Here is a 55,753-nt window from a genome sequence, read left to right as displayed (position 1 = left end):
GCCGTGAGGTTATTATAACATGGAATGATTCTCAGAGGCCAATCAATAATATTTTATGTTGTACTTGTTTTGTAATTATCAGGCGAATTTGGCAGTTTTAATAGACAGTTTCTATAATTAAGAAAGAAACCTGGTATTGGACAGAAGCCCCAAAGCAACCTACAATAAAATCATAAAACAGCTTTACCCCCCCAAAAAAATAACTGTTTAGTGAGGAGATTGTAATTATGGCGAAAGAAGTTTCTGCAGAGCAAATTCAGATGCTGGATGAAATGGTGGCGCGTGCCCGGGCGGCCGCAGACATCATTGCAACTTATGATCAGGAGCGGGTGGATCGTCTATGTCAGGCTGTGGCCGCCGCTGTGTGCGATATGAAGGTTTGGGCCCCCATCTGCGATGAAGCAGTAGATGAAACCGGCCTGGGCGACAAAGTAACCAAGCGCAATAAGCGCAACAAAATCAAGCTGATTCTTCGTGATTGCCTGCGCAATAAAAGTGTCGGCATCATTGAAGAAATTCCCGAAAAGGGACTGGTCAAGTATGCCAAACCAGTGGGCGTCATCGCCACTCTGGTGCCTACCACCAATCCTTGTTTGACTCCTGCCGGTCAGATTGTTTATGCAATCAAGGCCAGAGACGTATTGATCTGCTCCCCTCATCCCCGCGCGAAAAATGTTACCAATAAATGCATCAATATCATCCGGGAAGCTTTGGTTCGTGAGGGTGCTCCCGCAGATATTATTCAGGGCATTCAGGAGCCCAGTATCTCTTTGACTCAGGAGCTGATGAAGCGCTGCGACCTTGTTATCGCCACCGGCGGCCGGCCCATGGTGAAATCCGCTTATTCCTCCGGTGTTCCCGCATTTGGTTCCGGCGCCGGCAACGCTACCGTTATTATCGATGATACCGCCAATACGCCGGAGCGGCAAAGAGAAGCCGCGATGAACACCCGAATCTCCAAAACGTCCGACTTTGGCTCCGGCTGCTCCTGCGACGGCAACCTGCTGATTCATGAGTCCGTCTATGACGGCTTTGTGCAGGCACTTGTGGCGGAGGGCGCCTATCTGGCCAATGAGGAAGAGGCCGAAAAGCTGAAGAATGTGATGTGGGACGAAATCGGTCATCGCCTGCCGAATACCGTTGCGATCAGCCCGCAGAAGCTGGCGGAGATCGCTGGCTTTGAAATTCCCGCAGACCGCAAATTGATTGCTGTTACCGGCGGCGGGAAGGAAGGCGTTGGTAAGGAGCATTTCTTCTCCAGCGAGAAGCTGACCACTCTGCTGACGCTGTTCAAGTATGAGGGTGAGTTCGAAAATGCTCTGGACATGATGCGCGCTGTTTTTGAGGTTGGGGGCAAGGGCCACTCATGCGGCATTTATTCCTGGAACGATGAGCACATTCACCGTCTGGGCATGGCTGCGCCTGTTTCCCGCATTATGGTCCGCCAGCCGAATAACCGCGGAAATTCCGGCTCTTCTACCAATGGAATGCCCCCTACGTCCTCCATGGGCTGCGGTACCTGGGGCGGCAACATCGTTTCAGAGAACATTACTCTCAAACACTACATGAACACGACCTGGGTGGCTCGCCCGCTGCCTGAGGATATGCCCTCTAATCAGGAACTGTTCGGCGATTACTTCAAAGAAGGCATGGATGAGGAATAAATATTTTTAGTTACCGGTTTTTGCATTCTAATCGAATGATATTGCTATTTACCTGGTTGAAACCGTCGTAAAAAACGGTGAGATCATTTTGAAACGGTAAACTCTCTCCTTTTACTGAAAAATTCGGCGGAGCGGCATTCTGCCTGCCGCTTTCGCCGGGCTTTTCGCCCTTTATTACCATTGCCCTAATCAATTGCTTTGACAATGCTTTGGTGCACAATGCCGCCACAGAAGGATCTGAAATCCTTCCTGGTGGCATTTTTGTCAATTCAGATCAAACAAAAATTCTTTCTTTTTATTACTAGACTGTATTACGAAGTGGAACGGAATCCACTGGAGAGGAACAGAAAATGAACGAATGGAAAGGAAGCCGGTTTTATGTTGCGTCAGAGGAGCTGATGCAGGCGGTAAACATTGCTGTGGCGCTGGAAAAGCCTTTGCTGATCAAGGGCGAGCCGGGTACCGGCAAGACAAAACTGGCCGAGGCAGTCTCCGACGCTTTGCGTAAGAAGCTGATCCTCTGGAACATCAAATCCACTACCAAAGCTCAGGAGGGGCTGTATGTTTATGATGTCGTCCAGCGCCTTTACGACAGCCAGTTTGGCAGCGAAGGCGTTGACAACATCGAAAAATATGTAAAATTGGGCAAACTGGGTGAGGCTTTTACTGCGAAAAGGCAGGTGGTTCTTCTGATCGACGAAATCGATAAGGCGGATTTGGAATTTCCGAATGATCTGTTATGGGAGCTGGACCGGATGGAATTCCATATTCCCGAAACAGGCCGAACCGTTACGGCAAAGCACCGCCCGGTGGTCATCATCACGTCCAATGCGGAAAAGGAGCTGCCGGACGCTTTCCTGCGCCGCTGTGTGTTTCACTATATCGAATTCCCGGATAAAGAGCTGCTGGCCGAAATTATCCGGGTTCATTTCCCGGATTTAAATGATAAACTGCTGTCTCAGGTGTTGGAAGCGTTTTACCGCATCCGTTCTCTTCCTCAGATCAAAAAGAAGCCTTCTACCAGCGAGGCGATCGACTGGATTCAGGCCCTGATCCACGGCGGTGTGAACCCTGAGAGGATCGTGAAAGAAGTGCCCTATCTTGGGGTGCTGCTGAAGAAAAACGAGGATATAGACGCTCTGCGCCTGAATTGGCGGTGAGCCTATGTTTGAAGAATTTTTGTTTCTTTTGCGGCGCAGCGGCCTGAATGTGTCCCTGACAGAATGGATGTCTTTGATAGAGGCCCTGAACAAAGGTCTGCATGGCTCCAGCTTTACCGGCTTCTACCACCTGTGCCGGGCGCTTCTGGTAAAGAGCGAAGCGGAATTCGACCTTTTTGACCGGATTTTTCTTGCGTATTTTCAGAAGGTTCCTTTGGAACAGGAGGTCTCTCAGGAGCTGTTGGATTGGTTGGGCTGCAAGGATATCCCCATGGGTCTGTATGATGAGCAGCAGGCGGAATGGAATGAATCTTTGTCTGATGCAGAGCTGGAAACGATGCTTCGGGAGCGCAGGAGTGAGCAGAGGGAACAGCACAACCGCGGAAGCTACTGGATTGGCACGCACGGAATGTCTGTTTTCGGGAACACGGGACTGTCGCCCAGGGGAATCCGGATGGGGGGAGACAAAGGATACCGCAGGGCGATCCGGGTGGCGGGCGAGCGCCGTTTCCGCGATTTCCGGGAAGACAGCACGTTGGATCTCCGTCAGTTTCAGCTGGCCTTAAAACGTCTGCTGCAATACTCCGGCACAGCAAACCTCCCTGCTACCGAGTTTGACGTGGATGACACAATTCAACATACTGCGAAAAATGCGGGACGGCTTACCGTAAAATACCGAAGACCGCGGCAGAATACAATAAAGGTTTTACTGCTGATCGATTCCGGCGGCTCCATGGACTACTACACCCAGTTGATTTCTGCGTTGTTTCAGGCCGTAAGCAAAACACATTTTCATGATTTGAAAACTTACTATTTCCATAACTGCATTTATACAAAGCTGTATACCGACCCTACGATCGATCCGAGAAAATCAGTTCCCACGGAATGGCTGCTGTCGAATCTTTCCGGCGACTATAAAACGATTTTTGCGGGGGATGCGCAAATGGCTCCTTATGAACTAAAGGGCAAATATCATGGCAGCCAGGAAGGAAAGCCGTCCAGCGGGCTGGAGTGGCTTTATTTGTTTCGGGATCGGTACCGGTACGCTGTTTGGTTCAATCCCGGTGAGCGGCCGGATTGGGGAGAATATTGGAGCCAAAGCTACGATATGATCGCGAAACTTTTCCCCATGTTTCCGCTCACCCTTGACGGCTTGGAAGAGGGGATGAAAAAGCTTTTGGCGCGTTAAAAAAAGGCCGCACTTTAAAGTGCCGGCCTTTTCGATTCCTCACAGAACGGGACCGTGAGTTTTTATTTATCGTTTCATCAATCTCATAATCTGTGTTTTTGCTCCTTTAAAGGACCTTGTGGATATCCTGCAGAATCTGATAGAGTGTTTCCGACTCAATCTGCCCGGGTGCAGATGCTTTTTTCACCGTTCCGAAGGTCAGCGCGGATCCGAATATCTCACCCGTAATACGGCTGACTACCCCCAGTTTTGCCATGGACATTGTAACAAGCGGTTTTTCTGCGTATTTCTGGCGCATGATGGATGTGGCTTCCAATAATCTGATAACATCCGTTTCATTTTGAGGCATAACTGCGATTTTACAGATATCGGCTCCCAGCTCCTGTATCTTTCTCAGTCGATCAACCATTTCTTCCTGTGAAGGCGTCCTGTCAAACTGATGGTTCGACCCAACCACTTTCACACCGGCTGCGTGAGCGCTTTCTATCATTTTTGTTGCAATTGTTTCCTTATCCAATACCTCTACGTCGATCAAGTCCACCCGGCCTGTCGCCACAGCTGCCTGATTGATTTCCAGATAAGCTTCCGAACTCAGGTCAATTTTGCCGCCTTCTCTTGCAGTGCGCAGAGTAAACAGCAGGGGAATTTGATTTAGAACAGAAGACAGCTGCTCGAGAACATCCTTCACCTTTTCTATGTCCAGTGCACTTTCAAACCAGTCTACGCGCCACTCAACAATATCTACCCGGCTGTTCACGATATCCAATGCATCCGCGAGGATTTCCTCTTTTGTATTGGCCACAATGGGAACACAAATTTTAGGGATTCCATCCCCGATCGTCACGTTCTTTACAGTAACTGTACTCATCAATTCCACCTCTTCCTGCCCCGCGAAGCTGCTCAGCAAAAGCACATGATTATGGGAACAGAGCTTTCTTCAATACTTCAGACGATTTATCGCTTTAAATCGATACATCATATTTTACTTTCATTTTGTTCATTTGTCAATGCCGTCCTAAAGTTTATTCATGATATGAGTACTTTAGCGAAAGCGCTCCGCCGAAAAGGGGAACACAACAGCCTGCTATGTGGGAGGAGGGGAGTTAAATGGCGCTGATGATCAAGTCAAAGAGAAAAAACAAGAATGGCGTAGCAACAGCTACGCCATTCTTGTTAAAACTGCGGGGAACAAATAGCTTTTGTGGGCTTAATCGGACTGAGATTCAATCAGGTCACGGGAACGCCCGGCGCGCAGTACATAACTGTCCGTATCATGTCCGAGCAGCTGCTGCAGCCTGCGGGAAAGAGACATCACCTTCACAAGATCGATTCCCGTCGCAATACCGGATTCATCGCACATATGGATGACGTCTTCCGTAGAAATATTCCCTGCGGCGCCCGGGACAAAGGGGCAGCCGCCCAGCCCGCCAAAGGAGCTGTCGAACCGGGTCATACCGGCTTCCATAGAAGCCAGAATGTTGGCCATAGCCAGCCCGCGGGTATTGTGAAAATGAAGCCACCAGCTCACCTGGGGATATGCTTCCCGCGCATGGGCGCACATGTCGTAAACCTGATTTGGAATCGCCATACCAGAGGCATCGGACAAAGAAATTTCCGTAATTCCTACTGCAAGATAAGCCTCAATAATCGCATCTACGTCCGATAAAGGAATGCGGCCCTCCCACGGGGAGGCAAAGGGCATGGAAATGGAGCCGGAAATTGCGATCCCGTTTTCCCTTGCCGCCTCTACGCAAGAGGCAAAGCCCGCCACACTTTCTTCCGGCAGCATATTCAGGTTTTTCAGATTGTGCTGTCGGCTTGCAGATACATTTAGCTTTACCTTTTTACAGCCGCACGCGGCCGCCCGCTGAACACCCCTGAGATTGGGGATCAACGCCCGCAGCTCTACACCGGGCACATCACCGATTCTCCTGTACAGCTCGTCTGTATCTGCCATTTGCGGCACCGCTTTCGGGTGCATGAAGGAACCGAGCTCAATCACGGTGAAACCGGCGTCAATTAAGCCGCGCAGCAGTTCCAGCTTATCTTCAGTAGAAAGAAGCGTCTTTTCGTTTTGCAGACCGTCCCGTAATCCAACCTCACACAGGGTAATCGAGGAAGGTAAATTCATCATGGACAACTGCCCCCTTTTGTTGTATTTTACATCGCTTTTGTAACAGTCTTAAAAACCCCAAGGGAATGATTTTTTCTTTACCGGTTTTTCGGATGCTACGTGGAACGGTGTCTTTTCCTATATCTTAAACGAAGACGGACGCAAGAATCCAATACATGTTTTATATCGAATGATAGAAGCGATTAATCGTTTGAAAGCACAATTGGAATGAAAAGGCTTGTACCAGCTCGAAGTAAAACGAAATAGGGAGAAGCAGCAGGTTTTCATCTTACGTTTTTAGTTGATTATCACAATTATATCAATTGTAATCAGGTGAAATTGATATAAACAAAATAAATCAAGTGGGTTGAACTATGAAAAATACTAATCGTTAGATAGAAATTGAACATTAGACTTTCTAAGGGATTTAAATATAAAATTTATTACGGATTCAAGAAAAATTAGATATATTACCAACCGTTGATGAAGGAGGTTCATAGTAATGGCTACGCAATTCTCACTGGCCTATCTTACGATTCCTGGCATTGATCCTGTAGAGCAGATCAAGATTGCGAGGGATGCCGGATATGACTATGTCAGTCTGCGAACGATTCCCATGGGGCTTTGTGACGAGCCGCAGGTCTGCCTGGAAAATAATCCGCAATTATTTCACACGATCCGCCAGACGCTGCAGGACTGCCAGATGAAGCTGCTGGATATCGAGCTGGTTCGGATCCGTGAGGATCTGCCGTCCGATTATCGAGGGGCGTTTGAAAAGGGAGCCGAGCTTGGGGCAACTCAGGTGCTTTCCAGTGTCTGGACAAAGGATCGTTCTTTCGCGGTGGATCGCTATGGCACGATTTGTGAACAGGCGGCGCAATATGGGCTGACTGTCAATCTGGAATTCGCGATTCTATCCGATTTGACCACTTTGCAGGACGCAATCGCGGTACAGGATCAGGTGAAGGCTCCCAATCTGAAAATCCTGATGGATATGATTTATGTTCACTGGTCAAAGGTTACGCCGCAAGAAATACAAGCATTGAACCCGGAACGGTTTGGGCTGATTCATCTGTGCGACAGCCCCAAAAATGTGGATGTTTCGCAAATTGTTCAGGTAGTGCGGGAGGGCCGGGCCTACTGCGGAGAGGGGGATGCAGATTTAAAGGGCCTGCTGAAAGCCCTGCCGCCGAATCCGTGCTCGATCGAGCTTCCGAATACCAAGCGTATTTCGGAGCTGGGGCCGGTGGGGCATGCCGCACGCTGCCTTGAAACAGCGAAAGCGTTGTTTGCAGATGTAAGGATGTAGCAGGCCGCAGTACTTATTCCATTTTTACGACAGAAATGAGGTTACAGGATGATGATTGATATCAACACAAAGATGGTTACCCTGATCGGTACGCCGCTCAAACAGTCCTTTGCTGCACAGATGCAGAACACCGGGTACCAGGCCGCCGGATTAAATATGGTTTATTTCTACACAGAAGCGGATAAGGACCATTTGGGAGACATCGTAAACGGACTGCGGTATATGAATTTTGCAGGTTTTGCAGTCACGAAGCCCAACAAGGTTCGGGTGCTGCGCTATCTGGATGAGTTGGACCCGCTGTGCCAGAAGATGGGAGCCAGCAACACCGTGGTAAAAACCCCCGAAGGTAAGCTTGTCGGCTATAACACCGACGGAATCGGCTTTTATACCTCTCTGACGCAGGAGGGCGGGATCAAGGTAGATCAATGCGTGTTTTTCTGCTTCGGCGGCGGCGGAGCAGGGCGAGCGATGTGCTTTGTTTTGGCCTATCACGGCGCCAGAAAGATTTATATTACAGATGTGTTTGAGCCCTGCGCGAAAGCTCTGGTTGCGGACATCAATGCAAACTTTGCTCCGGTGGCAGAATTTGTTCACCACGGGGATTTCTCAAAGCTGTCCGCCTGCGACGTTGTCATGAATGCCAGCGGGGTGGGAATGGGGGACAGCATTGGCCGCAGTCCTCTGCCAAAGGAATACATACAGCCCAGCCAGTTCTACTTTGACGCATGCTACAATCCCGAAAAAACTCAGTTTTTGCTGGACGCGGAGGAAAAAGGCTGCCGTGTTCTGAACGGATTAGGAATGTCTCTGTATCAGGGTGTGGCGCAGATCGAGCTCTGGAGCGGGCAAAAAGCTCCGGTAGAAGCCATGCGCCGGGAGCTGATGCAGATTGTAGAAGAGCAGAAGGCAGTTTCTGATTTCCATGAATCCTGCAGCGCGGTCCGTGTCTGCAGCAGGTAGGGCTTCTGCACCGGTACTTGCCTCTTCTTTCCGTACAGAAAGCGCCAACGCCCTTTGGTTACCGGAAATCCAGCTTGCGGGGTCCCGGCAAAGATGGTCTCAATAGTTCTCAAACTCTTTGCCATAGCGGTAGAAGCTTTGATTGTTGTTGCGCCAGTAAAACTGGTATGCGTTCGCCATGGAAACTCATCTTTTTCAGGGGGTATCTTGTTTTGCGGTAGAACGATTGCACTAGCGGGGCTGGCGGGTTTTCAACTTTCATTTGCCTAAATTACAGTACGATTAATATGAAAAGGAGTGTTTTCAATGACAGATTCAGCAACGAAATCTGTTGCAATGACAATGCCCGAACCCGATCCCAAATTGAAAGCCGGCAAATTTAAAGATCTTTTACGTTACCTCGGGCCGGGAATTATTGTGGCGTCTGCCTCGATCGGCAACGGAGAGATTTTCTTTGCCAGCCGTGAAGGTTCGCTGTTTGGCTTTTCTCTTCTCTGGACATTTTTGCTGTGCGCAATTATGAAAGGCAGCGTGGTCTACGCTGGTTCCAAGTTCGCAACGTTAACCGGAGAGCATCCTGCTACCCGTTGGGGTCAGATCATTCCGGGCTCTAAAAACTGGGTGGCAATCTTCCTGGGCATCGTGGCGGCCATTGCCATTCCGTCGTCCATCTGCGGTTTCATTAAGGTACTGGGTCAGTGGACCTGCTGGACCTTTGGAATCGACACGGCCTACACTGTGCTATGCGGAACGATCTGGGCCATAGTTGGATTTTTGTTTGTCTTTTTCTCCTACGAAAAGATGGAGAAAGTATCTACCGGCATCGTCCTCATTCTGGTCATTTTTGCATTGCTCGCAATTTTCGTATCGAATCCGGACTGGCTGGCCCTGCTGAGCGGCTTTATTCCCACAATTCCGGCTCAGTACCCTGAATGGGTACAGACAAAAAATCCTGAAGTGCTTTCCGGGCCGATTCTGCTTGAAATCGTCAGTGCCGTCGGTATCCTTGGCGGAGGATGCCAGGATTACCTCGGATACATGGGCACGATGAGCGAAAAGAATTGGGGCATGTATGGAAATGAACATATTGCCGACATTCAGGCGTCTCTGAAACGCCTGTCCAGTAAAGAAAATATTCCGCTGCCGGAGGACGAGAATACAGTTTCGAATGCCAAGGGATGGCTGAAAGCTGTAAAAATCGATAATGTTGCATCCTTCACCGCGGTCTGGCTGGTCGGCTCGATTTTTATGATTCTTGGCAACGTCATTCTCGGGACAAACGGATTGCAGGTCGTTCCTTCCAACGACCAGATCATTCAGAATCAGGCTCACTTCTTCTCGGTGATTTCTCCCGGTCTGGTGCTGCTGTATAAGATTGCTATTTTCTGCGCTTTCTTCGGCGGAATCGTAGCGCTCAGCACACAGGTTTATCCCGCAACATTCCGTGCATGCTTTTCTCCGGCATTCCCTGCCATTCAAAAGCCGGAAAATAAATTTAAAACTCGTTTATGGGTCGCGGTATTCTGCATTTTCGGCGGTATCCTGCTGGCGTGGACAAATATTACTTATACTTTCGTTCTCCAGGTCGCAACTGTCATCGGCAGCGTTTTTGGAATCGGTCTCGTAGGCCTTTTGCTGCTTTGGACCGAGAAGAAAAGCCTGCCGAAGGAGTATCGCTTAAAGCCCGCTTGGTTTACCCTCACGCTTGTGAGCAGCATTATCATGGTTTTACTGGGCGTTATCGCATTTTTACAGCTGTTTAAGATCATCTGACACACAATTCAGGTTCAGGGGAATGTTGTCGGCATCAATATGACAGACAACGTGCAGCCGGGCTGTGCTCCTTCTGCCAGCACCAGCCCGGCCTTTGTTTTTTGCATGCTCCGAATCTCAATCGATTCGGCACTTAGTATATAGGAATCCGGCTCCGAACGCTTTGGGGAGGAGTGATATTCAGTTCCGGGTTCCAATCTCTATCCTAAAGAATATGGACAGTTTCGACGCCGTGCCCGATAATAGAAAAGAAAACAACGCTGCGGTTCACTCAAAAAACCGGAAGGAGGTGCGTTATGAACCTGAGGCAGTTGTATTATTTTAGAACCATAGCAGAATTAGAGCACTATACTCGGGCGGCGGAAAAGCTTTACGTCAGTCAATCCAATTTAAGCCATGCGATTCAGGAACTGGAGGGAGAGCTGAACGTAAAGCTCTTTTTACGAAAAGGGCGCAGCATCAAGCTGACAAAATATGGTGAGCTGTTTCTGCCTTATGTGCAGAAGACGATTGAAACGCTGGAAAGCGGTATTTCTACTCTCAAAGATTATATCAATCCCAATTCCGGCACGGTGACGATTGCCAGCTTTCCCTCTTTGGCTCAGTTTGTGCCTGATATTATCGTACGTTACGTGTCCGAAACCAACCGGATGAATGTACATTTTCAGCTCGGGCAGGAGAGTTTTTACAATCTGCAGGAAAAGCTTTTAACCGGAAAGGTAGACTTACTTTTGTCCACCAAGATCGAAAATCCACAGGTGGAATGCTTTCATTTGGGAACGCACCAGTTAGTCCTGCTGGTTCCGCAGGGACACCGGTTGGCCCGGCAAAAGAACGTGGATTTGAAAGAGCTGGATCATCAAAATTTCATCGACTTTGATGAAATGTCACAGCTGCACCACCAAAATAAAGAAATTTTTCAGGAGCTCGGCATCAGTCCCAATATTGTGATGGAAACACCTCAGGACGTGATTGTATATGGTCTGGTGGCGGCGCAGCGAGGGGTGGCGATCATCCCTTATCCATTGGGCGGAGCGCCGTACAACACGAAGATTCTTCCTATTTCAAACAAAATGTTTCAGCGGGATATCTATCTGATGTGGAATAAGAATCGGTACATCCCGCCTGCCGCGGAATACTTTCGCGATTTTCTGATCCGCAGCGGAAAGATGTTTGACCAGTTTCTGGCGCACAACGGCCCAAGCATTATTTGACTGTGGTCTGCATGTGCAGCTGCGCTGCTGCAAAAGCCGATGTTATCGGTTAGAGAAAAGAGTAAAGGGGGACGTTACAGCAATGACTTATGTTTTTTTGGCAAATGGGTTTGAAGAAATGGAAGCGTTGACAACAGTGGATTTGCTTCGGCGCGCCAATGTGCCGGTTCAGACCGTGGGAGTCGGCGGCAGACAGATTATGGGTTCGCATCAGATCTCAGTCATTGCAGATATTGAGGAGCATGAGGTTACCCTGGAAGATCTGGAAATGGCGGTTCTGCCGGGCGGCCTTCCGGGTGCGCTGAACCTGGAACAGTCCAAAACCGTAAAAAACACGGTGAAGGGCTGCTATGAAAGCGGCAGATATGTGGCGGCGATCTGCGCTGCCCCGTCCATTCTCGGCCATATGGGGCTGCTTCAGGGAAAGCGCGCCACAGTCAGCGATGGTTTTCAAAGCGAAATCATCGGAGCGGAATATACCGGTGATCTTGTCACTGTGGATGGCCGCATTATCACCGGAAAAGGGCCGATGGCTTCCGTCGATTTTGCGCTGCAGCTGGTAGATTTGCTGGCGGAAAGAGAAACTGCGCAAAAAGTGAGAAGCGCTGTGCAGTGCCGGTGAAAATGCAAAAAGCTGGAAGCCGCCGGCTGAGGTAAAGGCCATCTGCTCCAAGCAAAAACACTGTACTATTTAAGGAGGTACCTCTATGAGTAAAAAGCTGGTTTCAGACCTGATTGTCAATTATTTGGAACGCAGGGATGTGGAATATGTTTTCGGCTTATGCGGACATACAGTCATTGGAATGCTGGATGCGTTATCCCGCAGCAAAAAGGTTCAGTATATTTCCAACCGGCATGAGGCGATTGCGTCCACGGCAGCAGACGGCTATGCTCGTATCACCCATAAAGCGTCTGTCGTCATGTGCCATCTGGGCCCCGGCCTGACCAATGTGCTGACCGGCGTTGCAAATGCCGCGTTTGACTCGATCCCCATGGTACTCATTGCCGGTGATGTGCCCAGCTACTATTTTGGAAAGCACCCTCATCAGGAGGTCAACATGCATGGCGACGCCACTCAGTACCGGATCTTGGAACCGGTGGTAAAACGGGCATGGCGGATCGATGATGCAGAGGCTCTGCCTGAAATACTGGACAAAGCCTTCCGGCTGGCGGAATCCGGCCGTCCCGGCCCCGTTCTGATCGATATCCCGATGGATATGTTCTCCCGGGAGATGGACGAGGAGCTCTGGGCACGAACCTATAAGGACAGCCATTTGACCATGCGCCCGGCACTGGACCCCAAGGCTGCCAGAGCCATTGCAGAGAAGCTGGTCGAAGCGGAAAATCCGCTGCTTCACGCAGGCGGCGGGATCCTTCTGGCCCAAGCCTCTGAAGAATTGGCCGCTTTGGCAGAGCATCTGGATATTCCCGTTTCCCGTACGTTGATGGGACATGGCTGCTTATCCGATTGCCACCCGCTGATGATCGGTCAGACCGGCTTCTGGGGATTGGAATTTACCCATTCTCTTACCGTCAACGCCGATGTGATTCTGGGCCTGGGCACCCGCTTCGCCGAGGCGGACAGCTCCAGCTGGTATCAGGGCGTTACCTTTGATCCGGATCAAACCGCCTTTTTGCAGATCGACATTGACCCCAGCGAGATTGGCCGCAACTATCCGGTGGAGGTCGGGGCGGTCGGCGATTTGAAAATCGGCCTTGCCCAAATTCTCGAAGAGGTGAAAAAAATCTGCCCCGAGGGCAAACGCCGCCCCGCGCTGCGCGAAAAAATCGCCGTTGCAAAGGCGGAATTTAAACAGCAGAATGAAGCCATTTCCAACGACAGCCGTTTTCCGATGACTCCCCAGCGCATTTTAAAGGATGTGAAGGCAGTAGTTCCTCAGGATGCCATCATCTTTACTGATGTGGGCTGGAATAAAAACGGTGTGGCCCAACAGTTTGATATTACTGTTCCCGGCACCATTCATCACACCTCCGGTTTGGCAAACATGGGCTTTGGTGCTTCCGCCGTTCTTGGCGGCAAGCTGGCCGCCCCTGACAAGGTTTGCCTGACGCTGACCGGAGACGGCGGATTCGGAGTAAATCCCTCGTGTTTGGCCACCGCTGTCGAAAAAGGGATTAACTGCGTGTGGGTCGTGATGAACAACTCGGCCTTTGGCACGATCGCAGGCTTGGAAAAAGCCAATTACCAGACGAATTTCGGGACCGTATTCCATACTCCCGACGGCGAAGCGTACACTCCCTGCTGGGCTGAGGTTGCAAAGGCCTATGGTGTGGAAGCCATTCGGGTAGAATCCACCGAAGCGTTTCAGCCGGCATTGCAGAAGGCGATTGCGGCTCAAAAGCCGTTCCTGGTAGAAGTACCTATGGAAAACATTGTCGTGCCTACCCCCGGATGCTGGAATATTAATGACATATACAGCCCCAACGATCTGGTGAAGGAAGGCAAGCTGGTACGTAAGGAAAACGGCCGGTATGTTGCTCCCAGCCATTCCAAATCTCACAAAACGAATTGATATACTTCTAATCAAACACAAATGATACTTGTATAAAGCTGCTTTTGGCCGTGACAGCTCTTTGACATTAATAGGGTATTGGAGTGCATCCTGTATGTAGATTTCCTTCGAGCAGGCGAGCAGGTGGTACCGGTATTCGCTACTAATGTCGGATGAAAGGACAGGAGTGCTTCATACGGCTAAAAGAAAATCGTTGGTTTATTAGGACGAAGATATGATTTCCAACCTTTTTTCATTGTTCCATTCAAAAAAGAAGAAATCCCCTTGCTTCATGCAAGGGGATTTCCCATTGATCAAACCGTCTGTTTATCGCGCCAGTGGTAAACGTGTTTTTCTGGAAGGCATTAATATGTCAGTCATGAAGGAAAAAGAGGGTGCCGGACTGTTAACCCGATTGCAGTTTCATAACATGGGAAATTCACTATAGCGATAAGTAAGTTGAATTAAAGTATAATACTGTGTTTTCTTAATTTGAATACCCTTGTGGGTACAAACACGGTTTCCTATGTATTAATATTTGTTTTTTATCAGGCTTTGGACTTTCTGTTTAAACGCTCCACCAAAGCCGCCGTCCGTGTATGGTAATCGTCGAGCTCGGTCACGATTCCCATGAAGGAAGATACCAAATCCAGTGAGGAGCGCAATGAACTTTGCTCGCTCTGGTCAATCGCACGTTTTGTCAGCCGCATAGCCTGCTGCGGGGCATCCAGCAGCTTTTGAATATACTGTTCAACATAATCGTCCAGCTGGCCATCGGGCACAACGTGTGTAACAAGACCGATTTTTTCCGCTTCAGCACCTTTCAGTACCCGTGCCGTCAAAAACAGATCAAGCGCTTTGTCTCGCCCCACCAGGCGCGGCAGAAAGTAGGCGCCGCCATCGCCAGGTACAATTCCAGCGTTGAAATAGCTTTCGGAAAGCGATGCGCTTTCCGAAGCAATGCGGATATCACACATCAGGGCCATATCCAATCCGGCTCCTACAGCCGCGCCATGAATCTTTGCGATAACCGGCTTGTCGATTTCCTCCAGAATCAGCGGAATGCGCTGAATTCCTCTCCAAAGGGCGTTCTTCCTGGCAAGTGCAGTGGAAGTAATATCGTTATTGCTCTCAAAGAAGCCTTCTCCGGCAGCCATGGCCTTTACATCTCCTCCCGCGCAAAACGCCTTGCCATTTCCCGACAAAAGAACAACGTGGATATCATCCCGGTCACGGATGTCCTCCAGTGCAGCTGCCCAGAGCTGAATCATCTCCTCGCTGAAACAATTGAGATGCTCCGGACGGTTCATTGTAATGCGTGCTAAATGATTGTTCACCTCATAAATCAAATCCGGCATATTATTTTACCTCTCTTTCCCTTTGCAGTAGTTGAAAATGCAGTAATATAAAGCAAATATCGCCTTACCTTTGTGCCTCTCAGTAGAATTTCGTGCACTATTGTTGATTCAGGTTGTTCCGGTGGCTGCTGCGTATCTCTTTTTCAGTTTTTGCGCCCTTCAAATAATTGGATATAGTTTTGTAAAACGAAAAGCTCTCTTTATCATTCGGTATGTTTGATAATTTCATTTAAATGAAATTTCTGTGCCGAGATAAGATTACATTTATTTTTTGCCAATGTCAATACTGAAAATTACAAAAAAACTGAAAAAAATACAGATAAGTGACCCTATATTTTGCAAATTTTCAGAATAACTTATGAGGAACTATCATTTGCAATGGCTTTAATTTTCACAAAAATGAATATATTTAAAGAGTGATTGCTATGTTGAGAAATGGATAGAGTAAAAAAGCAGGGGGCAGATACCGGTTAAAAGGTAAAATAAATTTTAAGAATTGAAAAAAACAAAAAGAAATACGGTTTGCAAATCTTTGGCGCAATGAACTTGCAATACAGTATTCTGAAAGAAGATAGCAAACTATGTTTGAGAAAAATGATGCGGTTAAATTATGAGCATAAAAATAAACCAAGAAGACAGGTCAGTGAGAGATACTACCCAACTGGAGATTCTGAAAAAGGCCAGTGAATAGGGCCAATACCTGATCGGAAAAATGTTAAAGAGGCGGTATTCTTCATTTGTGAAGAATACCGCCTCTTTTTATAAGATGTAATTGCCGTCAAGGAGTTAGAGTGTTTTTTCTGCTCAAAGATTTAAAAAATCCGGGCTGTTGCTTTTAAAAGGATTCGGATAATTGAGTGTCAATATTCTAGCGATCTTATTGGTAAAGTTAATCCAGTTATGGGGGCGGTTGGAATGAATTTGAATGCTATCCCCCGGATAAAGGCAGTATTTATTGTCGCCGATAAAGACAGTTACAATACCTTCCAGCACATAGATGAATTCTTCCCCGTTATGACAATACATCTCCAGCTTTTTCAGGTCTGCATTTGCCAGCGGCATCAGCTGAAAAATCCTTGGAAGCGCATCAAAGTCGGTCACTTCGTTGCTTAGAATAAATTGGATAATCTGCGGGCTTACCTGAGTGCACGTCATGTCGAAACTGTGCACGACCGGGTCGGTGTCTTTCACATCGATTTCATCGAAGAAAACGGAGAGAGTTACTCCCAAAATTTCAGCAATTTTTGAGAGAGAGTCTATTGCGATGGAAGAAATGCCGCGCTCCAGTTGTGAAAGAAAACCAACAGAGAGCCCGGACTCATCACTTAATTGCTTTAGAGTCATTTCTTTTTCTTTCCGCAGAGCTTTTATTTTGGATCCGATCGTAATATTGTGATCCACAAGAAACCTCCCTTTCAGGATTAAAATTTAGATATGATTCAGCGGGCAGCGGAAAACATAAGAAGCGCTTTGGATTCCTTTCAATTTCCGGTCAGAAAGCTCCTGGTGAGCTCTGGTCGGTTTGAATATCTGCTGCAAGGCCACCGAACAGTGTATAAAATCCCATTTTAATTATTTTCTTTTAACTTATATAAAATATGATATCTATCTTGTTCGAAAAAGTCAACAGAGATGTACGCTCTTTCCTATGGATTCGAGAATAAAACAGGAATCACTGACAAAATGGCGAAAATGTTCACAATTTCTTATATATGAAATTTTTAAGCGCTATTGACTTTTATATCGGAGGATAATATAATTACAGTGAAATTTATAGCAAATATTTTCATGTTAATGAAAATATGGAGGCCGAATGAATCATACATATATTATCAATATTCAAAAATTTTCTATACACGATGGGAATGGTATCCGAACTACGGTGTTTTTTAAAGGGTGTCCGTTATCCTGTGTCTGGTGTCACAATCCGGAAAGTCAGCGGTTTCACCGTGAGCTGATGTTCGATGAGGAACGATGTACCGGCTGCGGCAGCTGCATCCCGGCTTGCCCGCAGCAGGCCATTTTTCGGACGGAATCCGGCAAGGTGGTAACCGACCGAAAAAAATGTACCGCTTGTGGGCTTTGCGTCAGCCGGTGTCTTTATCATGCAAGAAGCGTTGTCGGTACAGAGATTCCCGTTCAGGAGCTGGTCAAACAATTGGTGCGTGACCGTATGTTTTATGAGGTTTCCGGCGGGGGAGTTACGCTTTCCGGAGGAGAGGTCATGGCGCAGGACATGAATTATATTCAGCAGTTGGTCAAAGAACTGCACGATGAGGATATCAGCGTCAATATCGATACTTGCGGCGATGCGCCTTATGAAAATTTTCAAAAAATACTCCCTTATGCGGATACGTTTCTTTATGATCTGAAAGCTGTCACTCCGCAGATTCATCAGGAATACACCGGCAGGGACAATAAACGGATGATAGAAAATTTGAAACGACTGAGCCATGACGGCGCAAAAATCAATCTTCGTATTCCGGTTATCACCGGCGTAAACGACAGCGAAGAAGAAATGCAGGGGATGATCACCCTGATCCGCGCCGGCGGTATCCATCTGACGCAGGTAAATCTCCTCCCTTACCATAAGGTGGGGATGGATAAAAATATTCGGCTGGGCCGGGCAGACTGTCAGGAATTTGATCCCCCGACCGCCATGAAGATGGAACAGTTTAAAAATATGTGGCTGAATGCCGGGATTTCTCCTGTTTTTATCGGTGGATAAGAATGAGCAGTAAAAATTAAATTTTAGATAGGAGGATTTTATTATGATGCAAAGAGGCATGAACGAACGCATTCGCAGGCTTCGTGAACAGAGCGAGACTACCCCGCCCCGGCTTTATCTGGAGCGGGCCGATTTGGAAACGGATGTCTATCTGAAATATGAAGGTACTGTTTCCGTACCGGAACTGCGCGCATTGACCCTGAAGCATGTGATGGAGAACAAAACACTCTGCATCAACAATGGAGAATTAATTGTCGGCGAAAAAGGCGACGGCCCCCAATCCGCCCCTACGTTCCCTGAACTGTGCTGCCATACAATGGAAGATATGCAAGTCATGAACGACCGGGAGCTGATTTCCTTCAAGGTTTCACAGGCTGATTTAAAGCTGCAGAAGGAAAAAATCATTCCTTATTGGCAGAACCGTTCCATTCGCCACAAAATTCTGGAATCCGTTACCCCAAAGTGGAAAGAGTGCTATGAAAGCGGCATTTTCACAGAGTTCATGGAGCAGCGCGGTCCAGGGCACACCGTTGGTTCCGAGAACATTTTCCTCAAAGGCTTTCTGGAGCGGAAGGCAGATATTCAGCAGGCGATCGAGGCTCTTGATTTTATCCATGATAAAGAGGCTCTTCAAAAAAAGGAACAGCTCAGCGCCATGTCCATCTGCTGTGATGCAATCATGATTCTTGGCCGCCGGTATGCGGATTATGCGCGGGAACTGGCAGCGAAAGAATCGGATGAGACCCGCAGAGCGGAATTGCTCCGGATTGCCGCCAACTGCGATGTGGTCCCTGCCAATCGGCCGCAGACCTACTGGCAGGCGATTCAGATGTACTGGTTTGTGCATCTGTGTGTGACCACTGAGCTGAACCCATGGGATTCTTACAGCCCGGGCCGCCTGGATCAGCACCTGAATCCCTTCTATCAGAAGGATACCTCTGAGGGCATTCTGGATGACGAAAAAGCCAAGGAGCTGTTAGAGTGCCTGTGGATCAAGTTCAACAATCAGCCGGCTCCGCCCAAAGTGGGGATTACCCTGAAAGAAAGCGGCACCTATACTGACTTCGCCAACATCAATACCGGGGGGATCACACCGAACGGCGAAGACGGCGTAAACCCGGTCAGCTACCTGATTTTGGACTGCATGGACGAGATGCGGCTGCTCCAGCCCAGTTCCAACGTTCAAATCAGCCGGAAAACACCTCAGAAATTCCTGAAAAGGGCCTGCGAGATTTCCCGGCAGGGATGGGGCCAGCCTGCTTTTTATAATACCGAAGAAATTATTCAGGAGCTGCTCAATGCCGGCAAGACCATTGAAGATGCCCGCAAAGGCGGAACCAGCGGCTGTGTGGAAACCGGTGCGTTTGGCAATGAAGCTTATATCCTGACCGGTTATTTCAATCTTCCCAAAATCCTTGAGCTGACTTTGAATAACGGGTATGATCCTGTGGCAAAAAAACAGCTGGGCCTGAAGCTTGGGTACGCAGCGGATTTCCATTCCTTTGAAGAACTGCTAAAAGCGTATAAAAAGCAAATTCATTATTTTGTGGATATCAAAGTAGAAGGCTCCAATATCATCGAATCTATTTACGCCAAATATATGCCGGTGCCGTTTTTATCCATCATCACCAACGACTGCATCCAGAAGGGCAAGGACTACAATGCAGGCGGTGCCCGTTACAACACCAGCTACCTGCAGGGCGTGGGGATCGGTACGATTACAGATTCCCTTTCCGCCATCAAGAGCCATGTCTATGATAAGAAGGACCTTGACATGCCGCGCCTGATGGAAGCGCTGCACGCGAACTTTGAAGGATATGAGGATGTCCGCCATCTTCTGTTGAACGAAAGCCCGAAATACGGCAATGACGACGATTACGCCGATCACATCATGCGGGAGATCTTCCAGTATTACCGCGCCTGCGTAACCGGCCGGCCGAATATGCGCGGGGGCCAGTATCGGGTCAACATGCTGCCAACCACCTGCCATGTGTATTTCGGCGAGGTCATGGAGGCCAGCCCGGATGGACGTTTGGCTCATAAGCCTGTTTCCGAAGGCATTTCTCCGGTACAGGGCAGCGATACCAACGGCCCCACCGCTGTCATTCGTTCCGCCGCGAAGATGGATCATATCAGCACGGGGGGAACCCTTCTGAATCAGAAATTGACTCCCTCCAGTGTGGCGGGCGAAAAAGGACTGAGCCACATGGCAGACCTGATTCGGGCCTATTTCAACCTGGACGGCCACCACATTCAGTTTAACGTTATCGACCGGAAAGTCCTGCTGGAGGCGCAAAAGCATCCTGAAGAATATAAAGACCTGATCGTACGTGTGGCAGGGTACAGCGACCATTTCCGGAACCTCAGCCGTGCGCTTCAGGATGAAATCATCGATCGAACCGAGCAGGCCATTTAATCCGGAACAGAATCACTTTTGGGGAATTGAAAACGAACCATTCCTGAAAACAGGAGAAAGGACACTGGTATGCTAGAATTAGGAGTTATCGGTTATGGCAATATGGGCGGGGCGATGGTCAAGGGAATCATTGGAACCGGCCTGATCAAACCCGATCAGATTCAGGTTTCTGATGTCAATCGGGCGTACGTGGAATCGGGAGAGAAAGAACTGGGCTTTCATGCCGCCGACAACAAGTCGGTGGCGGCAAACAGCCGGGTGCTGGTGCTGGCGATCAAGCCGCAATTTTATAATCGGGTGATCAAAGAGATTGCCGCGGAGATCGGTTCCGAAACCATTGTGGTTTCCATTGCGCCGGGAAAGACCATTGAGGATTTGGAGCATAGCTTCCAACGTCCGCTGAAGATCGTACGCTCTATGCCGAACGCTCCGGCTATGGTGGGGGCGGGTATGACTGCAATCTGCGGAAACAGCCTTGTCACTCAGGAAGAGCTGCAGCATATTCAGTACTTAATGGAAGGCTTTGGCCGTGCAGAGATCGTTCCAGAATATATGATGGATGCGGTAGTGGCGGTAAGCGGCAGCGCACCGGCGTATGTCTGCCTGTTTATTGAGGCACTGGCGGATGCCGCCGTTAAGGAGGGGATGCCTTATCCGCTGGCTTATGCATTTGTGGAGCAGGCGGTGTTCGGCACGGCAAAAATGCTGTTGGACACAAAGCTTCATCCCGCGCAGCTGAAAGATACGGTATGCTCACCGTCGGGCACTACGATTGAGGCGGTTCATGTTCTGAAGGAAAGCGGATTTCGCAGTGGTTTGATCAGCGCGGCAGAAGCCTGCATTCAAAAGGCACGGCAGCTGTAACGGAGGGTTCCGTCTGGAACAAACAAGAATGGATGCTTCGAATTTTGATCAAAAGCAATCGGAAAAAGAACGCTTTGATCTGGTTGTGGAGATGGGGGAGCTGATTCTGCTCAACGGTGGGGAAATCTACCGCGCCCATGAAACAATGCTGTATGCTGCCAATCAATTTGAGCTGAACGGGTTTCAGGCTTTTATCATCGCGAATGGCATTTTCGCTTCCGCGGTTGTGGACCAATGTATTTATTCCTGTCAGGTGCGCAGTGTTCCCCTGGCACCCATTGAACTGTGCAGGATCGAAGCGCTCAACGAACTGTCCAGAGACGTGGCTCAGGGCCTTTGCACTCCCGCACAGCTTCGGGAACGGCTGGACCACATCAAAGTCATGAAGGCATCCGGAACAAAACTGCAGATTTTCGCTTCCGGCTGCGGCAGCGCCTGCTTCTGCTATCTGTTTCAGGGGACATGGGCCGATGCGATGGTAGCTTTTGGAGCCGGGGTTACGCTGTACTGGTTTATTTTGCGGGTGCTCGACCGAATCGGCCTGCCGAAAATTATGAGGACCATCCTCAGCAGCGCAGAGGTTGCCCTGTTCTGTTTTGTGTCCTATTATCTCGGCTTTGGCGACAGTCTGGATCACATCATCATCGGCGCTATTTTTCCGCTGGTTCCGGGAGTTCCATTGACGAATGCGGTGCGCAACCTGCTGGAAAACGATTATTTGTCCGGGCTGGTTCGAATGGCAGACGCATTGCTGACCGCGGGCTGTATCGCCATTGGTGTCGGGATTGCGCTGTCTTTGGGCCACCTGCTTCTGGGAGGGAGCATATGACGGGAAAGGAAATGTTGCTTCAGGTATTGATGGCTTTTCTGGGAACGGCTTCTTTTTCCGTCCTGTTCGGGGTATCCCGCCGCCACTATTTGGCCTGCGGCTTCACCGGAGGTGTCGGCTGGCTGGTCTATCTGCTGGTTCTGAAAGCCGGGTGGTCCAACGCGGTGGCAACCTTTTTTGCCACGCTGGTTCTGGCCACGCTTTCCCGGGTCATCGCAGCCCGTTTTCGGACGCCGGCCACGCTCTTCCTGCTTTGCGGAATTTTCACTCTGGTGCCCGGCGCAAGTATTTACTATACGGCTTACTATTTCTTTATCGGTGATGAGTCGGCGTCTCTGTTAAAAGGAGCGGAAACGTTGCAGCTGGCAGTTGCCATTACTCTGGGAATCGGTGTCTGTTATTCCATTCCTGCCCGTGTGTTCGGGTGGAAAAGCTCCCCGTCCGTTTGGAACAATGGGGATCGCTCCCGGACCGGATACTTTCACCGCTGACCGTTCTGTTCCTTGGGTACAGTCAGACATTCGGCAGGGCAATACCGGGATTCCCTTTGTTTTATATACAATCAATCAAAAAGAGAAATCAACCCGTTGGATCAAGAAATCAATTTTGAAAGGATGAGAGAAATTATGAGTAATGCGTATTTTAAGTTGCAGATGCCCGACAATGAACCGGTTAATTCCTATCTGCCCGGTACCCCTGCCCGTGCCAGCCTGAAGGCGGAATTGGCGCGCCAGGCTCAGACCCAGGTGGAAATTCCGCTGATTATCGGCGGCAAAGAGATCTTTACCGGAAAAACAGGCAAAAGCGTTATGCCCCACGATCATCAGCATGTGCTGGCAACTTTCCATATGGCAGGGGAGAAAGAGCTCAAAGAAGCGGTAGAGGCCTCCATGCAGGCAAAGGCCGAATGGGAAGCAATGCCCTGGGAGCACCGCGCCGCTATTTTCCTGAAAGCGGCAGACCTGCTGGCCGGGCCATGGCGTGACCGCGTCAATGCCGCCACCATGCTGGGGCAGAGCAAGACCGCGTTTCAGGCGGAGATCGATTCTGCCTGCGAATTGGCCGATTTCCTGCGCTTCAATGTGTATTTTGCCCAGCAGATCTACACAGAGCAGCCGAACAATACGCCCGGCGTGTGGAACCGTACCGAATATCGCCCGCTGGACGGCTTTGTCGCTGCCATCTCTCCTTTCAATTTCACCTCCATCGGCGGCAATCTGTGCACCGCTCCCGCCATTGCCGGCAACACCGTAGTGTGGAAGCCCGCTTCCACCGCTGTTTTGTCCAACTACTATTTCTTCAAAGTACTGGAAGAGGCTGGCCTGCCTGCCGGTGTCATCAACTTTGTACCTTGCCGCGGCACGGATGTCAGCAAATATATTCTGACAGATCCCAGACTGGCCGGCTTCCATTTCACCGGTTCTACAGAGGTGTTCCGCGGTGTGTGGTCTCTGGTAGGGGAGCACATCAATTCCTATATCAACTATCCCAGACTGGTGGGTGAAACCGGCGGCAAGGATTTCGTGTTTGCGCACAAGTCCGCACAGATCACTCCTCTGGTAACCGCTTTGGTGCGGGGCGCCTTTGAATATCAGGGCCAGAAATGCTCCGCAGCTTCGCGTGCGTTTATTCCCGCCAGCCTGTGGCCTCAGGTGAAGAAGCTGATGCTCGATGAAATTTCCAAAATCAAGGTCGGCGATATTCAGGATTTCAGCAACTTTATGGGTGCTGTCATTGACGCGAATTCTTTTGAAACAATCAAAGGCTTTATCGACAGAGCGAACCAGTCCCAGGAAGCGGAAGTCCTGTGCGGCGGTTACGACGATTCAAAAGGCTGGTTCGTTTATCCCACCGTGATTCAGGCGCAGAAGGCGGATTATGAATCTATGGTAAAAGAAATCTTTGGGCCGGTTCTTACCGTTTATGTCTATCCTGATGAAGAATTTGAGAAGACCCTGGAGCTGTGCGACACGGCGACTCCTTATGCGCTCACCGGTGCAATCTTTGCGCAGGACCGTCAGGTGATTGTGGAGATGGAGCGTAAGCTGAACAACGCGGCGGGCAACTTCTATATCAACGACAAACCTACCGGGGCAGTCATTGGTCAGCAGCCCTTTGGCGGCGCCAGAGCTTCCGGTACCAATGACAAGGCAGGCAGCATTTTGAATATGTATCGCTGGATCAGCCCGCGCACTTTGAAGGAAAGCTTTGTCCCCGCAGAAACAGTGTCTTATCCTTTTATGGATGAAGCCTGATTCGATTCCGTAAAGGAGGTGTATAAGATGGATTTTACCAATGCGACCATTATTAAAAAAGCAAATGTGTATTTTGATGGAAAAGTCAGCAGCCGTACGGTTGTGCTGCCGTCCGGTGAGCGGAAAACGCTGGGATTTATGATGCCGGGCGAATATGTCTTCGGAACCGACGCACCGGAGCTGATGGAGCTGCTGGCAGGCCAAGCGGAAGTGCGTTTGAAGGAAGAAGACCCACCCAAGACATACCGTGAGGGGGATACCTTTTCCGTACCGGGAAAATCCAGCTATTCTATCCGCGCAATCACTTGCCTGGATTATTGCTGCTCTTACCTGTAAAACCTGAAAAAGACATTAATTTAATACTGAAAGATGCTTTCAAAGAGGGGAGTATTGTTTGCCATCGTTTTGGTGGCGGGCGATATTCCCCTTTCTGTTTTGCATTCTGAACAGACGCTGCTGCAGAAAACGGCTTGGAAACGGCCGGTGAAAATAGTGAAACCAAATCAGCAAAGAAACGGAACTCCATGCCGGCGGCTTTCGTTCCTGAAAAGCGAATATATTCCAAAGGAAAATGATTTTTTCTGTGATCTGAGATTCAAAATACCTAAAAAACAATCGGTATTTTTGTATTGTAATGATATCTATAATTTTTATTTTCATTGACAGTATTTCATGTAAATGATATAATTTAATTACTAAATTCATATAAATGAAATATTCAAACGATTGTGGCCTTGATGATGAAATGAAACGAAAGCGTGCAGCAGTACAAAAAAGGGAGTTTTCTTTATTCCCGCAAAATGAAAGGGGGATTATGCCAGCCTGAATTGACATACTTTCCAGCGGTTTTCCTACATCTTTGCCCATGGGTGTCGGGGCAAAACAGAAACAGGACGAGGAGTGATAGTTGTGGTTACAAAAGAAAAGGAAGCTACTTCCGATGCAATTGATTTTTCTCAGGATAAACGGTTTTTTGGTCACCCCAAAGGGCTAGGCGTTACCTCAACAGTTATTTTGTCACAGGCCTTTGGTAACTATGGTATGTCCGCGATTTTAATCTATTATCTTTATACTGCAGTGGCGCAGGGCGGGCTTGGCTTCAGCCAGACCAACGCGGCGCAGTTCGTGAATGTTTACAGCTCGCTTTCGTTTATGGCAGGTATTTTGGGCGGGTATATGGCGGACCGCTTTTTGGGAATTCGAAAAGCTCTGGGTATTGGCTATCTGGTCAAGACAGTGGGATATTTGCTGCTCGCAATCCCGGGCGGCGGCACGGCTCTGTATCTGGCCAGCCAGTTCTTACTTCTGGTTGCCGGTATGTGCATGGGCAACAGCCTGAACGCGCTGGCGGGCAAAATGTACAGCAAGACGGACGAGCGCCGCGATTCCGGATTCAGCTTAATGTATGTGATGAACAATGTAGGGGCCATAGCGCCAATCGTTACCGGTACTGTGGCACTGATGCTGAATTACAATGCGGGCTTTCTGGTGGCAGGCATCGTTCAGGGCCTGGGATGGCTGCTTTACATATTAACGGCGAACAAGGTGTTCGGCGATGCCGGAGTGCAGCCGGATGACCCGGCAGAGCCCGCACACCGGAAAGCAACCATTACGAAAGTGGTCGGCATTCTGGTAGTCTTAGTAGGCGCTTTTGCAGGGCTGCTTCTGTCGGGTACCATCACCCCGACTATGTTCTGCAACGGTGTCAGCACTATCAGCATTTTTGTGCCAATGGCTTATCTGATCTACATTTATACCAGCAGAAAGACCAGTCGTGAAGAAGCAAGACGCATCATACCTTTTGTGTTTGTTTTTGTGGCAAACTGCTTTGCAATGATGATCTGGAACCAGTCCACAACAATTTTGGCTATTTACGCGGCAGAACGTGTCAACATGAATTTCTTCGGCTATGAGATGACCCCTGCTGCATTCCAGACGGTTCCCGCCATTTATGCGGTACTATTTGGTCTGTTGTGCAGTGCCCTTTGGAACAAGATGGGAAATCGTCAGCCCTCTACGCCGCTGAAGTTTGGCATCGGCACCGCGTTTTGGGCCTTTGGTCCCCTGTTTATGGTGATTCCGTTCCTGCTGTATCCCTCTAATGTCCGGGTCAGCCCCATGTGGCTGATGATCTTTTATGCTTTGATCATTTGGGGCGAAGCGATGACCTCTCCTGTTGGCATGTCTGCGGCTACCAAGGTGGCACCCACGGCTTTTACCGCGCAGATGGTAACGGTCTGGCAGCTCAGCCAGTCAACCGGCTCAGGACTTAGCGCGCTCGCTGCAAACTTTTATGTGGAAGGCTCTGAAACCGGGTATTTCCTGTTTATCGGCGGCATTACGCTTTTGGTTGGTCTGGTTCTTTGGATCGGCAATAAAAGACTTGGCAGGATGATGGAGTAAGAGTTTCTGGAAAGTGATTTTCTGAGGAGTTGTATCAATCGGAAGTGCCAGAAATTTGCACACAATCCATAGGATGCTTTTTCAAGAAAGGAAGCGGTTGTTGTGATCTTAAAAGCAGAACATCTTATTTTGGGGGACGGAAAGACCGTTTTGGAACAAGGCGCTGTCTGCGTGGATTCCGAAGGAAAAATCAAAAGCATTGGCCCTTCTGACCAGGTCGTACAGCAAAATCCCGGAGAAGAAATTCGGGATTATGGGGAGGCGACGATCCTGCCCGGGCTGTTTGATATGCATGTCCATTTTGGCTACTATTACAGCCAGCTCGGCCTGTCGGAGTATGACGACTATATGGTTGCCTACTACGCGCTGAAGCAGGCGGCATATGCCTTGGACCTGGGTATCACCACGGTGAGAGACCTTGCCTCTCCGTATAATTTATGCAAAAAAATGCGTATGGCGGGGGAAACGGGTTTTATAGAGGTTCCGCGGATTTTCCATACGCATACAGGAATTTGTATGACGGGCGGTCACGGACATGAGGACGGTATTACAGAGGTGGACGGTGTCTGGCCGCTGCGCAAGGAAATTCGCCGCCAGCTTCGTGACGGGGCGGACTGGATTAAGATTTTGACAAGCAACCGGGAGAATTTTCCGGAATTTACGCAGGAAGAGCTGGATGCCGCGGTGGACGAATGCCACCGCAGGGGTGTTAAAACAGCGGTTCATGCCGGTACGCAGCCCGCAATTCAAATGTGCATTGACGCCGGGTTTGACACCATAGAGCACGGCACCTTTATGACTTTGGCCCAGGCGGAACAGATGGCTGAAAACAATCAGGCTTGGGTTCCCACCATAACGGCGTACACCTATCTTTATGAATACACCAAGCGCCTTATTGAGGAAGGCGGGGATCTGTCCAATCCGATTTCCGCCCGCGCGGTCAAGGATCAGGCATTCTTCGAGCCGGCTGCAAATGCATACAAGAACAATTTTAAAAAGTTTTACGATACGGGCGTTACGGTTCTGGCAGGCTCCGACATGGTGCTTTATGGAGCGCCGCCGCTGCCGATTCATCAGGAGCTTGCTTATATGGTAGAGTACGGCATCACGCCGGTACAGGCGATTGCCACGGCTACCGGAAATCCCTCTCGTGTGATGGGGTTGGAGAAGATTACCGGATTCCTGCATCCCGAGCTGCAGGCGGATTTGCTGGTAGTACAGGGCAATGCCGCCAAAGACATCCACGCGCTGGATGAGGTGCTGGGCGTTTATCTGGGCGGCCGCCTCGTCAGAGGAGATTGAAGTTGGGTATTGCTGTGGAAGAAAGGAAGCGTAATCGTTAATGAGCAAGCTGAGTGAAGAAAAACTTTTCAGCTATTTGGAGGAAGAAAAGCTGGATGCGTTTTTCGTGTCCAAAGAAGTGAACGTGCGGTTTATCAGTGAATTTACCGGGGATTGCAGTTTCCTGCTGATTACCAGAAGCGGAAAAAAGTTTTTCATTACGGATCCGCGTTTCACAGAACAGGCATCCATCGAATGCCCGGAATATGAAATCTACATTTGGCGCAAGCCTGGGATTGCCGGCCTGACGGTAGGCGATGCCATTGGGGAATTGGCAAAGCAGGAGGGCTTAAAGCAGGTGGCTTTTGAGTCGGAAGCGGTTTCTTACGAAACCTATCTGAGCCTGCAGGAACGCTCCAAAGCAGAGCTCGTTTCGGTATCCGGCGTGCTGGATCAGTTGCGGATCATCAAAACTTCCCAAGAGATTGCCTGGCAGCGTGCCGCCTGCGAAATTTCCTGCCGAGCGCTGGATCGGCTTCTGCCGGAAATCCGCGTGGGCGTGACGGAGAAGACTCTGGCTGCAAAGCTTTCCCTTTATATGGTGGAGGAAGGCGCAGACACCATGCCTTACGGCAATATCCTGATTTCCGGTGCGCGAACCTCGCTGCTGCACGGCATCCCTTCGGCGAAGTCCATTGAATACGGCGATTTCGTACTGATGGATTTTGGCTGCCAGGTGAACGGCTATATGTCCGATATGACACGCACTGTGGTTGTGGGAAAGGCTACGGAAAAGCAGCGTGAAGTTTATGAACTGGAAAAGCAGATGGTGGCGGACAGTCTGGCTGTTACCAAAGCGGGTACTCCGTGCAAGGAGGTCTATCTGGCGTCCCTCAAAGCAATTAAGAATACGGAATACTTCGGATACCACTACACCAATATTGGTCATGGGATTGGCCTGTTTGTCCATGAAATGCCCATGTATACGGAAACCAGCACGGATATTCTTCAGGCAGGCAACGTAAGAACCATTGAGCCCGGCATTTATATCCCCGGATGGGGAGGCGTACGTATTGAGGATCAGATTCTGGTGACGGAGGATGGTTACGAAAATATGGTCCGTTTTACCCATGACCTGATTGAACTTTAAAAGAGCTTACGTCAGAAAAGCTGAATTCCCCCGGATTTTGTCTCCTTTTGCCCTTTCTCTGCCGCACCGGGCCTTTCGACTCTCCACGTAGTCCGGTGCGGTGAGGGCAAAATGGAAATGCAGCCTGTCGGAACATCAATTTGTAATAGACCAAAAAGGAGCCAGTAGGCGTCCTTTTTCTGCTTGATTTGAGGAATACCGGCGCAGAAAAGTCACTAAATGAAAAAACGGAAAGAGTGTTTTCAGGCGCTCTTTCCGTTTTTTCATTTGTATTGGGAGTTCGGCAAAAAATAAAACAATATATTTGAATAAGCTTTTCATTCATTTTTTCTCCTGTTTCTAAAAATGAAAATCCACCGGTGTAGCCGGCGGATTTTTATTAGAAAGCTTTATTTTCCCCATGCTTGATGAAGATATTTTCAAAGATGCTCTTCGCAGCCGGGGTGGCGGCCAGCCCGCCCTGTGCGGTTTCGCGCAGCTGGGTGGGGAGCATTTTGCCGGTGTGGTACATGGCGGCGATCACCTGATCCGGCGGGATAACGCTGCGCTGACCCGCGAGCGCCCAGTCCGCGCTCAGCAGAGCGTTTACGGTTTGGGAGGCGTTGCGCTGCGCGCAGGGCACCTGTACCAGCCCAGCCACCGGGTCGCAGACCAACCCCATGGCGTTCATCAGGCAGAAGCTTCCGGCGTGCAGGGCGGCTTCCGGCGAGCCGTGGCAAAGCTCCACGGCGGCGGCCGAGGCCATTGCGGCGGCTACGCCGCACTCCGCCTGGCACCCGCCCTCCGCTCCGGCCACCGTCGCGTTGCGCGTGATGATCGCGCCGAGCCCCGCGGCGGTCAGCAGGCCGCACAGAACTTCCCGCAGCGTCAGGCCGCGTTTGTCCCGCACAGAGAGGAGCACCGCCGGCAGAATCCCGCAGGCGCCAGCGGTGGGCGCCGCGCAGATTTTTCCCATGGCCGCGTTGACCTCGCTGCACGAAAAGGCCAGCGCCATGGAATGGTTCATCCAGGAGCCGCACAGAGAAGAATCCAGATTGGAGTATTCGTTCTGAATCTGGCTGACGCCGGTAATCAGGCCGCCGATGGCGTGCTGGGGGCTAGAAAGCGCTTTTGTCGCCGAGCGTTCCATGACCCCATAGGTTTTCTCCAGCCGATCAAAAACCTGCTGCTCTGTTTTTTCGGTCAGTTCCATTTCGTTTTCCAGAACGATCCGCCAGAGGGGAACAGACCGTTCCTGCGCCTGACTCAGCAGCTCTTCTGCGGTTCGGTACACGGCGATTCCTCCTCTCTGAAAAGATTGATGGCGCGCACCTGAAACACCTTGGGGATAGTCCTGAGCTGTTCAGCAGCCTGCTCTGGAATGGCCTCGTCGGTTTCGATCGTGCAGAGCGCGGTACCGCCCTTTTTCAGGCGGCTGACCTTCATCACCGCGATGTTGATCCCGTATTCCGCCAGAACGCCGGTCAGCTTGCTGATGGCTCCGGGGCGGTCCTGATAGCTTAAGATCAGTGCCGGCGACTGTGCGGTGAAGTATGTGGGGAAATCGTCGATTTGCGTAATGATGATCTGCGCGCCGCCGATGGAGGAGCCGATCACCCGGCAGATCAGGCGGTCCTGCCGAAAAAAGCTGAGGACGGCTGTGTTTTCGTGCGCTCCCTCCAGCTCCGTTTCATAAAAATTGTACGAGAGGCCGGCCTGCTTTGCCATTTCGAATGCGTTCGGCAGACGCTCGTCGTCTTCGTAATATCCCAGCGCACCGAATACCAGCGCCCGGTCGGTGCCGTGGCCGCGGTATGTTTTCGCGAAGGAGCCGTGCAGCCCGAACGATACGCGGTCATACGGTTCCCCCGCGATAATTCCCGCAATCCGGGCCAATTTGGCTGCGCCCGCAGTATGCGAGCTGGAGGAGCCGATCATGATCGGGCCAACGACCTCAAAAACACTGAGTTCCATAGTTGCTGCCTCTTTCCGCAAGTTTTATCCTGCCCCGCCTGCTGCAAAGGCAAGTGATTTTCTCAGGGATTATGGTTCCCCAAAAAGCTTTCATATCTTACCTACATTTTATCACAATTCTCATAAATAAAATAGAAGAGCCAAGAAAAACGGAGGATTTTCCGACATTTCTTAGCTGAAAAAATGACCGCCGGATATCGGATAAAACCTATTTGCCAGTTTTATCTGAAGAGCGACGGTAACTCTCACTTTATTCCTGAAACGCATCGATTACGGACTGCCAGATCTTTTGAAATACATTGCACATTCTTTGGAAAGGACCCATTTCCTGCTTTTCCTTTTCCAGATCTTCGGTGCTGTTGTCATCGTTATCGACGCTGATTTCCTCGGTTCGCAGAATGATCTGGATGCTTTCGGGAGAAGGGTTTTTCGCGGAGGTGAAGGAAATTGGCTTCGCCTCGGCGTCCAGGTTTAAAAGGTTGCTGTCATCCTCATATTTATCCGTTTCCTTATCGATTGTATCCTTGATGCTGTTGTTCGCCTTTTTGATGACCGAGGTCTGGGAGATACCGTCAAGGCTCTTTCCCAGCACGTCGATCAGGCCGTTCAAACTGTCGCGGGTCCCAGCATCCAGATCCCCGTCACTGGCTTTCATCGTGGCTTCAAACGATGAAAGGAAAGCGTTTGAACTGTTCAAGGCGTTTGTCAGGCGGCGCGTCAGTTCTTCAGTATCTTTCAGAGCGCCGACCACTTCGGGTTCGTATTGATTCATCGTTCCGTTCAGGGCCGTCATTTGATCGATCAAAGCCTCCCCTTGCCGCAGCAGGCCCTGTGTGGAGTCGCCCAATTGGTTGGAATGCCTGAGCATCGAATCCGCAGCGTCCGCACCGTCATCCAGCGCGTCGAAGTAATCTTCCGCCAGATTGGCAGTGTCCTCCGCCGTATCAAGATATTCATCCGCCTGGTCGCATACCGCGCCCAGCGCAGCCACAAGCTGGTTTGTTGAGTCGATCACGGCTTGCGTCTTCTCTAATAAGGCGATTTTGGTGGAATTCTCCGGGTCGCTGGGATCGCCGGTGTCTGCCAGCACGCGCTGTAATTGTTCGAGGAGAGTGCTCAACTCTGTCAGGCTTTTGTTCAGGGAGCTCAGTAACGGCTGCAGTGTGTTCAGAGTTACTCTCGCACTTTTCATATCCTCCTTCATGTCGTCCAGAATCGCGTCTCGGTCGTCAGACACATCGTCGATATCGTCAAGCACATCCCGCAGCTCCTTCGCATCGCCTTGGATTTTACCAATGGAACTGTCAAGCGAGTCAAGGTAGGGCTTGACTCCCTCGACAGTTTTTGTCAGTGCGTTCAGGTTATCGTTCACATCCCCGACCATCTGCTGGGCACTCTGCAGATGGGGAACCAGCAGCGCCGTCTGCTGCGCGACGGCGGAGAGATCCGCAAGGCTCAAATCCGCTTTGTCGTACAGCTCATCCTTTGCGGAGCTGATTGTGCCGCGCGCCTGATCCACAGAGGAAAGGCCGGACTGTACCCGCCTAAGGCCGACGGACGTGGATTCGATCGTCCCCAGGATCACATTGGTGCTGTCATTGATTGCATCTGCGGAATCCTTTACCGTATCCTTGTCTTCCTTAAGTTCTTTGATGTCCTTCATCTGTTCGAGCGTGCCCGGTACCATCATGATAACCATGCCGTCGGTTTCAAATTTCTTCGTCCCAATGCGCATGGTAAAGGTCGTTTCCTCCCCGGGCAGCGCGGCAAACACAACAAGCTTCGATTTTCCCACTGTCTGCACCTGCGCTCCGGGCGCTTCGACACTCAGGGTGTCTTCCATATCTACCATGGTACCGACCTGCAAGAGCATATTATTTTTGTAATAATCGCTTACGCTTTTGTTCGGTATGGCTTTCATGCTGATTTCCACCATACCGGAAGCCCCGGCCAGTTTGTCGGCGTCGGCGGGGACACCGTTGAGCTTGTAGGAAACATCGAAGCTCCAAGGCAGGCTTGCGGCATTCGGCTTGAGCGCGCATTCATAGAAAAAATCCCCTGTGCCCTCCGGCAGCTTCCAGCTGACGCCTTGTGCGGTAACGCTTGGCTCCGCCAGATTGGACATATTGGTCACTCTTTCATAGGAACCATAATCCGTGAATTCGTTGTTCCCATTTAAACTGATTCTTTTCACGACATTGATTTGTTCCACTTTTCCGTAATGGTCCAAATTGATATACATCGATTCATCCGCTGTCACCGACGGCACGGCGGCCCGTGCAGTCACTGCCGATGACGGAATGAGTATGGCGGCGGACAGAAAAGTCGCCAGAATTCTTTTTCCTGTTTTCATCATATAACAACCTCCTGTTGCAATTTTGATGGATCAAGCTTATACGCCCTTTTTTCGCTCGATCTTCCGGGGCCGGAAAAGCTTTTTCGGGAAAGCTTTTAGGTTCTTGAGCAAATCCTTTAGACTGACCCGCTTCGGCGGAGCTTTGCCGCTTTTCACCTCGCGCCGCCGTCGCAAACGTTCTTCGTGTCTTTGCCGGCCACACACGATCGGTTTGTCAAACAGATACAGGATCGCGGGAAGCAGGAAAACCATGATTGTAATGCTCAGCAGCCCGCCGCGTCCAATCAAAAGTCCTAAATCTCCGATTGCCTTAATGGAGGAAGTGAAATGCAGAATATACCCCGCACCGGAAAGAATCATGGCCGAAGAAAGAATAGAAGGGGTACACGTTGTGATCGTTTCGATGTATGCCTGCTTTCGCTCCATCCTTTCACGAAAATCAAGGTAAGTAGTAGCGATCAGGATCCCATAGTCGTCCGTGGCGCCCAGAATCAGGTTGCTGATAATTAAATAACCCAAAAACGTTGTAGTGCTCCCTGCCAGATAGGGGAAAATCATATCGAGAAATATGGTCATTTCAACCGGAATCATCAGCAAGAAAGGAACAAGAACCGATTTGAACGTAATCGCGTAAACGATGCCGACAGCCAGAAGGGAAAGCAGGTCGACCGTAGTATAGTCGGCGTTAATTGTGGCTTTGATGTCCTGTGTGGAAGGGGTCTCGCCAACCACATGGGAATCCTCGGGATAGTACTTTTTTACAAGCGCCTGAATTTCGTCAGAGGCCTGGAACGAAAGCTCGCTTTCACTCTTGGTTTTGATATAAATCAGCATCCGCGCATATTGCTCCGTGTGCAGATTGCTTCGTTCGCTTTTCGGAATGATACTGGCCGGAACACCTTCCGGAAGTGTGTTTGCAAGCGAGGTGACGCTTTTCACATAGCTGAGATCCTCCAGTTCGTCCGAGAGCTGCTTCTCTTTTACCATGGAAGTGTTCGGGTACAGGACCATCAGCAAATTGCTGCGCCCAAACTGCGCGTTGATCGCCTGCTCATCTATGTACACCTGCGTGCCGGGGCTCGCGCCCATTGACTCGTTTCCATAAACGAAATCATTCATGTCTTGTGCAACAAAGGCCGGTACTGCGACAAGTGCGGCAAAAATCAGCACAGCATGGCGCATTTTGAAAGAAAGTCTGCCTAGTTTTCCAAACTTTGGCAGGAACGGACGGTGCGCTGTTTTTTCGACCAGTCCGTAGCTGTGCAGAATCAGTGCGGGCATCAGGAAGAGCACAGTGGCCATACTGATAACGATTCCTTTCGCCAGAACAATTCCCAGATCGAAGCCAATGGTGAATTTCATCGTCGCCAGCATCAGAAACCCTGCGATCGTGCTCACTCCGCTGGGAATGATGGAGCCCATGGCTTCGTCCAGGGCATTGCGGATTGCCTGCTCCGGCTCCTCGCCGGCTTCCTTTTTCCTGATGAACGCATGCAGCAGGAAAATGGAAAAGTCCATAGAGCAGGCAAGCAGCAATACGGACGAGACGTTTGAAGTCAAGAAAGAAATTGTTCCCAGAAAAACATTCGTGCCATTGTTTATGACGATGACGATTCCCATGATAAACAGAAATAAAATCGGCTCGAACCACGAGGTCGTCGATAAGACCAAAACCAGACCGATCAGTACGAAGGCAAGCGTCAAAATCTTACCCATTTCGCTTTTCAGATTCTCGCTGACAGACTTATCCTGTACGGCAGGACCGATCAGATGCCCTTTTGTTCCGGTTATTTTCCGGATCTCGTCGATTGCCTTTGAAGTTTGATTGCTCGTGTCGCCTTCCTTAAAAACAATATCCATGACGGAATGTTCATTTTTGTAATAATCTTCAATATCCTCACTCTCGACGAACGATCCTGCCTGATAAACATCCGTTTCGGAATCGGCCCAAAGCACCCGATCAACGCCGCCGACCGCTTCTATCTTTTCTTTATAGGCCTTGGCCTCATAGAGTGAAACGTCGTCCACCATCACGCGTGCGGTTCCGGGATAGCCGAACTCCTTTTCCATCAGGTGAATCCCATGTTCCGACGGAGTGTCGGCCGGGAGGTATTCTTTTAAATCGTAATTAATTTCGACAAACAGGCTGCAGAAAAGGCTGAGAACAACAAGCACTGCAAAAATGATTTCGAGTGCCCGGCGTCGGTCGACGATAAAATCGATGATATTGCGTTTAGATGGTAATTTAATATGTGTTTTCATTATATAAGAATCTCCTTCTGTTCTTCATGGCAGTAGAAGCAGTTAACTGAAATAGAATTTTGTTGATTAATTGACTTAAATCTATTATAATAAAACGTGTAAAAGACGACAATAGTCAATTTAAGAGCTGTGTGTCTGATAATCAACATAAATATATCATTGCGTTGAATTGAGGAAATAATTATGAAAAATGATAAAATACATGAATGCGATCAGGATAAAATGATTAAAAATGATAAAACGGACCGTCGTGTACGTAAGACAAAAAGGCAGCTCCGTCAAGGTTTGACGGAGCTGCTGGAAGAGAAAAGTGTAAAAGATATTACCGTTAAGGAATTATCCGATTTGGTGGATATCAACCGCGGAACCTTTTATTTGCACTATAAAGATATATTTGATATGGTAGAACAGATTGAAAATGAAATGTTTGAAAGTTTTCGCAGTGTGTTGGATGAATATCCGGTGAACGCGTTAAATGGAAAACCGCTGCCGATGATAGTAGACCTTTTCCGCTTTATAAAAGAGAATTCCGATATGTGTAAAGTCTTAATCGGTAAAAACGGGGACATATTGTTTGTCGACCGCCTGAAAAATCTGCTCAAAGAGCGTTGTTTAAACGATTGGATGGAAATTTTCAATAAAAACAAATCGCAGAATTTTGAATATTATTACTCTTTTATTGTTTCCGGCTGTATCGGGCTTCTGCAGAGTTGGCTGGAAACCGGGCTGAAAGAATCCCCGGAGCATATGGCTAAATTAGCCGAGCAGATGATAATGACGGGGATAAAAGTAATTCAATAAATTATCTTCATTTATTATCCCAATGTTTACGTTGACAAGTAGCTGATCCATTGGCAAAGCTTTTTCACGCTGATGCACCCAGCTATACTATTGTTGCACATGGTTACGTTCTCTTTTGTCCTAAAAGGTAGTCAGTGGTTAAAAATAGAAAAGATAAATTCACTTACAAACAGATTTTAATTAGGTGGCTTTCATGGCAAGAATGCGCTGGCTTTCAATGATTTCCAGACAATACGTGCAATATAGAAAATTAACCCTGTTAATACCATGCAGCTATATTTCAGAATGACCTGATATATGTGATGAACCCTTTTACTGGTTCGCTAATCATAGTGAGATAACAACTCTATATAGCTGCATAGCTGCGTTCAATGGATTTGTAGCAAACCAGTCGGATCATTTATCCGACTGGTTTGTTATTGTTTATTGATCCTACAAAAAGGGGGATGGCTCCTTTGCTGAAAATAATATTTATGGTTGCATGTCAGCCTCTATATCAGTTATAGGCTATGAAATGGTCTAGAGAAATGTTTGATTCCGAAAGAGCATACTCCAGTAATTACATGAAAAAACTTGATGAAGTACTATTTATCTGATGATTTCTGTTAATAATATCAATAAATCAATTTTCATTTAGATGAGGTGCGATTTTGACTCTTGTAGTGTTAGGAATAGTTTCAATTGTTGCCTGTTATAAATTTGGCGATTTGAAAAATTGGGAAAAATATTATTCAACGATACTTTTTTACAATATAGGGGCATTGACGGAAAATATCATTACACGCAATAAACCACTATGGTTATTCTATGGGACCCATCTAACGGATACAATCGCTGACTATGTATTTGGCTTTTTAATCTTTCCTTGCATTATCATTGTATATTTATCCAATTATCCTAAAGCGAAAATAAAACAAGTCTTATATACATCCGCTTTTATTTCATTTATGTCTTTGGTCGAGTTGATATTATATGGCATCAATGATTTGCAATACTACAATGGGTGGAATGTCAGCTGGTCCATTTTACTCTATGTCGGCGTATTTCCTTTGTTGCAGTTACATTTAAAGAAGCCCTTGCTGGCTTTATTTGTCTTGTTCATACTGACTATAGGTGGATTAGTATATTTTAAAATTCCAATAATAAATTGATAGTAAAAGGGGAACACATCAATTGATGTCATATATTCCAGAAGAAGTTACTATACAAAATCAACTTACTGATGTGCGCATCAATGAATGGCTTTCAGAAGAATTCCTGAAACCCAAATGGTGGGCACTTATTTTAATCGTCCTGATTCTCTTTGTGGTTTGGTTTAAAATGATCGATAAATCCAGAATAAGAGAGATCTGTCTATTTACAGTCCTGTTGACGATCATTTTTATGGGCATAGATGAATACGGTGAGGAATTGGTTTTATGGGATTATCCAATTGACATTATTCCATTATTTCCTCCATTATCTTCGATCAATTTAATTAGCATTCCGCTGATTTACTCCCAGATATACCAGCATTTTAAACAAAAGAAGTTTATATATGCAGTTCTGATCAGTTCAGCAGTAATTTGTTTTGTTGCTGAGCCTTTATTGACTTTTTTTGGATATTATGATCTGATCAACTGGCACTATTATGAAAGCTATCCAATTTATGTCGTAGTGACATTGTGCACAAAAGGGATTGTTCAAAAAATCATGTATATTTCAAATAAAAGTAGTTCTATCCGTAATGCAGGGTGAAACATATGAATTATTTATCAATTGATCTTCAATGGAAATTGACAACGAGCCGTTTCGAAGAATGGCTAAAAGAGGAATTATTTCACTTTAAATGGTGGATTTTACTTGCCGTATTCATATTGTCTATATTTATTTGGTGGAAAAGTATCGATAAATCCAGATTAAGTGAACTTGTTTTATTTGCGGGCATTGTATGTATTTTTATTTTAATATTGGATGAATGGGGGGAAGAATTGGCTCTTTGGGACTATCCTGTTAAAATATTTCCTTTATTTCCTCCCATATCGGCCATCGATTTAGCAAGTCTCCCTTTTTTATATTCATTAATTTATCAATATTTTAGTACATGGAAAAGCTATACAATAGCCTCTATTATCATGTCTGTTATATCCTGCTTTGTAATGGAACCTCTTTTCATTTTAAGTGGCATCTATCAGGTGATCACATGGAAAACTTATTATGGACTGCCATTATATTTTGCAATAGCGATTTGTTCCAAATTCATTTTAGTTCAAATAAAAAAGATTGAATCTAAAATGAATTAAAAATACACACCCGATCTTATGATCAGCTTAAGTTAATCGAAATTTCCTTGGGAAGCTCAAAATAACGCCAAGTGATTGACTCTCAGCGAAAAAAAGAACACACGATAAAACGGTATGAGCAGATTTTATTTGCTGATGCCGTTTTGTTCTTTCAAGTTTTGAAAACTGGGAGGGGGCGCTATGTTAAGACCGCCAAATTCCATTTTTAAGAGAATGACACAGGATATGACAATGCTTTTGAGCTAATCAGCCGAAGCGCTTAACCCTGGCCTTATGTTTTTCGGCGTAGGCGGAAAGATTTTATAAGTACACAGATTTCTTTCTCCATACAAATGTGTTGTGTGATGAATCATTTTGATTTTACTATCGAATGAGCCCTCTTAAATAAAGATATTAAAATTCTCTTTCACAATACCCTATAAATTTTTTGGCTGCCGGCGGAAGCTTGTCTGTATTGGGAACAGCGATCCCAAGGGAAATATGCTCTTCCGGCTCTAAAGGGAGTTTTATCACATTACAGATGCGTCCTTTTGTAACGAGTTCATTCATCACACTCATACCGAGGCCGCATTCAATCATTGAGAGGGCCGCATAATTCTCAAAAGTTTCGTAGCGGATTTTAGGGGAGATCTTCGCATTGCGGAACAATTCGACGACATCAAAATCAGATCCACAGGCAGGCATAATAAAATTCTCGGATTCACAATTTTTTAGTGGGTACGCTTTTTCTTTCGCCAAAGGGTGATCGAGAGGGAGGACAGCTATCATCGGATCATCCCGCAAGGGAATCCAATCAAATTTCATGCCCGGCTGATAGCTCATAAATCCCAAGTCTATTTTTTGCTCCTCCAGCCATGAGACCACTTCCTGCCGAATTCCCTCCATCAATTTAATGCGGATGTTAGGATAATCACGCTGAAAGCTTTTAATGATTTTCGGCAGCCAATGCACTGCAATACTGGAATAGCTTCCAATCCGAATGGTTCCACTGTTCAATCCGTTCATTTCAGAAACAGTTTGGGAAAACTCCTCCTCCAAATGCAGCAGCTCGCGCAAAATGGGTACAAGACGTTTGCCGTTTTCAGTTAGCTGAACACCATTTTTGCCCCTCGTCAGAATTTGAAATCCTAATTCCTCTTCCAATGCGTTCATCATGTGCGTCACACCGGACGGCGTGTAGTCAAGCTGTGCGGCGGCCTTGGTGAAGCTCCCCAAATCTGCTGATGCTAAGAACACTTTGTATTTTTTTAAATCCATATTCGATTCTCCTATCTATGAGAAACCGTCAACTTTCAATTGAAAAACCGTCGTTTTACTTAATATGATTTTTATTATATACTGGAAAACAGAAAACAACAAGAATAGGTCTGACGGCAGACAATAAAGGATAGAAAACAGATTTATGGGTAAAAAATTAACGGGGATTTTGTATGCAGTATTGGCTGCAATGATATATGGTTTTACTCCCATTCTGGCAAGGATCGCATTTGACGGAGGGGCCAACGGTATTACGGTTGCTTTTTTAAGGGGAAGTATTTCTCTGCCTGTTCTTTTCATTATTTTGAGGTATAAAAAAATACCTTTAAAACCTGGAGAGAATTGGAAGCTGATTCTGTTGACCGGAGTATTTGGTACTGCGCTCACCACTCTTTTGCTTTATATGTCTTATAACTACATATCGGTTGGGATTGCCACCATACTGCACTTTGTATATCCCCTTTTGGTTTCTGTGGCATGCGCGGTTTTCTTTCGGGAAAAAATGAACCGCTGGAAAATTACCGCCTTAATCCTGTGCAGCATTGGTATTTTTATGTTTATTGATTCCATTTCTTCCTTTGGTATCACAGGAATGTTTTTGGCCCTTTTATCAGGGGGGACCTATGCACTCTACATGGTCTGCGTAGATAAGAGCCAGCTCAAGCATATGGATTACTTTCAGCTGACTCTTTATTTGAATTTCCTTATGTCCGTTGTAGCAGGTATATTTGGGATGTCCACCGGCGAGCTGCATTTTTCGCTCACGCCCAAGGCTTGGATATTATGTGTCCTTGTCTCCTTATTTATCGCTTTGGGCGCATTACCTCTTACACAACGGGCGATTCAGCTGACAGGAGCCTCTACTGTCGCGATATTGTCCACCTTAGAGCCCATCACCAGCATTGTTTTAGGGACACTGATATTAAAAGAAACCGTTTCTTTCTTGAAACTGACCGGCTGTGTCTTTATCATTATCAGTATTTTACTGATTGCAGTAAATGAAGGAAGACAGGATCTCCCCAAACAGCCTTCAAAAACAATGGAGCAGCACATCTCTTGATTGGTTCATCTCTTTAGAAAGAATTGGTCTTTTCCAATCCCGCAAATAAGTACGCCGGGCGTTGCGAAATGCCCGGCGTTTTTTGCAGAAAAGTTGCTGTCACTATGTAAAATAAACAGGGTAAAATCAGAAGCTCTTCCGATTTTACTGCACCGTCAGATCAGGTGGAAGGCTTGATTGATCGGGAAACGATATTTCAAACCTGTCTCTATAAAGTAAAACCATTCAGCCTGTTATTCCCCTTAGCCGCTGAATGGTTTCCCTTATTGATTTTATCAGCTTATTTATTGCAGTTGTAGGAAGAGGAGCGTCGCCATATTAGCCAGAGTGGTTTCACGACACCTCAGCCCGTCTTTTTAAAGCAGGGGCATTCCCGATATTCCTTAGGGGTCATCCCGGTCAGACTGTGAAAGGCTCTTGTCAGTGTGGAATTGCTGCTGTACCCAACCATCACAGCAATCTCCATAATGCTAAAATCAGTTTCAATCAACAGTTCCTTTGCCTTGTTGATGCGGACATACCTCAGGTAAAGGTTAGGGGAAAAACCGGTCTGCTCTTTGAACCAGTCGTTGTAATAGGTCGCATTGTAGTTTTCGATGTCCGCAAGCTGTTGGACTGTAAGGGATTCATCATAGTGCTCGCTGATATATTTGATGGAAGGGGTAGAGCAGCTTTCCATCAGTTTACTGTATAGATAACGATACAGATACTGTACCGATTGACTGTCGGGCTCCTGCTTTAATTCGGCTTGAATCAGTTTCATAAGCTGGGTGATTTGATTTCGGATGGGGATGATCAATGGATATGACAGGAATCCGGGTTTCTTTCGCTCCAGCACCTCTCTCTGAATGTTGATCACAAGCAGTTGGCTCAGAAAATTGCACTGATGCCGTATGTCGGGAGGAATCAGGCACAGCTCCCGCGGTGTCACGTCATATTCCATTGACCCGATCCGGATGTGCATGGTTTTTTCCAGCGGAACCAGAACTTGAGGATAATCGTGGCTGTGTTCTCCGCGGCATTCGCTGAAAATAAAAAAATTCAATGTGCGATCCATATCTATGACTCCCAATTGAACGCAATAGTAACCACAGGGAAACTATCTCGGGTTTTGCATAAACCTCCATTGCGGTGCAGAACAAAAGCACCGCGACGGAGATTCCTATTATGGCAACAGAAAATTTTTCTTCGATTACTGTTTGCCAAGTTCCCTGCACTGCGTTACACAAGCTTTTATGCCTTCTTTCAGGCAAATCTCAAAACCGAGCTCATGCATTTTATTAATAGCGGAAAGAGTTGCTGCACCCGGCAATAAAAGTTTGCTTTCCAATTCCTTTGGACTGATTTCCAGACTCAAAAGCATCTCTGCACTGCCTTTCATGGTCTGGGCGAACAGCCTTAAAGCAGTATCTTCATTGAGGCCCATCTTAACCGCCTCTTTCACGACAACATCAGCCATGTGGTAAAAATAGGCTGGAGCGGCTCCGTTAATCGGAACCACCTCGTACATTAAGGATTCCGGTATTTCCTCAACAATGCCGCAGCTAGTCAGAAAACGGTATACCTCTTTATAGTCGTCGTCCGTGACATTTGCCCCGCGAGAGACAGCAAAGGCACCCATTCCAGCCTGTGCGGTAAGTGTGGGCACACATTGAACCACTTTGCAGTTTTCTCCCAACTGTTCCTCATACCATTGGTTATTGATTCCGGCCGCCAGAGAAATAAAAACAGTATCAGAAGTATAGGCTCCCTTAATTTGCGGTACGATGGATTTAATAATTTGAGGCAATACCGCAACAACAACAACCCTCGAATCTTTTACTAAATCTTCGATCGATTTGTAGACATAATATCCATTTGCTTTATATTCCTCACAAACCTGCTGCGATATATCGAATATACCGATCTGCTTATGTTTGTAATTCTCGCTCTTCTCTACTCCTGATAAAATTGCTCTTACGATATTTCCCGCGCCGATACATCCGATTGTTGTTTTCATTGCATTGATCATTCCTTTCAGTTTGCTGCTGACATAAAGTGAATTTCTTTTAAGAATCTTAGATGGATTTGTTTAAAGAGGCAGCCTTCGTCAAATTCATATTTTTTGTTTCCGGGGCCATGACAATGGAAAGCAAAAGTCCGGCCGCAGATACTGCCGCACAAATATACAAGGTAGCGGTCAAGCCGAAATTAGACAAAACGATTGGGGCAAAAAACGTAGAAATAGCAGATAGTACACGGGTCACTCCAGTAATAAAGCCCACTGCTGTTGCCCGAATATGCGTTGGGAAAAGCTCATTGGGATAGACCCACTGGTGTGCTCCGCCCGCCGTGTTGGACGCTCCAAAGAGTACAAATAAAATCAGGATGACCCCAAACGGCATATTCATACCAGAGATCAGACCCAATATCAATAATGCGACGGCGCAGATAAGGAACGACCAAATGAGCGTAGGTCTCCTCCCGGCAGTGTCCATATAAAGGAAGATCGGAATCAGGCCAATCAGATACAGGCAGTTTATGATCGCCGATCCCAGGTACTGCAAATTTCCCTGTGCAAAGCCGAATTTCTCCATAATAGTCGGAAGATAGGTTCCTAACCCGAACACCGGCACAATTTGAAGCGTCCAGAAAGCTGCTGCGAAAAAGACCCATTTTCCATACCCGTTCCGAAAGATATCGAGAAAAGCAGTCTTTTCCTCGGGTTCCTGTTCTTCCGGCAGAACGACATTATCACCGATCTGTTTCAGAATCTTGTTTGCTTCCTCTTCTCTTCCTTTGCTGACCAGCCAGCGGGGGGATTCCGGCATGGCAACTATAGCGAACAGCCAGAGCAGGGAAGGAATTGCACCGCTTACAAGCATCCATCTCCAGTTATTCACGCCGACAGGCAATAAAAGGTAGCAAACCACATAAGAAAGCGCATAACCGATAAACCAGACCGCATTGAGCGCCCCAACAAAGGTCCCGCGATTTTTTTGCGGGGAAAATTCCGACAGGTAGGGCCCTGCAATGGGGAAGGTCGCTCCTAAGCCGACGCCCAAAAGGATTCGTATGATGAACGACTGTATTGGATCACTGATAAAAAACTGAAGAACCCCCAGAACGGTGAGAAAAGCAAAATCGAGAATATACATTTTCTTTCGGCCGATCAAATCCGTTATGTAGCCGCCAAACATGCCGCCGAAAAACATCCCCAAAAGAGATCCCATTCCAATTAGACCCGACATAATCGGAGACATAGGGATTTGGGTACTCATGATCGAAAGGGAGATTGCGACGCTTCCCAGAACATACCCGTCCACTAATGGGCACCCGGCACAGTAGGCAAATAGCTTTAAATGGAATTTATTCAAAGGGACTGTATCCATTGTCACTTGATTGGTATTCATAATTCCCTCCTAATTAATATTTTTTTACGGCAAGCTGATTTTGAAAAGGTTCCTGCAAAACTTGTTTTATTGGGGCAGTTAAAAAATGAGAAAAAGGAGACATGTCGTTAGATTTCCATACGAAACAAAGTTCAAAAGGATATCAACGATATTCTGAAAGCTTTCGCGCCATACGGTGGCGGGAGCCTTTCTCTGCCGAAGAAACCGAAAGCAAAGAGAGGAACCCCCACCCACACGTTCAGGCACAATGAAAAGTCCGGTGACTGTTTTTGATTGAAAGATTTTATGCCCGCCATTGCTTTTATTCACTTGCGAGCGGGCTGAAAACCTGCCTCTCTGCGCTGCTTTAAAACCGACACATCCCTTTTCCTGCCTTGATCAGAATCCATTACACGATTTCACATGATTGACAAACCCTGCGATCCCCAAATTTTAAGCGTATTTCAAGAAAGTGCCGCAAAACTCAGAGTACCTGCTCCACGTGCTTTCGCAGGATTTCCTGGCAGCGCAGCATCTGTTCCGCAGAAGGGGAGAGGATGTCGGCAAGCAAGTATTGACGTCCCAGTTTTTTGTAGGTCTCTGTTCCCAATCGATGGTATGGAAGCAGCTGAACATGGTGAAGATAACGCAGTTTCGAACAGAATTGCCCAATCTGCTCCAATTCTTCCTCCGAATCGTTGATTCCCGGAATAATGGGGACACGAACGACCAGCCGGAACGGCTTTTCCACCGTATTCGTCTGCAGCAGATTTTCAAGGATGATCTGATTATCAACGCCACAGTAAAATTTATGCCGCTCCCGGTCAAACACTTTCATATCCACAAACGCGGTGTCTACATATGGAAGAATCGAATGAATCGTCGCCCATGGAGCAAAAAAAGTGGTTTCGATTGCCGTATTGATGCATTCCGACCAGGCTGCCTGCAGCAGGGCCAGCGTAAAGCCCGGCTGGGATAAGAGCTCACCGCCAGACAAAGTTACGCCTCCCTTGGAGTGAAAGAAAAAAGCAGAATCTTTTCTGACTTCTTTCATCACCTCTTCCACTGTCATTATTCTGCCATACGTATTCTGCTCCGTATACTCTATTTCGAAGGATTGGCTTTCAGGGGTAGAGCACCATTGGCAGCATAACGGACATCCTTTTAAAAACACAACGGTACGAAAGCCGTCGCCGTCATAAATGGAGCTGCGCTCAATTCGCAGCACTACACCGCGAATCTCTTCTTTTTCGTTTGTCTCTCTCTCTTTTTGTTTGTTACAAATGGTTGCTCGCCCCTTTACCGGTTAATCATTATCCCGAATTGTTGCTACTGCCGGTTCCATATCACCAGCTTCTGATCGAAGTGCGGCTGATGATCTCATCCTGCACTTCCTTGCCAAGCTCGATAAAGAAAGCGGTATAGCCGGCGACACGGATCAACAGATCCCTGTGCTGCTCCGGATGCTCCTGAGCGGCCAGCAAAGTCTCCCGGTTGATCACGTTGAACTGGGCGTGGTAGACATCTAATGTGCAAAGCGTTTTCAGCAGGTGCATCATGTGTGTCAGGCCTTTCTCGCCTGCCAGAATTTCAGGCTCCATTTTCATGTTGAGCTGCGTTCCCTGCGTAAAGCGGGCGTGCGGGATATGGCTGACGGATTTGAGCAGAGCGGTGGGCCCGTTGATATCGGTACCGCCGGTAGCCCCGATGCCGTCGGTCAAAGGAGTCCAGGCATAACGGCCCGAAGGCAGGGCGCCGACCCACTCACCGATGGGGGTGTTGCCGGATACGGGCAGCATGCCGCAGGTCATCCTGCCGAACTTGGTATCATACGTCTCAAACTGGTTGATGATATAGGTAAACACCTCGCCCACGATCCAGTCGGCCCGTTCGTCGTCGTTGCCGTATTTGGGGGCCTCCATGCACAGTTTCTGAACGTCTTCGTAGCCTTTGAAATTTGCCGCCAGTGCGTTGCACAGCTGCTGCATAGTGAGCTTCTTCTCATCATATATCAGATTCCGCACAGCGGCCAGAGAATTAATGATATCTGCCTGACCAACGGTGATGACGCCGCCGCCGCAGTTGTATTTGGCGCCGCCCATGCTGTAATCGTTAGCGCTCTCAATGCAGTGGGGGTACGTCAGAGACAGGCACGGCACGGGGCGGTAATTCATGCTCAGATAATCCAGCAGCTGGTTGCCGGAAACAATCACATCGACAAAATATCGGATGTGGGCCTTGACAGCGTCAAAGAAATCGTCGAAGGTCTTAAAGTTTACGGGGTCTCCGGTTGAAATGGATACCCGCTTGCCGGTTTTGCGGCTGACGCCGTCGTTCAAAGCCATCTCAACAATACCGCCCAGATTAACGTCGGCCATATCGGTGTACTGCTTCATACGGCCGGACAGGTTGGTCTCTACGCAGCCGCAGGGATTCCAGTCCCAAGCCTCGCTCAAGGGCACTCCCTTGTTCAACAGCATGCGGATACCGGCGTCGTCATGGTGGATCGCGGGCATCGTAAGGCCCATACGGATGGACTCAACCGCCTTGCGCAGGAAAGCGTCGGGATTTTTGGAAATATTGTAGCGGATGGACAGATTGGGCTCTTTGAACTGAACGTCCATCGTGGCCTGAATAGCCATGTAGGACAGCTCGTTGACAGCGTCGTTGCCAAACTGATCGATACCGCCGGCGGTGACGTTTACGGTAATGCAGTAGCCGGCAGCGTACTGGGCGGTGATTTCGTCCTGGAACAGGCTCAGCTCGGCGATTTTGATCCACAGGCAGTCCAGCAGCTCCTGCGCTTCCTCTTTGGTGATCACGCCCTTCTCGATATCCGCCTTGTAATACGGATACAAATACTGGTCGATGCGGCCCAGATTGTAGGACGAGGCGTTCTGTTCCATATAGATGGCATACTCATAGGACAGTACGCTCTGTACGGCCTCATAGAAAGAAGAAGCGGGATGTTCGGGCACACGGCGGCACACGGTGGCGATCTTTTCCAGCTCCGCCTTGCGGACGGGGTCGGCGCACCCGGCGGCCATCTCTTCCGCCAGATCGGCATGGCGGTTAGCCAGAGTGACGACGCCTTCGCAGACAATGATCTCGGATTTCAGGAAGAACATCTTCTCCAGATCACCCACATGAGAGTCATCCAGCTTTGCCAAGGCCTCTTCCGCCTCTTTGCGGATGCCGGAAATCCCCAAAGTCAGCAGGCGATCCCAGCCGGGCGTGGTCTCGCCGTAGCCGCGCACGGCCTTGCGGTCAATATAGATCATCCCGTTGTCCCGCAACGTCTCCATATCTTCCGGAGCCAGAGCGCGCCAGCGATCCAGCACGCATTTATTCTTCCAATAATCAGAAACTTCTTCTTGAAAGACCTTCTTGCCTTCCTCGCTCAGGTAGAAAGGATCGAATTTACGGGTGCTGATCGTGTTCAGTTCCCGATCCAGAATGGAGCAGGAACTATCGGCGCACAGGATGCCGCAGCGGGGCTTGAAGCCGGCGCCGCCGACCAGCAGCTCGTTGTCCTGGATATAGATATTTTTCTTACGGCACTGGTGAAGAAAACCGGTCGCCTTCTGAATGATCCAGGGCTGGCCCTCAGTCGCTTTGAAACCTTCGGTCAGATACTTTGCATTGTAGACATCCATGTCTACCCGGGTGTCCAGATACTGTTTGCGCAGTGCTTGAATGCGCTCCATATAAGTTTGCGCCATTGAAAAAACCTCCTCTTATCAAATTTGTATTGCTTCATTGCAGCCCTTTCACGGGGTCTGCGCGGGAGCAGGAACGGAATAAAAAATCCCAATACCGGTTGAATTTGGTTCAGCGGTTGTATACTCCTTTGTTCAGGTAAGCCAGCAGCTCTTCTTTGGGCATGTTGTCGATTCCCAGATAGGCCAGATTATACTTGCTGGTTTCAAAGAAACTCTTCTTGTGCATCGCGCCTGCCAAAACGATCATCGAGTCAATAATCGGGGTGGGAACTCCATACTGAACCCCCAGGTCGTGATAGATTTTGCACCCTACCGGCACATCCTCCGTTAGATAGCGATGGTTGATGTTGTTGGGGCCGGTATTGCCTTCGTTGGACGGTTGATCCAGCGGAAATACCACATTGTCTTTCCCGTTCTCATCCAGACCCATATACTCCTGTGTCAGCACGCTGCGGCGGGAGAAGAAGGATTCATAATTGTAGCTGGGCGTACCGACGCCGATCTCTTTTGCCAGGGCCTTTTCTTCCTCATAAAACTGATACTGAACCTCGCAGATGGAAGGGCTCAGGCCGTGACTGTACATGGAATAGGTGGTTTTGTCGTGACCGCCGAAGATCACGCCCCAGTTTTCCATCGTCGACACACCCAGAATCGTGGCCGGAACATGGATCACGGGGTTGATGTTGGCAAAACCGATATCCAGTACGGTGTTGCCGGTCGAAGGGCCCTCGCCCTGAGTGACAGCATCGATGCAGGGAAGGTATCGGGCCGACTCCATAAAAGCGTCGATGTCGGACATGGGAAGAGAGGCGCCGCGCAGGGTAATCGCCCGGTATTTTACGCCCACGTGGGGGAATACAAAGCCGTTGACTGATTCCAAACGGGTACCGTAAGGGGCAGAGGACCAGCCGCCGACAATAACCTGTTTCGTGCAGCCCATCTCCCGCATCAGGCGGCGGAGAAGCAGGGTGGCATAGTTGTCGGTGAAAATATGGATCACCTGGCCGTCTTCCAGATGAGGGATCAGGGCGCGGAAAAAGGGTTCGTGAGCCATTGCGGGGGCCGCCACCACGATTAGGCCGGCGCCCTTGACGGCCCATTCGATATTGCTTGTCACCACGTCGAAGTACGCGCGGCCGGACCGTTCGAAACAATACCGGTTGCGCTGAACACCGTCCAGCAGAATACCGGTCTTTCCCAGATTGGCCAAAGTTTTCTCTGCAAAAGGCATCATATCAAACAGGCGGACTTCGCGTCCGGCCAGTTTCATGTCTGCCGCACAGGTTTTACCGACTGCTCCGCCGCCCAGAACCGCGATCGGCATATTCTTCAAATACACCATGGTCCCTGCGGAATGCTTTTCTACACTCATCTAGATTTCCTCCTTCAAGGTTAGCTCTCGAGTATACCTGCACCCCTTCGGGTACAAGTACGATTAGCCATAATCCATAATAAATTGACAGGAGATATTCCCGATCTCCTTCACTTTTACTATAAGCAAAAGACGTGCCAACTAAGGACAAAAATCAAAAAGTACAGGAATATCCTCATATTGAACGGATTTGTTGATCATTTTTACCGTTTTACTCTATGGACAAGTCGCAAAAAATAAGCAAAATTTTTTGCACTTTTAGCATAGTTGCAAAAATTTTTGCTTTACTTTCGGGCGTTTTATGTATAGTATTAAATAGCGGCGATTTTCGAAGTAGGATCAATATTCCACAGATTAAATATTGCTATCACACACGGAATAAGAAATGGGAGGTAATGGCCATGAGATATCCGGATGCCATGGAACTTCTTTCTCAGTGCGGACTGGGTGCCGTGCTGATCTCTGAAGACAACCAAATCCTGTCCATCAATGAAGCGGGGGATCGCCTGCTCCACGGCGGTGGAAATTTAGTGGGAACCGCTATGCCGGAGTCCGCCGCGCTGCTCTGCGGGGAATCCGACCCGGTTCGCTATGCTAATATTGCTTTCGGCGAATATTTGTGCCGGTGTACAACGCCGGAGCTTTCGGATCTTCCTCCTGATACACGAATGATTGTCTTTCGTTTGGCCACGAATGACGCCTGCCATGACATGCTGATCAGCGTGCTGAACGGAATCAGCGAGGCCGTGATCTTGTTCGATGAACAGGGACGCCTCTATCTTCTTAACGATGCGGCGGTCAATCTGGATTCCATCGTGACATCGGATGTTCTGGGCAAGCATGTGTCAGAGGTTTACCATTTACAGGACGGCTCGCTTCTTGCAGTTCCCCAGGTGATTCAGGACAAGCGCCCCAAGCTGAACCTGCGCCAATATTACACCACTTGTTTTGGGAAGAATGTAGATATTGTTGCGAACATTTCGCCCATAGTTCAAAACGGCCAGACGTTAGGCGCCTATAACGTAATGGAGGACTGGTCCACTGCCAGCGAACTGCATAAGCAAATCATCGATTTGCAGAGCAAGTTATTGGAGCGATCCTCCACTGCCAAAGCAAAGGAAAAGAGTGCTTTAACCGCCAAACATCAGTTCAGTGATATCATTTACATCAGCTCGGCTATGGATAAAATGGTCACCAGATGCCGGCAGATCGCGCAGTCCGATTCCTCCGTGATGATTTATGGGGAAACGGGGACAGGCAAGGAGCTTTTAGCGCAAAGCATCCATAACGCCAGCCGGCGGGCAAACGGCCCGTTTATAGCGATCAACTGCGCAGCCATCCCAGACAATTTGCTGGAGGGACTGCTGTTCGGCACGGAAAAGGGCGCCTATACCGGGGCGGAATGCAGAGCCGGCCTGTTTGAACAGGCGAACGGCGGAACTCTTTTGCTGGATGAAATCAATTCGATGAATATTTTTCTCCAGTCTAAGCTGCTTCGTGTGTTGCAGGACGGCATGATCCGGCGTGTGGGCGGTGCGGCGGAAATTCATGTGGATGTCAGGGTGCTGTCCAATATCAACATTCCGCCTTATCAGGCGATTGAAGAAAATAAACTGCGTCAGGATTTGTTTTATCGGCTGGGCGTTGTCAATATCAGTATTCCGCCGCTTCGCGAACATAAAGAGGATATCCCCTTATTGTCCAAGAATTTTATCCTTGGTTTTAATAAAAAGCTGCTCAAAAACGTGCGGAATATTTCTTCCGCGACTTTAGATCTTTTTCATTCCTATCATTGGCCGGGAAATGTTCGGGAATTGGAGCATTGCATTGAACACGCCATGAATATTCTGCCGAACGATCTTTCACTGATCACTCCGGACTATATACCGGATCACATTCTGAATTCAGCAGCTTGCGCGCCCCCTTACGAGAAGATCAAAATACAAGAGAATACCGGTTCGCTCATCCGTACCACCCAAAATATCGAACTCCAGATGCTTCGAAGAGCTTTGTTGGAGAACAACGGCAATATTTCAAAAACGGCCCGTTCCCTTGGGATCAGCCGCCAAAATCTTCAGTATCGTATCAAGCGCAGCGGCATGAATGTAAAAGCTCTTTTGAGTGAAAACGACAAATAAGAAAACTCAAACCCGCGGCATAAATCAAAATGCTGGGGGTTTTTTATTTTCACTGCAAATACGATTATTTGCAGCCTGCAAAAATTTTTGCGTTTTTTGCACCCAATGTCCGGCAGATGCGCTATAAATAAAAAACATTTGATTTTTATTTCTGCTATGAGTTACAAAAATTCTGATAAAATCTTATTTTTTCTTCTTTTTGTCTTTATAAAATAAAATTTTGAATGCGCATACCACAATTGGCCTGATTATTGCTTATGGTTACTTGTAAATGGAATTTGTTTAGTGAGGTTCATGAATTCAGACGCGCCTTTTTCCCTTGACAGCTGACGGTAAGAGGGGCGTTTTGGATCATAAAATTTACGATTAAAGGAGCGAATCAAGATGAAAAACACCGAACGTCAAATCAAATTAGGCATGCATAGTTATACTCTTCATCTCAGCGGTTTGGGAGAAAGCTGGGGCTTTCAGGATGCTCATGCGTTTGAAAAGTCCATCGACCTGTTTCAGTTGATGGACCTGGCCGTGGAATGGGGACTGGACGGATTACATATTACCAATGTGGATTTGGAATCGCTGGATCCCGCACATTTGGCCAAAGTGAAAGCCGCCGCGGAAGCTCACGATCTTTATCTGGAATACAATGTTTCCTTCAACGCGCCTTGTGACCCCCGCGTCAACTCCACGGTAAAAGATGCGTTGCTCAACGGCAAGGCGATCGGGGCCGAACTGGTCAAATTCAGCCTAGACATCGAACGCCCGCGTCCTCTTTACGGTACCTGCTTCCACCCCGACGTCATGCGCCAATTGAGCGACCGCTATGACGAGTTCAAGGCCAATATTCCGTTGATGGAAGAATTGGGCCTGACGATCTCGATCGAAAATCACTGCGATACCTATGCCGACGAAGTGATCTGGCTGATTCAGCAATTGAATCACCCCGATATCGGCGCTTGCGTGGATACGATCAATTCTTTGGTCGTGCTGGAAGGCCCCGAGGCCTGCGTTGAAAAGATGGCTCCGTATGCAAATTGCTGCCATTTTTGTGATAACAAGCTGGTTGTGGACCCGGACGGAACCCATTCCATCGGCGTAGCCATAGGCCAGGGAGACATCGATTGCGTGAAAGTTCTGAAAACGTTGCGGGAAAAGGCCCCTCTGGACCGCATCACCTTTGAAGTGGAATATGAGATTGGAAACGATTCTCTGGAAGTTGCCCGTGAAAAAGAAATTCAGGCCTGCAAAGAAAGCATCGATTATTTGCGCAACGTGCTGAAGGTCGGTGCGAGAAACAGATAACTCTTTTCAGATAGCCCTTTCAGAGCCCTCATAACCCTGTCTGTCAGGGGGACGCTGTCTGCCGGCCCGCAAACGAATCGCCATACAAAAAAACAGCGGTGTGTTTTTTTAGATTGCAGGTGGTCTCAAACAGTAATTTGCCGCCCCGCTCAGCAGCAGGAGAGATTCGGCAAAAAACAGGAGAAAACCGGCACATCACAAAAAGCACACCGCTGTTACAATAAATCAGGAATGAAAATTAAAGGAGGTACTTGTTGATTATGAATAGTCATTTTTATGTTCCGTCGCCTGACAATGTCCCTGCCTGCTCCATGGCCCCGGGTACAGAGGAACGGGCTGCTCTGAAGAAAGAACTGGAACGTCAGAGTGCCAACCCCATTGTCATCCCGGCAATTATCAACGGCAAAGAGGTTTTCACGGAGGATCGTTACAAAGTGACTGCCCCTCACAAGCATTCTCTGGTGTTGGCGGAATGGTGCCGCTGTGACGAAAAACTGTTGAAAGAGTCCGTTGATACAGCGATGGCTGCAAAAGAAGACTGGGAGAAACTGCCCGCGGAACATCGCTTTGCCATTTTTGAAAAAGCAGCCCAGTTGATTCAGGGAAAGTATCGCTTTGTCATCACTGCCGCCGTTATGCTGGGGCAAAGCAAGACTGCATGGGAAGCAGAATGCGATTCCCCGGATGAGCTGTGCGATTTGATCCGTTATGGAATCCACTTTGCCGATCAGCTTTACAGCATGCAGCCCAAGCCTACACCGGGCATGTTCAACCGGCTTGTATACCGTCCTCTGGAGGGTTTTGTCTGCGCGGTAACGCCCTTTAATTTCGCCGCAATTAACGGCAACCTGCCTGCTGCTCCCGCTATTATGGGCAACGTTGTGGTTTGGAAGCCCGCCATTACCGCTATTCTGGCAAGCTACTATATTATGAAAGCGTTTCAAGAGGCCGGCGTTCCTGACGGCGTTATCAACTTTATTCCCTGCCGCGGTTCCGATGTCAGCAAACATGTCCTCAGCGATCCGCGTCTGGCCGGTTTCCATTTCACCGGTTCGACAGAGGTATTCAAAAGTACCTGGAAGCTGATCGGCGAGAACATTGACAAATACCGCAGCTACCCCCGTTTGGTAGGCGAGACCGGCGGCAAAGACTACATTTTTGCAACCGAGAGCGCCAATATCGACGCGCTGGTTACAGCCATGATCCGTGGCGCCTATGAATATTCCGGCCAGAAATGCTCCGCCTTGTCCCGTTGCTATGTTCCCGCTAAGATTTGGCCGCAGCTAAAGGAAAAGCTTCTGAAAGAGATTTCTACGATTAAAGTGGGCGACGTGACCGACTTCACGAATTTCCTGGGTGCAGTTATCGACAAGAACGCCTTTGACGAAATCACCGGCTATATTGACGCCGCAAAGAAATCGCCGGATGCCGATGTCCTGTGCGGCGGCTATGACGGCAGCGTGGGCTGGTTCATCTATCCGACGCTGATTCAGGCAAAGACGCCCAACTACATCACCATGATCAAAGAGCTGTTTGCCCCCGTTTTGACGGTATATGTCTACGGTGAGGACGAATATGACGCGATGGTAGACCACTGCGCCAATTCCTCCATCTATGCTCTTACCGGTTCGATTTTCTGCGAGGATCGCAAAGAAATTGCAGATTTGGAAGACCGTCTGCGTCATTCCGCCGGTAATTTTAATATCAACGATAAGCCAACCGGCGCTTTGACCGGTCAGCAGCCTTTTGGCGGCGCCCGCGGTTCCGGTACCAATGATAAGGCCGGCAGCATCTTCAATATGATCCGCTGGATGAGTCCGCAGACGATCAGAGAAAATCTCTGCCCGCCCGAAAACTACCGTTACCCTTATATGGGTGAAAAATAAGAATGCGGAAGGGGTAATCTCGGCATTCAATAAGTATCTTGCAAGCTGTTCCGTTGTAAAGTATCGATCTCTGTGACTCTAATCTGCTTTGAAAATCGGCGGCGTGGTAATCTGTACTATCGTTCAAGCAAGATATTCTCATCGTGTGCAGTGGTTCCTTTGGATTTTCAAGGCGCAGCCAAAAATCTGCATTCTGAGAACCCCTTCCCTTGAAAGTGCCCGCCTTCTCTCTGAACAAGAGGAGTAGCGGGCACTTTTTTATTAGCAGATAAAACAGTGTAACATCATCTGCCACAAACAGGCCTTTTTTAAGTTGCAAAATGTACTTTGAACATTCCAAAAGGAGAATGACGATGAAGTATTTGTACTGGCTGTTGATTTTTATTCCAATCACTTTTGTTGCAAGATTCGGACTCCACTTAAGCGATGGCATCGTGTTTTGGCTTTGCTGCGCCGGCATCATCCCTCTGGCCGCCGTGCTGGGGGATTCGACCGAACAGATCAGCCTGTACACCGGCCCAAAGATTGGCGGCTTTCTGAATGCCACCATGGGGAACGTACCGGAGATCCTGATCTGCGGATTCGCCGTTAAGGCGGGCCTCTATTCTTTGGTGCTCACAAGCCTTGCAGGATCGATACTCGGCAACATTCTGCTTGTGATGGGAATGAGCATTTTTGTCGGAGGGCTGAAGTATAAGATTTTGCCCGTCAGCAAAAACATTGTGAAAAATAATTTTGATCTGCTTGGTTTTGCGCTCTTCAGTATCATTCTTCCGTTCTTCTTTAAATTTGGAAGTAAGGGAGGCGGCGACCAC

Annotated in this window: 44 protein-coding genes and 1 pseudogene; 29 read left to right on the top strand and 16 right to left on the bottom strand. The window is 48.4% G+C overall.

Annotated elements, in window-relative coordinates; genetic code table 11:
* The first annotated feature begins 227 nt into the window (after positions 1-227).
* The 3 genes from TY09_RS10795 to TY09_RS10785 all read left to right on the top strand — a co-directional run bounded on the left by TY09_RS10795 (position 228) and on the right by TY09_RS10785 (position 4,013).
* The gene (locus TY09_RS10795) at positions 228-1,664 is read left to right on the top strand and encodes an aldehyde dehydrogenase family protein (RefSeq protein ID WP_009066619.1); all 1,437 of its coding nucleotides are present in this window, start codon (positions 228-230) and stop codon (positions 1,662-1,664) included.
* Positions 1,665-2,014: 350 nt separating this feature from the next.
* Positions 2,015-2,824, top strand: a complete 810-nt coding sequence (locus tag TY09_RS10790; protein WP_042434147.1) for an AAA family ATPase — start codon at positions 2,015-2,017, stop codon at positions 2,822-2,824.
* Positions 2,825-2,828: 4 nt separating this feature from the next.
* On the top strand, positions 2,829-4,013 hold the full coding sequence (locus tag TY09_RS10785) for a vWA domain-containing protein (RefSeq protein ID WP_042434144.1): 1,185 nt from the start codon (positions 2,829-2,831) through the stop codon (positions 4,011-4,013).
* 106 nt (positions 4,014-4,119) lie between these two features.
* Here the strand turns inward: TY09_RS10785 and aroD are convergent, their stop codons facing one another.
* A complete protein-coding gene (gene aroD / locus TY09_RS10780) occupies positions 4,120-4,881 on the bottom strand; it encodes a type I 3-dehydroquinate dehydratase (RefSeq protein ID WP_042434141.1) in 762 nt (253 codons plus the stop codon).
* A gap of 339 nt (positions 4,882-5,220) precedes the next feature.
* Complete coding sequence (locus tag TY09_RS10775; protein ID WP_411918529.1) at positions 5,221-6,147, bottom strand: hydroxymethylglutaryl-CoA lyase; 927 nt, start codon at positions 6,145-6,147, stop codon at positions 5,221-5,223.
* Positions 6,148-6,628: 481 nt separating this feature from the next.
* Here TY09_RS10775 and TY09_RS10770 point away from each other — a divergent pair, with 481 nt between their 5' ends.
* The 6 genes from TY09_RS10770 (at position 6,629) to TY09_RS10745 (ending at position 13,916) form a co-directional block, all read left to right on the top strand.
* Positions 6,629-7,435 (top strand): sugar phosphate isomerase/epimerase family protein, encoded by an 807-nt coding sequence (locus TY09_RS10770; RefSeq protein ID WP_042434139.1) that lies wholly within the window; start codon positions 6,629-6,631, stop codon positions 7,433-7,435.
* A gap of 48 nt (positions 7,436-7,483) precedes the next feature.
* Positions 7,484-8,395, top strand: coding sequence for a shikimate dehydrogenase family protein (locus TY09_RS10765; RefSeq protein ID WP_042434137.1), 912 nt, complete (start codon positions 7,484-7,486; stop codon positions 8,393-8,395).
* A gap of 306 nt (positions 8,396-8,701) precedes the next feature.
* The gene (locus tag TY09_RS10760; RefSeq protein ID WP_042434132.1) at positions 8,702-10,168 is read left to right on the top strand and encodes an Nramp family divalent metal transporter; all 1,467 of its coding nucleotides are present in this window, start codon (positions 8,702-8,704) and stop codon (positions 10,166-10,168) included.
* A gap of 296 nt (positions 10,169-10,464) precedes the next feature.
* Positions 10,465-11,382 (top strand): LysR family transcriptional regulator, encoded by a 918-nt coding sequence (locus TY09_RS10755; RefSeq protein ID WP_042434129.1) that lies wholly within the window; start codon positions 10,465-10,467, stop codon positions 11,380-11,382.
* Between the two features lie 82 nt (positions 11,383-11,464).
* Positions 11,465-12,004 (top strand): DJ-1 family glyoxalase III, encoded by a 540-nt coding sequence (locus tag TY09_RS10750; protein WP_042434126.1) that lies wholly within the window; start codon positions 11,465-11,467, stop codon positions 12,002-12,004.
* 85 nt (positions 12,005-12,089) lie between these two features.
* Positions 12,090-13,916, top strand: a complete 1,827-nt coding sequence (locus TY09_RS10745) for a thiamine pyrophosphate-binding protein (RefSeq protein WP_042434123.1) — start codon at positions 12,090-12,092, stop codon at positions 13,914-13,916.
* A gap of 527 nt (positions 13,917-14,443) precedes the next feature.
* Here TY09_RS10745 and TY09_RS10740 read toward each other — a convergent pair.
* Both TY09_RS10740 and TY09_RS10735 read right to left on the bottom strand, forming a co-directional pair.
* A complete protein-coding gene (locus tag TY09_RS10740; protein WP_042434120.1) occupies positions 14,444-15,253 on the bottom strand; it encodes an enoyl-CoA hydratase/isomerase family protein in 810 nt (269 codons plus the stop codon).
* A gap of 804 nt (positions 15,254-16,057) precedes the next feature.
* The gene (locus tag TY09_RS10735; protein ID WP_009066681.1) at positions 16,058-16,654 is read right to left on the bottom strand and encodes a helix-turn-helix domain-containing protein; all 597 of its coding nucleotides are present in this window, start codon (positions 16,652-16,654) and stop codon (positions 16,058-16,060) included.
* Between the two features lie 412 nt (positions 16,655-17,066).
* Here TY09_RS10735 and TY09_RS10730 point away from each other — a divergent pair, with 412 nt between their 5' ends.
* The 11 genes from TY09_RS10730 (at position 17,067) to TY09_RS10680 (ending at position 29,179) form a co-directional block, all read left to right on the top strand.
* Positions 17,067-17,981, top strand: a complete 915-nt coding sequence (locus TY09_RS10730) for a glycyl-radical enzyme activating protein (RefSeq protein WP_042434117.1) — start codon at positions 17,067-17,069, stop codon at positions 17,979-17,981.
* Positions 17,982-18,024: 43 nt separating this feature from the next.
* Positions 18,025-20,397: a trans-4-hydroxy-L-proline dehydratase gene (gene hypD, locus TY09_RS10725; RefSeq protein WP_042434114.1), complete on the top strand. Its 2,373-nt coding sequence runs from the start codon at positions 18,025-18,027 to the stop codon at positions 20,395-20,397.
* A 69-nt stretch (positions 20,398-20,466) separates the two neighbouring features.
* Entirely contained in the window at positions 20,467-21,261 is a 795-nt protein-coding gene (gene proC / locus TY09_RS10720) for a pyrroline-5-carboxylate reductase (RefSeq protein WP_035317343.1), read from the top strand.
* 28 nt (positions 21,262-21,289) lie between these two features.
* Entirely contained in the window at positions 21,290-22,090 is an 801-nt protein-coding gene (locus TY09_RS10715) for a threonine/serine exporter family protein (RefSeq protein ID WP_009066516.1), read from the top strand.
* Positions 22,087-22,581 (top strand): threonine/serine exporter family protein, encoded by a 495-nt coding sequence (locus TY09_RS10710; RefSeq protein WP_042434111.1) that lies wholly within the window; start codon positions 22,087-22,089, stop codon positions 22,579-22,581. Before TY09_RS10715 ends, TY09_RS10710 begins: the two co-directional genes overlap by 4 nt.
* A 135-nt stretch (positions 22,582-22,716) precedes the next feature.
* Positions 22,717-24,345, top strand: a complete 1,629-nt coding sequence (gene pruA, locus TY09_RS10705; RefSeq protein ID WP_042434107.1) for an L-glutamate gamma-semialdehyde dehydrogenase — start codon at positions 22,717-22,719, stop codon at positions 24,343-24,345.
* 27 nt (positions 24,346-24,372) lie between these two features.
* A complete protein-coding gene (gene ppnP / locus TY09_RS10700; RefSeq protein WP_009066723.1) occupies positions 24,373-24,681 on the top strand; it encodes a pyrimidine/purine nucleoside phosphorylase in 309 nt (102 codons plus the stop codon).
* Positions 24,682-24,735: 54 nt separating this feature from the next.
* Positions 24,736-25,008 (top strand): hypothetical protein, encoded by a 273-nt coding sequence (locus TY09_RS10695; protein ID WP_042434104.1) that lies wholly within the window; start codon positions 24,736-24,738, stop codon positions 25,006-25,008.
* 246 nt (positions 25,009-25,254) lie between these two features.
* Entirely contained in the window at positions 25,255-26,748 is a 1,494-nt protein-coding gene (locus tag TY09_RS10690) for a peptide MFS transporter (protein WP_009066535.1), read from the top strand.
* A 102-nt stretch (positions 26,749-26,850) separates the two neighbouring features.
* Positions 26,851-28,050: an amidohydrolase family protein gene (locus tag TY09_RS10685; RefSeq protein WP_042434101.1), complete on the top strand. Its 1,200-nt coding sequence runs from the start codon at positions 26,851-26,853 to the stop codon at positions 28,048-28,050.
* A 40-nt stretch (positions 28,051-28,090) separates the two neighbouring features.
* Positions 28,091-29,179, top strand: a complete 1,089-nt coding sequence (locus tag TY09_RS10680; protein ID WP_042434098.1) for a M24 family metallopeptidase — start codon at positions 28,091-28,093, stop codon at positions 29,177-29,179.
* Here the strand turns inward: TY09_RS10680 and TY09_RS18340 are convergent.
* From TY09_RS18340 to TY09_RS10655, 5 genes are all read right to left on the bottom strand, one after another.
* Positions 29,154-29,504 (bottom strand): hypothetical protein, encoded by a 351-nt coding sequence (locus tag TY09_RS18340; RefSeq protein WP_147584656.1) that lies wholly within the window; start codon positions 29,502-29,504, stop codon positions 29,154-29,156. The two genes, TY09_RS10680 and TY09_RS18340, sit on opposite strands and share 26 nt — an antisense overlap.
* Positions 29,505-29,558: 54 nt before the next feature.
* Positions 29,559-30,452, bottom strand: coding sequence for an L-serine ammonia-lyase, iron-sulfur-dependent, subunit alpha (sdaAA, locus tag TY09_RS10670; RefSeq protein WP_042434091.1), 894 nt, complete (start codon positions 30,450-30,452; stop codon positions 29,559-29,561).
* Positions 30,425-31,132, bottom strand: coding sequence for an L-serine ammonia-lyase, iron-sulfur-dependent subunit beta (sdaAB, locus tag TY09_RS10665; RefSeq protein ID WP_042434088.1), 708 nt, complete (start codon positions 31,130-31,132; stop codon positions 30,425-30,427). Before sdaAB ends, sdaAA begins: the two co-directional genes overlap by 28 nt.
* 250 nt (positions 31,133-31,382) lie before the next feature.
* The gene (locus tag TY09_RS17635; RefSeq protein ID WP_052335601.1) at positions 31,383-33,488 is read right to left on the bottom strand and encodes a hypothetical protein; all 2,106 of its coding nucleotides are present in this window, start codon (positions 33,486-33,488) and stop codon (positions 31,383-31,385) included.
* Between the two features lie 36 nt (positions 33,489-33,524).
* On the bottom strand, positions 33,525-35,750 hold the full coding sequence (locus TY09_RS10655) for an efflux RND transporter permease subunit (RefSeq protein ID WP_042434086.1): 2,226 nt from the start codon (positions 35,748-35,750) through the stop codon (positions 33,525-33,527).
* A gap of 183 nt (positions 35,751-35,933) precedes the next feature.
* Here TY09_RS10655 and TY09_RS10650 point away from each other — a divergent pair, with 183 nt between their 5' ends.
* The 4 genes from TY09_RS10650 (at position 35,934) to TY09_RS10635 (ending at position 38,833) form a co-directional block, all read left to right on the top strand.
* Complete coding sequence (locus TY09_RS10650) at positions 35,934-36,551, top strand: TetR/AcrR family transcriptional regulator (RefSeq protein ID WP_242841483.1); 618 nt, start codon at positions 35,934-35,936, stop codon at positions 36,549-36,551.
* A gap of 650 nt (positions 36,552-37,201) precedes the next feature.
* A complete protein-coding gene (locus tag TY09_RS10645; RefSeq protein WP_042434084.1) occupies positions 37,202-37,702 on the top strand; it encodes a CBO0543 family protein in 501 nt (166 codons plus the stop codon).
* Positions 37,703-37,727: 25 nt separating this feature from the next.
* Positions 37,728-38,288: a CBO0543 family protein gene (locus tag TY09_RS10640; protein WP_042434149.1), complete on the top strand. Its 561-nt coding sequence runs from the start codon at positions 37,728-37,730 to the stop codon at positions 38,286-38,288.
* Positions 38,289-38,293: 5 nt separating this feature from the next.
* Positions 38,294-38,833 (top strand): CBO0543 family protein, encoded by a 540-nt coding sequence (locus TY09_RS10635; protein WP_042434080.1) that lies wholly within the window; start codon positions 38,294-38,296, stop codon positions 38,831-38,833.
* Between the two features lie 393 nt (positions 38,834-39,226).
* On the opposite strand, the gene TY09_RS10630 is transcribed toward TY09_RS10635, so the two are convergent.
* On the bottom strand, positions 39,227-40,090 hold the full coding sequence (locus TY09_RS10630; RefSeq protein WP_042434077.1) for a LysR family transcriptional regulator: 864 nt from the start codon (positions 40,088-40,090) through the stop codon (positions 39,227-39,229).
* 145 nt (positions 40,091-40,235) lie between these two features.
* Here TY09_RS10630 and TY09_RS10625 point away from each other — a divergent pair, with 145 nt between their 5' ends.
* Positions 40,236-41,150, top strand: a complete 915-nt coding sequence (locus TY09_RS10625) for a DMT family transporter (RefSeq protein ID WP_042434074.1) — start codon at positions 40,236-40,238, stop codon at positions 41,148-41,150.
* Positions 41,151-41,493: 343 nt separating this feature from the next.
* On the opposite strand, the gene TY09_RS10620 is transcribed toward TY09_RS10625, so the two are convergent.
* The 6 genes from TY09_RS10620 to TY09_RS10595 form a co-directional block, all read right to left on the bottom strand.
* On the bottom strand, positions 41,494-42,207 hold the full coding sequence (locus tag TY09_RS10620; RefSeq protein WP_042434070.1) for an AraC family transcriptional regulator: 714 nt from the start codon (positions 42,205-42,207) through the stop codon (positions 41,494-41,496).
* A 135-nt stretch (positions 42,208-42,342) separates the two neighbouring features.
* Positions 42,343-43,149, bottom strand: a complete 807-nt coding sequence (locus tag TY09_RS10615) for a pyrroline-5-carboxylate reductase family protein (RefSeq protein ID WP_242841482.1) — start codon at positions 43,147-43,149, stop codon at positions 42,343-42,345.
* Positions 43,150-43,207: 58 nt separating this feature from the next.
* A complete protein-coding gene (locus TY09_RS10610) occupies positions 43,208-44,542 on the bottom strand; it encodes an MFS transporter (protein WP_042434063.1) in 1,335 nt (444 codons plus the stop codon).
* A gap of 463 nt (positions 44,543-45,005) precedes the next feature.
* Positions 45,006-45,749, bottom strand: a complete 744-nt coding sequence (locus TY09_RS10605) for a glycyl-radical enzyme activating protein (RefSeq protein ID WP_081759650.1) — start codon at positions 45,747-45,749, stop codon at positions 45,006-45,008.
* A gap of 118 nt (positions 45,750-45,867) precedes the next feature.
* The gene (locus TY09_RS10600) at positions 45,868-48,243 is read right to left on the bottom strand and encodes a glycyl radical protein (RefSeq protein WP_042434058.1); all 2,376 of its coding nucleotides are present in this window, start codon (positions 48,241-48,243) and stop codon (positions 45,868-45,870) included.
* Positions 48,244-48,352: 109 nt separating this feature from the next.
* Entirely contained in the window at positions 48,353-49,615 is a 1,263-nt protein-coding gene (locus TY09_RS10595) for an NAD/NADP-dependent octopine/nopaline dehydrogenase family protein (RefSeq protein WP_009060770.1), read from the bottom strand.
* A gap of 401 nt (positions 49,616-50,016) precedes the next feature.
* On the opposite strand from TY09_RS10595, the gene TY09_RS10590 reads away from it, so the two are divergent.
* The 4 genes and pseudogenes from TY09_RS10590 to TY09_RS10575 form a co-directional block, all read left to right on the top strand.
* Positions 50,017-51,753, top strand: coding sequence for a sigma-54 interaction domain-containing protein (locus TY09_RS10590; protein WP_009060774.1), 1,737 nt, complete (start codon positions 50,017-50,019; stop codon positions 51,751-51,753).
* Between the two features lie 384 nt (positions 51,754-52,137).
* Complete coding sequence (locus TY09_RS10585) at positions 52,138-53,052, top strand: sugar phosphate isomerase/epimerase family protein (protein WP_042434055.1); 915 nt, start codon at positions 52,138-52,140, stop codon at positions 53,050-53,052.
* A gap of 260 nt (positions 53,053-53,312) precedes the next feature.
* Entirely contained in the window at positions 53,313-54,938 is a 1,626-nt protein-coding gene (gene pruA, locus TY09_RS10580) for an L-glutamate gamma-semialdehyde dehydrogenase (protein ID WP_081487969.1), read from the top strand.
* A 353-nt stretch (positions 54,939-55,291) separates the two neighbouring features.
* Positions 55,292-55,753 (top strand): annotated as a pseudogene (locus tag TY09_RS10575) (calcium/proton exchanger); the annotation flags it as partial.

The organism is Faecalispora jeddahensis, assembly GCF_000577335.1.
Taxonomy (GTDB): Bacteria; Bacillota; Clostridia; order Oscillospirales; family Acutalibacteraceae; genus Faecalispora; species Faecalispora jeddahensis.
Note: the sequence above shows the minus strand (reverse complement) of the source record. Positions and strands in the feature narration are given on the sequence as shown.

What these genes read in the sequence shown, in the direction of transcription:
- TY09_RS10795 (WP_009066619.1), top strand. Translation starts at nt 228, where the DNA reads ATGGCGAAAGAAGTTTCTGCAGAGCAAATTCAGATGCTGGATGAAATG.
- TY09_RS10790 (WP_042434147.1), top strand. Translation starts at nt 2,015, where the DNA reads ATGAACGAATGGAAAGGAAGCCGGTTTTATGTTGCGTCAGAGGAGCTG.
- TY09_RS10785 (WP_042434144.1), top strand. Translation starts at nt 2,829, where the DNA reads ATGTTTGAAGAATTTTTGTTTCTTTTGCGGCGCAGCGGCCTGAATGTG.
- aroD (WP_042434141.1), bottom strand. Translation starts at nt 4,881, where the DNA reads ATGAGTACAGTTACTGTAAAGAACGTGACGATCGGGGATGGAATCCCT.
- TY09_RS10775 (WP_411918529.1), bottom strand. Translation starts at nt 6,147, where the DNA reads ATGATGAATTTACCTTCCTCGATTACCCTGTGTGAGGTTGGATTACGG.
- TY09_RS10770 (WP_042434139.1), top strand. Translation starts at nt 6,629, where the DNA reads ATGGCTACGCAATTCTCACTGGCCTATCTTACGATTCCTGGCATTGAT.
- TY09_RS10765 (WP_042434137.1), top strand. Translation starts at nt 7,484, where the DNA reads ATGATGATTGATATCAACACAAAGATGGTTACCCTGATCGGTACGCCG.
- TY09_RS10760 (WP_042434132.1), top strand. Translation starts at nt 8,702, where the DNA reads ATGACAGATTCAGCAACGAAATCTGTTGCAATGACAATGCCCGAACCC.
- TY09_RS10755 (WP_042434129.1), top strand. Translation starts at nt 10,465, where the DNA reads ATGAACCTGAGGCAGTTGTATTATTTTAGAACCATAGCAGAATTAGAG.
- TY09_RS10750 (WP_042434126.1), top strand. Translation starts at nt 11,465, where the DNA reads ATGACTTATGTTTTTTTGGCAAATGGGTTTGAAGAAATGGAAGCGTTG.
- TY09_RS10745 (WP_042434123.1), top strand. Translation starts at nt 12,090, where the DNA reads ATGAGTAAAAAGCTGGTTTCAGACCTGATTGTCAATTATTTGGAACGC.
- TY09_RS10740 (WP_042434120.1), bottom strand. Translation starts at nt 15,253, where the DNA reads ATGCCGGATTTGATTTATGAGGTGAACAATCATTTAGCACGCATTACA.
- TY09_RS10730 (WP_042434117.1), top strand. Translation starts at nt 17,067, where the DNA reads ATGAATCATACATATATTATCAATATTCAAAAATTTTCTATACACGAT.
- hypD (WP_042434114.1), top strand. Translation starts at nt 18,025, where the DNA reads ATGATGCAAAGAGGCATGAACGAACGCATTCGCAGGCTTCGTGAACAG.
- proC (WP_035317343.1), top strand. Translation starts at nt 20,467, where the DNA reads ATGCTAGAATTAGGAGTTATCGGTTATGGCAATATGGGCGGGGCGATG.
- TY09_RS10715 (WP_009066516.1), top strand. Translation starts at nt 21,290, where the DNA reads ATGGATGCTTCGAATTTTGATCAAAAGCAATCGGAAAAAGAACGCTTT.
- TY09_RS10710 (WP_042434111.1), top strand. Translation starts at nt 22,087, where the DNA reads ATGACGGGAAAGGAAATGTTGCTTCAGGTATTGATGGCTTTTCTGGGA.
- pruA (WP_042434107.1), top strand. Translation starts at nt 22,717, where the DNA reads ATGAGTAATGCGTATTTTAAGTTGCAGATGCCCGACAATGAACCGGTT.
- ppnP (WP_009066723.1), top strand. Translation starts at nt 24,373, where the DNA reads ATGGATTTTACCAATGCGACCATTATTAAAAAAGCAAATGTGTATTTT.
- TY09_RS10680 (WP_042434098.1), top strand. Translation starts at nt 28,091, where the DNA reads ATGAGCAAGCTGAGTGAAGAAAAACTTTTCAGCTATTTGGAGGAAGAA.
- TY09_RS18340 (WP_147584656.1), bottom strand. Translation starts at nt 29,504, where the DNA reads ATGAATGAAAAGCTTATTCAAATATATTGTTTTATTTTTTGCCGAACT.
- sdaAB (WP_042434088.1), bottom strand. Translation starts at nt 31,132, where the DNA reads ATGGAACTCAGTGTTTTTGAGGTCGTTGGCCCGATCATGATCGGCTCC.
- TY09_RS17635 (WP_052335601.1), bottom strand. Translation starts at nt 33,488, where the DNA reads ATGATGAAAACAGGAAAAAGAATTCTGGCGACTTTTCTGTCCGCCGCC.
- TY09_RS10655 (WP_042434086.1), bottom strand. Translation starts at nt 35,750, where the DNA reads ATGAAAACACATATTAAATTACCATCTAAACGCAATATCATCGATTTT.
- TY09_RS10650 (WP_242841483.1), top strand. Translation starts at nt 35,934, where the DNA reads ATGAAAAATGATAAAATACATGAATGCGATCAGGATAAAATGATTAAA.
- TY09_RS10640 (WP_042434149.1), top strand. Translation starts at nt 37,728, where the DNA reads ATGTCATATATTCCAGAAGAAGTTACTATACAAAATCAACTTACTGAT.
- TY09_RS10635 (WP_042434080.1), top strand. Translation starts at nt 38,294, where the DNA reads ATGAATTATTTATCAATTGATCTTCAATGGAAATTGACAACGAGCCGT.
- TY09_RS10630 (WP_042434077.1), bottom strand. Translation starts at nt 40,090, where the DNA reads ATGGATTTAAAAAAATACAAAGTGTTCTTAGCATCAGCAGATTTGGGG.
- TY09_RS10625 (WP_042434074.1), top strand. Translation starts at nt 40,236, where the DNA reads ATGGGTAAAAAATTAACGGGGATTTTGTATGCAGTATTGGCTGCAATG.
- TY09_RS10620 (WP_042434070.1), bottom strand. Translation starts at nt 42,207, where the DNA reads ATGGATCGCACATTGAATTTTTTTATTTTCAGCGAATGCCGCGGAGAA.
- TY09_RS10615 (WP_242841482.1), bottom strand. Translation starts at nt 43,149, where the DNA reads ATGAAAACAACAATCGGATGTATCGGCGCGGGAAATATCGTAAGAGCA.
- TY09_RS10610 (WP_042434063.1), bottom strand. Translation starts at nt 44,542, where the DNA reads ATGAATACCAATCAAGTGACAATGGATACAGTCCCTTTGAATAAATTC.
- TY09_RS10600 (WP_042434058.1), bottom strand. Translation starts at nt 48,243, where the DNA reads ATGGCGCAAACTTATATGGAGCGCATTCAAGCACTGCGCAAACAGTAT.
- TY09_RS10595 (WP_009060770.1), bottom strand. Translation starts at nt 49,615, where the DNA reads ATGAGTGTAGAAAAGCATTCCGCAGGGACCATGGTGTATTTGAAGAAT.
- TY09_RS10590 (WP_009060774.1), top strand. Translation starts at nt 50,017, where the DNA reads ATGAGATATCCGGATGCCATGGAACTTCTTTCTCAGTGCGGACTGGGT.
- TY09_RS10585 (WP_042434055.1), top strand. Translation starts at nt 52,138, where the DNA reads ATGAAAAACACCGAACGTCAAATCAAATTAGGCATGCATAGTTATACT.
- pruA (WP_081487969.1), top strand. Translation starts at nt 53,313, where the DNA reads ATGAATAGTCATTTTTATGTTCCGTCGCCTGACAATGTCCCTGCCTGC.